This is a genomic window from Streptomyces sp. NBC_01429 (assembly GCF_036231945.1).
Taxonomy (GTDB): domain Bacteria; phylum Actinomycetota; class Actinomycetes; order Streptomycetales; family Streptomycetaceae; genus Streptomyces.
Genome location: NZ_CP109599.1, coordinates 6,366,508 through 6,423,765, shown reverse-complemented (window position 1 = coordinate 6,423,765; position 57,258 = coordinate 6,366,508). Strand labels below are relative to the sequence as shown.

Annotated in this window: 48 protein-coding genes (2 of these 48 cut by a window edge); 15 read left to right on the top strand and 33 right to left on the bottom strand. The window is 72.8% G+C overall.

The genetic code is table 11. The features are described 5' to 3' along the window. From OG627_RS28290 to OG627_RS28275, 4 genes are all read right to left on the bottom strand, one after another. A protein-coding gene (locus tag OG627_RS28290) for a zinc-binding dehydrogenase (RefSeq protein WP_329069800.1) crosses the window boundary here: on the bottom strand, window positions 1–385 show its start. The gene continues 695 nt to the left of window position 1, outside the view; only the first 385 of its 1,080 coding nucleotides appear in the window; its start codon is at window positions 383–385; its stop codon lies off the left edge, out of view. Between the two features lie 112 nt (window positions 386–497). Further along, a complete protein-coding gene (locus OG627_RS28285; RefSeq protein ID WP_329073052.1) occupies window positions 498–1,910 on the bottom strand; it encodes an aldehyde dehydrogenase family protein in 1,413 nt (470 codons plus the stop codon). Between the two features lie 141 nt (window positions 1,911–2,051). Then, entirely contained in the window at window positions 2,052–3,422 is a 1,371-nt protein-coding gene (locus OG627_RS28280; RefSeq protein WP_329069798.1) for an ABC transporter ATP-binding protein, read from the bottom strand. A gap of 187 nt (window positions 3,423–3,609) precedes the next feature. Next, on the bottom strand, window positions 3,610–5,970 hold the full coding sequence (locus OG627_RS28275) for a molybdopterin-dependent oxidoreductase (RefSeq protein WP_329069796.1): 2,361 nt from the start codon (window positions 5,968–5,970) through the stop codon (window positions 3,610–3,612). 402 nt (window positions 5,971–6,372) lie between these two features. Here OG627_RS28275 and hmgA point away from each other — a divergent pair, with 402 nt between their 5' ends. The 3 genes from hmgA to OG627_RS28260 all read left to right on the top strand — a co-directional run bounded on the left by hmgA (window position 6,373) and on the right by OG627_RS28260 (window position 9,881). Continuing rightward, window positions 6,373–7,701, top strand: coding sequence for a homogentisate 1,2-dioxygenase (gene hmgA / locus OG627_RS28270; RefSeq protein ID WP_329073051.1), 1,329 nt, complete (start codon window positions 6,373–6,375; stop codon window positions 7,699–7,701). Window positions 7,702–7,720: 19 nt separating this feature from the next. Continuing rightward, entirely contained in the window at window positions 7,721–8,494 is a 774-nt protein-coding gene (locus tag OG627_RS28265; RefSeq protein ID WP_329069794.1) for a GntR family transcriptional regulator, read from the top strand. 205 nt (window positions 8,495–8,699) lie between these two features. Then, entirely contained in the window at window positions 8,700–9,881 is a 1,182-nt protein-coding gene (locus OG627_RS28260; RefSeq protein ID WP_329073049.1) for a type ISP restriction/modification enzyme, read from the top strand. Between the two features lie 250 nt (window positions 9,882–10,131). Here the strand turns inward: OG627_RS28260 and OG627_RS28255 are convergent, their stop codons facing one another. Together OG627_RS28255 and OG627_RS28250 are read right to left on the bottom strand one after the other, a co-directional pair. Beyond that, the gene (locus tag OG627_RS28255; protein WP_329069792.1) at window positions 10,132–10,395 is read right to left on the bottom strand and encodes a hypothetical protein; all 264 of its coding nucleotides are present in this window, start codon (window positions 10,393–10,395) and stop codon (window positions 10,132–10,134) included. A gap of 265 nt (window positions 10,396–10,660) precedes the next feature. Beyond that, on the bottom strand, window positions 10,661–11,470 hold the full coding sequence (locus OG627_RS28250) for an SGNH/GDSL hydrolase family protein (RefSeq protein WP_329069790.1): 810 nt from the start codon (window positions 11,468–11,470) through the stop codon (window positions 10,661–10,663). Between the two features lie 557 nt (window positions 11,471–12,027). Here OG627_RS28250 and OG627_RS28245 point away from each other — a divergent pair. The 4 genes from OG627_RS28245 to OG627_RS28230 all read left to right on the top strand — a co-directional run bounded on the left by OG627_RS28245 (window position 12,028) and on the right by OG627_RS28230 (window position 16,155). After that, complete coding sequence (locus OG627_RS28245) at window positions 12,028–12,918, top strand: glycosyltransferase family 2 protein (RefSeq protein ID WP_329069789.1); 891 nt, start codon at window positions 12,028–12,030, stop codon at window positions 12,916–12,918. 95 nt (window positions 12,919–13,013) lie between these two features. Then, on the top strand, window positions 13,014–14,045 hold the full coding sequence (locus OG627_RS28240; RefSeq protein WP_443073657.1) for a glycosyltransferase family 2 protein: 1,032 nt from the start codon (window positions 13,014–13,016) through the stop codon (window positions 14,043–14,045). Between the two features lie 62 nt (window positions 14,046–14,107). After that, a complete protein-coding gene (locus OG627_RS28235; protein WP_329073047.1) occupies window positions 14,108–14,899 on the top strand; it encodes a polysaccharide deacetylase family protein in 792 nt (263 codons plus the stop codon). A gap of 98 nt (window positions 14,900–14,997) precedes the next feature. Continuing rightward, window positions 14,998–16,155, top strand: coding sequence for a DUF5925 domain-containing protein (locus tag OG627_RS28230; protein WP_329069785.1), 1,158 nt, complete (start codon window positions 14,998–15,000; stop codon window positions 16,153–16,155). 109 nt (window positions 16,156–16,264) lie between these two features. On the opposite strand, the gene OG627_RS28225 is transcribed toward OG627_RS28230, so the two are convergent. The 3 genes from OG627_RS28225 to OG627_RS28215 all read right to left on the bottom strand — a co-directional run bounded on the left by OG627_RS28225 (window position 16,265) and on the right by OG627_RS28215 (window position 18,771). Next, window positions 16,265–16,639, bottom strand: coding sequence for a GntR family transcriptional regulator (locus OG627_RS28225; RefSeq protein ID WP_329069783.1), 375 nt, complete (start codon window positions 16,637–16,639; stop codon window positions 16,265–16,267). A 109-nt stretch (window positions 16,640–16,748) separates the two neighbouring features. Further along, a complete protein-coding gene (locus tag OG627_RS28220) occupies window positions 16,749–17,846 on the bottom strand; it encodes a methyltransferase domain-containing protein (protein ID WP_329069781.1) in 1,098 nt (365 codons plus the stop codon). Between the two features lie 67 nt (window positions 17,847–17,913). Further along, window positions 17,914–18,771: a putative protein N(5)-glutamine methyltransferase gene (locus OG627_RS28215; RefSeq protein WP_329069780.1), complete on the bottom strand. Its 858-nt coding sequence runs from the start codon at window positions 18,769–18,771 to the stop codon at window positions 17,914–17,916. A gap of 446 nt (window positions 18,772–19,217) precedes the next feature. Between OG627_RS28215 and OG627_RS28210 the strand changes: the two genes are divergently transcribed. Further along, a complete protein-coding gene (locus tag OG627_RS28210; protein ID WP_329069778.1) occupies window positions 19,218–20,288 on the top strand; it encodes a lytic polysaccharide monooxygenase auxiliary activity family 9 protein in 1,071 nt (356 codons plus the stop codon). A 51-nt stretch (window positions 20,289–20,339) separates the two neighbouring features. Here OG627_RS28210 and OG627_RS28205 read toward each other — a convergent pair whose 3' ends face one another. The 4 genes from OG627_RS28205 to OG627_RS28190 all read right to left on the bottom strand — a co-directional run bounded on the left by OG627_RS28205 (window position 20,340) and on the right by OG627_RS28190 (window position 27,438). After that, window positions 20,340–21,227, bottom strand: a complete 888-nt coding sequence (locus OG627_RS28205; protein ID WP_329069776.1) for an esterase/lipase family protein — start codon at window positions 21,225–21,227, stop codon at window positions 20,340–20,342. A 165-nt stretch (window positions 21,228–21,392) separates the two neighbouring features. Further along, window positions 21,393–22,373 carry a DNA polymerase Y family protein gene (locus tag OG627_RS28200; protein WP_329069774.1) on the bottom strand — a complete coding sequence of 327 codons (981 nt, stop codon included), beginning with the start codon at window positions 22,371–22,373 and terminating at the stop codon, window positions 21,393–21,395. Then, on the bottom strand, window positions 22,370–25,870 hold the full coding sequence (locus tag OG627_RS28195) for a DNA polymerase III subunit alpha (RefSeq protein WP_329069772.1): 3,501 nt from the start codon (window positions 25,868–25,870) through the stop codon (window positions 22,370–22,372). Before OG627_RS28195 ends, OG627_RS28200 begins: the two co-directional genes overlap by 4 nt. Window positions 25,871–26,094: 224 nt before the next feature. Next, window positions 26,095–27,438 carry a S1 family peptidase gene (locus OG627_RS28190; RefSeq protein ID WP_443073553.1) on the bottom strand — a complete coding sequence of 448 codons (1,344 nt, stop codon included), beginning with the start codon at window positions 27,436–27,438 and terminating at the stop codon, window positions 26,095–26,097. 416 nt (window positions 27,439–27,854) lie between these two features. Here OG627_RS28190 and OG627_RS28185 point away from each other — a divergent pair, with 416 nt between their 5' ends. Beyond that, complete coding sequence (locus OG627_RS28185; protein ID WP_329069770.1) at window positions 27,855–28,775, top strand: alpha/beta fold hydrolase; 921 nt, start codon at window positions 27,855–27,857, stop codon at window positions 28,773–28,775. A 97-nt stretch (window positions 28,776–28,872) separates the two neighbouring features. Here OG627_RS28185 and fxsT read toward each other — a convergent pair whose 3' ends face one another. The 5 genes from fxsT to fxsA all read right to left on the bottom strand — a co-directional run bounded on the left by fxsT (window position 28,873) and on the right by fxsA (window position 37,569). Next, window positions 28,873–32,895 carry an FxSxx-COOH system tetratricopeptide repeat protein gene (gene fxsT / locus OG627_RS28180; RefSeq protein ID WP_329069768.1) on the bottom strand — a complete coding sequence of 1,341 codons (4,023 nt, stop codon included), beginning with the start codon at window positions 32,893–32,895 and terminating at the stop codon, window positions 28,873–28,875. Next, entirely contained in the window at window positions 32,879–34,210 is a 1,332-nt protein-coding gene (gene fsxC, locus OG627_RS28175) for an FxsC protein (RefSeq protein WP_329069766.1), read from the bottom strand. Before fsxC ends, fxsT begins: the two co-directional genes overlap by 17 nt. Before the next feature lie 103 nt (window positions 34,211–34,313). After that, window positions 34,314–35,099 carry an aminoglycoside N(3)-acetyltransferase gene (locus OG627_RS28170; RefSeq protein WP_329069764.1) on the bottom strand — a complete coding sequence of 262 codons (786 nt, stop codon included), beginning with the start codon at window positions 35,097–35,099 and terminating at the stop codon, window positions 34,314–34,316. Then, on the bottom strand, window positions 35,092–37,347 hold the full coding sequence (gene fxsBH / locus OG627_RS28165; protein WP_329069762.1) for a radical SAM/SPASM protein FxsBH, inactivated beta-hydroxylase extension form: 2,256 nt from the start codon (window positions 37,345–37,347) through the stop codon (window positions 35,092–35,094). Before fxsBH ends, OG627_RS28170 begins: the two co-directional genes overlap by 8 nt. 57 nt (window positions 37,348–37,404) lie before the next feature. Then, window positions 37,405–37,569, bottom strand: coding sequence for an FxSxx-COOH cyclophane-containing RiPP peptide (fxsA, locus tag OG627_RS28160; protein WP_329069760.1), 165 nt, complete (start codon window positions 37,567–37,569; stop codon window positions 37,405–37,407). Between the two features lie 230 nt (window positions 37,570–37,799). On the opposite strand from fxsA, the gene OG627_RS28155 reads away from it, so the two are divergent. Next, the gene (locus OG627_RS28155; RefSeq protein ID WP_329069758.1) at window positions 37,800–38,708 is read left to right on the top strand and encodes a DUF4231 domain-containing protein; all 909 of its coding nucleotides are present in this window, start codon (window positions 37,800–37,802) and stop codon (window positions 38,706–38,708) included. A gap of 39 nt (window positions 38,709–38,747) precedes the next feature. Here OG627_RS28155 and OG627_RS28150 read toward each other — a convergent pair whose 3' ends face one another. From OG627_RS28150 to OG627_RS28135, 4 genes are all read right to left on the bottom strand, one after another. After that, window positions 38,748–39,227, bottom strand: coding sequence for a hypothetical protein (locus OG627_RS28150; protein WP_329069757.1), 480 nt, complete (start codon window positions 39,225–39,227; stop codon window positions 38,748–38,750). 149 nt (window positions 39,228–39,376) lie between these two features. After that, window positions 39,377–40,276: a S1 family peptidase gene (locus OG627_RS28145; protein ID WP_329069755.1), complete on the bottom strand. Its 900-nt coding sequence runs from the start codon at window positions 40,274–40,276 to the stop codon at window positions 39,377–39,379. A gap of 239 nt (window positions 40,277–40,515) precedes the next feature. Beyond that, on the bottom strand, window positions 40,516–41,316 hold the full coding sequence (locus OG627_RS28140) for a DUF1684 domain-containing protein (RefSeq protein WP_329069754.1): 801 nt from the start codon (window positions 41,314–41,316) through the stop codon (window positions 40,516–40,518). 90 nt (window positions 41,317–41,406) lie between these two features. After that, the gene (locus tag OG627_RS28135) at window positions 41,407–42,597 is read right to left on the bottom strand and encodes a DUF5685 family protein (protein WP_329069752.1); all 1,191 of its coding nucleotides are present in this window, start codon (window positions 42,595–42,597) and stop codon (window positions 41,407–41,409) included. A gap of 250 nt (window positions 42,598–42,847) precedes the next feature. Here OG627_RS28135 and OG627_RS28130 point away from each other — a divergent pair, with 250 nt between their 5' ends. Next, window positions 42,848–43,285, top strand: a complete 438-nt coding sequence (locus OG627_RS28130) for a cell division protein SepF (protein WP_329069750.1) — start codon at window positions 42,848–42,850, stop codon at window positions 43,283–43,285. A 26-nt stretch (window positions 43,286–43,311) separates the two neighbouring features. On the opposite strand, the gene OG627_RS28125 is transcribed toward OG627_RS28130, so the two are convergent. After that, the gene (locus OG627_RS28125) at window positions 43,312–44,550 is read right to left on the bottom strand and encodes an acyl-CoA dehydrogenase family protein (protein ID WP_329069748.1); all 1,239 of its coding nucleotides are present in this window, start codon (window positions 44,548–44,550) and stop codon (window positions 43,312–43,314) included. A 142-nt stretch (window positions 44,551–44,692) separates the two neighbouring features. Continuing rightward, a complete protein-coding gene (locus OG627_RS28120; protein ID WP_329069745.1) occupies window positions 44,693–46,393 on the bottom strand; it encodes an MFS transporter in 1,701 nt (566 codons plus the stop codon). Window positions 46,394–46,831: 438 nt separating this feature from the next. On the opposite strand from OG627_RS28120, the gene OG627_RS28115 reads away from it, so the two are divergent. After that, entirely contained in the window at window positions 46,832–47,821 is a 990-nt protein-coding gene (locus OG627_RS28115) for a phosphatase PAP2 family protein (RefSeq protein WP_329069743.1), read from the top strand. 102 nt (window positions 47,822–47,923) lie between these two features. On the opposite strand, the gene OG627_RS28110 is transcribed toward OG627_RS28115, so the two are convergent. Further along, on the bottom strand, window positions 47,924–48,139 hold the full coding sequence (locus OG627_RS28110) for an I78 family peptidase inhibitor (RefSeq protein WP_329069741.1): 216 nt from the start codon (window positions 48,137–48,139) through the stop codon (window positions 47,924–47,926). 454 nt (window positions 48,140–48,593) lie between these two features. Between OG627_RS28110 and OG627_RS28105 the strand changes: the two genes are divergently transcribed. Beyond that, window positions 48,594–49,379 (top strand): hypothetical protein, encoded by a 786-nt coding sequence (locus OG627_RS28105; protein WP_329069739.1) that lies wholly within the window; start codon window positions 48,594–48,596, stop codon window positions 49,377–49,379. 101 nt (window positions 49,380–49,480) lie between these two features. Beyond that, the gene (locus OG627_RS28100) at window positions 49,481–49,825 is read left to right on the top strand and encodes a hypothetical protein (RefSeq protein WP_329069737.1); all 345 of its coding nucleotides are present in this window, start codon (window positions 49,481–49,483) and stop codon (window positions 49,823–49,825) included. A gap of 82 nt (window positions 49,826–49,907) precedes the next feature. On the opposite strand, the gene der is transcribed toward OG627_RS28100, so the two are convergent. The 5 genes from der to aroH form a co-directional block, all read right to left on the bottom strand. Continuing rightward, window positions 49,908–51,368, bottom strand: coding sequence for a ribosome biogenesis GTPase Der (gene der, locus OG627_RS28095; RefSeq protein ID WP_329069735.1), 1,461 nt, complete (start codon window positions 51,366–51,368; stop codon window positions 49,908–49,910). A 71-nt stretch (window positions 51,369–51,439) separates the two neighbouring features. Continuing rightward, window positions 51,440–52,024 (bottom strand): lysophospholipid acyltransferase family protein, encoded by a 585-nt coding sequence (locus OG627_RS28090; RefSeq protein ID WP_329073045.1) that lies wholly within the window; start codon window positions 52,022–52,024, stop codon window positions 51,440–51,442. Window positions 52,025–52,089: 65 nt separating this feature from the next. Further along, window positions 52,090–52,803: a (d)CMP kinase gene (cmk, locus tag OG627_RS28085; RefSeq protein WP_329069733.1), complete on the bottom strand. Its 714-nt coding sequence runs from the start codon at window positions 52,801–52,803 to the stop codon at window positions 52,090–52,092. 136 nt (window positions 52,804–52,939) lie between these two features. Next, window positions 52,940–54,025 carry a prephenate dehydrogenase gene (locus tag OG627_RS28080; protein ID WP_329069732.1) on the bottom strand — a complete coding sequence of 362 codons (1,086 nt, stop codon included), beginning with the start codon at window positions 54,023–54,025 and terminating at the stop codon, window positions 52,940–52,942. Further along, window positions 54,022–54,384, bottom strand: a complete 363-nt coding sequence (gene aroH, locus OG627_RS28075; protein ID WP_329069730.1) for a chorismate mutase — start codon at window positions 54,382–54,384, stop codon at window positions 54,022–54,024. Before aroH ends, OG627_RS28080 begins: the two co-directional genes overlap by 4 nt. Before the next feature lie 83 nt (window positions 54,385–54,467). Between aroH and OG627_RS28070 the strand changes: the two genes are divergently transcribed. Continuing rightward, entirely contained in the window at window positions 54,468–55,217 is a 750-nt protein-coding gene (locus tag OG627_RS28070) for a nucleotidyltransferase domain-containing protein (RefSeq protein WP_329069728.1), read from the top strand. Here OG627_RS28070 and OG627_RS28065 read toward each other — a convergent pair. The 3 genes in view from OG627_RS28065 to OG627_RS28055 are tightly spaced (at most 3 nt apart) and all read right to left on the bottom strand, a layout consistent with a single transcriptional unit that may run on beyond the window. After that, the gene (locus OG627_RS28065) at window positions 55,137–55,952 is read right to left on the bottom strand and encodes a nucleotidyltransferase domain-containing protein (protein ID WP_329069726.1); all 816 of its coding nucleotides are present in this window, start codon (window positions 55,950–55,952) and stop codon (window positions 55,137–55,139) included. The genes OG627_RS28070 and OG627_RS28065 overlap by 81 nt on opposite strands. A gap of 3 nt (window positions 55,953–55,955) precedes the next feature. Beyond that, window positions 55,956–56,978 (bottom strand): ADP-ribosylglycohydrolase family protein, encoded by a 1,023-nt coding sequence (locus OG627_RS28060; RefSeq protein ID WP_329069725.1) that lies wholly within the window; start codon window positions 56,976–56,978, stop codon window positions 55,956–55,958. Further along, window positions 56,975–57,258: the final stretch of an NUDIX hydrolase gene (locus OG627_RS28055; protein WP_329069723.1), read on the bottom strand. It continues 484 nt past the right edge of the window; 284 of the gene's 768 nt are visible here — the last part of the coding sequence; the start codon falls outside the window, past its right edge; it ends in the stop codon at window positions 56,975–56,977. Before OG627_RS28055 ends, OG627_RS28060 begins: the two co-directional genes overlap by 4 nt.

The following is a 57,258-nucleotide window of genomic DNA, read 5'->3' as shown; positions in this document are numbered from 1 at the left end:
TGAGGCCCGGGTGGAGTTCCGTGCCGTCGGCCGTACGGGCGTGCACCCCGGCCGTTCCGGCGAGGGCGTTGTCGCAGAGCCAGACCTCGCCGGCGGCGCAGGGCGGACAGCTCCCGCAGGAGGGGGCCCAGTTGAGGACGACGCCGTCGCCCGGCGCCACCCGGGTCACGCCCGCGCCGACGGAGACGACCGTACCGGCGCCCTCGTGGCCGAGGACGGCGGGGACCGGGACGCGCATCGTGCCGTTGGAGAGCGACAGGTCGGAGTGGCAGACCCCGGCCGCGGCGAGGCGGACCCGCACCTGGCCGGGGCCCGGCTCGGGCAGCTCGATCTCCGTGATCTCCAGCGGGGCTCCGACGGCGGGCAGGACGGCGGCACGGACCACGGGTTCTCTTCTTCCCTGGAGACGACTGAAGACGACTGGAGGTGGCTGGAGGTGGCTGGAGACGTGAGGGATCGCGTCGGAGGAGCGGAGCTGTCGGATATTCCCCGCATCGTCAGAACTGGAGCGACTTCGTCTGAAGGTACTCGGTGAGCCCGTGCACCCCCAGCTCACGCCCCACGCCCGACTGCTTGTATCCGCCGAACGGCGCGAGCGGGTTGAAGCGGCCCCCGTTGATGTCGACCTGTCCGGTGTCCATCCGGCGGGCGAACGCCGCGGCCTGCGCCTCGTCCCCCGCCCAGACCGCGCCCGCGAGGCCGTAGACCGTGCCGTTGGCGATACGCAGGGCGTCCTCCTCGTCCTCGTACCGCAGGAGCGAGAGGACGGGCCCGAAGATCTCCTCCTGGGCGATGGTCATCTCGGGCGTGACGTCGGCGAACACGGTCGGCGCCACGTAGTAGCCGGTGGCGTGCGGGGCTTCGGGGCCGCCGGCGACCACCTTGGCGCCCTGCGCGATGCCCTGTTCCAGATAGCCGCGCACCCGCGCCCGCTGCCCGGCGCTCACGACCGGGCCGAGGCGGCTCGCCTCGTCGTACGGATCGCCCGCGACGTACTTCCGGGCGGCGGTCCTGGCCAGCTCGACGGCCTCGTCGTACTGGTCGGTGTGGACCAGCATCCGGGTCCAGGCGCTACAGGTCTGGCCCGAGTTGGACATGACATTGGCGACGCCGACGGCGACGGCCCGGGCGAGATCGGCGCTCGGCAGGATGACGTTGGCGGACTTGCCGCCCAGCTCCAGGGCGACCCGCTTGACCGCCGCGCCCGCCGTGGCGCCGATGCGCCTGCCGACGGCGGTGGAGCCGGTGAAGGAGACCAGATCGACGCCCGCGTGTTCGGCGAGGGCCTGGCCGGCGACCGGGCCGAGGCCGGTGACCAGGTTGAAGACGCCCGCGGGCAGCCCGGCCTCATGGACCAGCTCGGCGAAGAGCCGCGCGGTGAGCGGAGTGTCCTCGGCCGGTTTGACGACGATCGTGCAGCCGGCCGCCAGGGCCGGGGCGACCTTCGCGACGATCTGGTGCAGCGGGTAGTTCCACGGCGTGATCGCGCCCACCACCCCCACCGGCTCCAGCAGCACGGTGGAGTTGCCCGTCTTCTCCTCGAAGGGGTACGAGGCGGCCAGGTCGGCGTACGAGCCCGCCACCAGGATCGGCGCCCCCGCGTGGACGAGCCGCGAGAAGCCGATCGGCGCGCCCAGCTCCGCGGTGACGGTCTCGGCGATCTCCTCCTTGCGGGCTGCCATGGCGTCGCGCAGCGCCCGGATGTACCCGGCGCGCCCGGCGGGCGGGGTGGCGGCCCAGCCGGGGAGGGCGGCCCGCGCCGCGCGGACGGCGGCGTCGATGTCCTCCGCCGTACCGGCCGGGACGGTGGCGATGATCTGTTCGTCGGCGGGGTTGACGACGGGGATCGTGTCCGCTCCCGCCGCCGGCCGCCACTGCCCGGCTATGTACATCCCGTCGTACGCCTTCATCGCCATCCCTGTCCTCGCCCGTACGTGGTCGTCGCGCAGTCGCTCCGGTGTCCGCTCGCGGCACTGGCGGCGACCCTCCCAAACTAGCGACGATAGTTTTACGGCGCCAGGGTGCCCGCACGGACGGTTCCGCGCGGGCGCCTACCCGTCGAGGCCCGGCAGATCCCTCGGCGCGGGGCAGATCCTGCGGCCGAGATGATCGAAGACGTACAGGTGGGCGAGATCCACGAGCAGCGGCACCTGCGCGCCCGTCCGCAGCCGCATGTCGGGACCGGTACGGACCACCAGGTCGCTCGCCGTGATGGCGGCGCGGTCCGGGCCGAACTCCCCGCTCTCCCCGGCCTCCTCGGGCTCCTGGCCGTCCAGCACCACCACCGGGCCCGCCGCCTGGCTCGCCGCCCGGCCGGCCGAGCGGCCCTGCGCGCGTCCGGTGAGCCGTTGCAGCAGCCCGGGGCCCCGGCGTCCGCGCGGCCCCGACCGGGGGCGGGCGGATTCGAGGTCGGTCACCACGGCGGGCCGTGAGCCGATGTCGAGATGGACCAGCGCCTCGTGGCCCTGGTACTCCATGTGCTCGACGATGCCGCTCAGCGCCACCTCGCCGGAGCGCGCCTGGCTCGGCGGCGCGATGCGGGCCGCCTCGGACCGCAGCCCCACGATGATCTGCCGGCCCTGCTGGATCCGGAGCAACTGGTGGTCCGAGCTGAGGGGTTCGGGCAGCGGCAGCCGCTGCCGGCCGAGGTCGATCGCCATCCGGCCGTCCAACGGCGCGTACACCACGGCCTGGAGCAGATTGATGCGCGGTGTGCCGATGAACGCGGCGACGAAGACGTTCTCCGGCAGCGCGTACACCTGGCGCGGGGCGCTGACCTGCTGGAGCACTCCGCCGCGCATCACCGCGACCCGGTCGCCCAGCGACATCGCCTCAGCCTGATCGTGCGTCACATAGACGGTGGTGACGCCCAGTTCGGCGGTCAGCCGGGCGATCTCGGCGCGCAGATGGCTGCGCAGCTTCGCGTCGAGGTTGGACAGCGGCTCGTCCATCAGGAAGGCGGAGGGCCGCCGGGAGATCGCCCGGCCCATCGCGACCCGCTGCCGTTCGCCGCCGGAGAGCTGGCTCGGGTAGCGGTCGAGGACGCTCTCGATGCCGAGCATGCGGGCGGTGGCGTCGACCCGCGCGGTGCGGTCCTCGCGGGGATTCTCCAGCCGGAGGGGGAAGCCGATGTTGTCGCGGTTGGTCATGTTCGGATAGAGCGCGAAGTTCTGGAACACCATGGCCATGCCGCGCTCCCGGGGCGGCATGAGGTTGGAGTACTCGCCGTCGAGCAGCAGTTCGCCCTCGGTGATGTCCTCCAGCCCCGCGATCATGCGGAGCACGGTCGACTTGCCGCAGCCCGAGGGGCCGAGCAGCACCAGGAACTCACCCGGCGCGATATCGAGCGAGAATCGGTCGACGGCCCGGGTGGCCCGTCCGTACGTCTTGCTGACGCTGTGCAGAGAGATGGCGCGAGTCATGAATGGATTCCGCCCGTATGCCTGTATGGAAGAGGGTGGAGTTGCCTGCGACGCCTGAAGTTAGCCGACTACAGGCGGTCAGGGAATGACTCGCGCGAAGGTCGCGGGAAGGTCGCGGGGCGGACCGCACCACGGCCCGGACGGCCGGATGCCCGGCGTGGGGCGGTATGCGGGGTTTGCGGGAGGGTTACGGCCGGACCTCGCGGAGTTCCACGGGCGGCGGTTCCACGGGTGGCATTTTCACGGGCGGCACTTCCACGGGCGACAGCTCGACGGGGAAGCCGTTGAGTACGGTCGTTCCGGAGAGCGGGTCGAGCCGCGAGCCGTCCAGCAGCTGGTTGACGTTGACACCGGGCCGGGCGCTCGCCACCGCCGTCCTGGTGCCGGGGCGGTCGTGGCCCCAGCCGTGCGGCAGGCTCACCACCCCGGTCCTGACGGTGTCGGTGATCTCCAACCACGCCTCCACCGCGCCTCCGTCGGCGGTGATCCGGACCGGGGCGGCGTCTCGGAGTCCGAGCCTGGCCGCGTCGTCCGGATGGATCTGGAGGGTGCAGCGGTTCGAACCGCCCGCCAGCGCGGGGACGTTGTGCATCCAGCTGTTGTTGGAGCGCAGATGGCGCCGGCCCACGAGCACCAGCGAGCCGGGCCGGCCGGTACGGGTGAGGGCCGCGCGCAGCCGGGGCAGATCGGCGGCGATGGGCGCGGGCAGCAGTTCGATCCGTCCGCTGCGGGTCTTCAGCGGATCGGGCAGGCGGGGGCGCAGCGGCCCGAGGTCGATGCCGTGCGGATGCTCCCGCAGCCGCGCGAGGCTGAGCCCCGGCCCGCCGGAGCCGTCGCCGTCCACGTCCGCGTCCGCCCACGCGCCCGCGCCCTCGTTCGCGCCGAAGCCGTCTCCGTAGGGGCCGAGGCGCAGCTTCAGATCGAGCCGGCGTTCGGGGCCGGTGCCGCCGGTGAGCAGGGCGGACAGCTCCTTCGGGTCGCGTCCGCGCACCGGTGAGGACGGGTCGGCGACGGCCTTGCCGAGGACGCGGCCGATCGCCGCCTCGTCCACGTCGGCGGGCGCCGCGCCGTGCGCGCCGCCGACCGCGAGGATCAGCCGGGCGTGGATCTCGCTCTCGTCCATCCGGCCCTCCTCCAACGGAACGGCGGCGGGCGTGTAGCGGACCTGGTTGCGTACGGCGAGGGCGTTGAAGGCGAAGTCGAAGTGCGCGCTCTGCGCGGGCGGCGGCGGGGGCAGCACGACGTCGGCGTGGCGCGAGGTCTCGTTGAGGTACGGATCCACGCTGACCATGAAGTCGAGCCCGTCGAGCGCCCGGTCGAGCCGGTCGCCGTCCGGCGCCGAGAGCACGGGGTTGGCCGCGAGGGCGATCACCGCACGGATGCGCCCCTCGCCGGGGGTCTCGATCTCCTCGGCGATGGCCGCGAGCGGCAGTTCGCCCTTGGCCTCCGGGTGGCCGCTCACCCGGCTCGTCCAGCGGCCGAGGGCGAAGCCCCTGCCGGGTACGGCGGCGCCGGTGGCGGAGGGGGCCGCGGGCGCGCGGTCGGTGGCGGAGAGCGGGAAGAGGACGCCGCCGGGCCGGTCGAGGTTGCCGGTGAGGATGTTGAGCACGTCGACGAGCCAGCTGGTGACCGTGCCGTGCTCGACGGTGCAGCTGCCGACCCGCCCGTAGACGGCGGCGGTGGGCGCCGCGGCCAGTTCGCGGGCGATCGTACGGATCTCCTCGGCGTCCATGTCGCACCCGGCGGCGACGGCTTCGGGGGCGAAGTCCCGTACCGCGTCGCGGACTTCGCTCACGCCCTGCACCTGCCCGGCGAGCGCGCCGAGATCGGTGAGCCCCTCCGCGAAGAGGACGTGCGCGACCGCCGCGAGCAGCAGCGCGTCGGCGCCCGGCCGGATCGGGACGTACCTGTCCGCGATCCTGGCCGTACGGGTGCGGCGCGGGTCCACGACGGTGAGGGTGCCGCCGCGCCGGCGCAGCGCCTTGAGCCGGCCGGGGAAGTCGGGCGCGGTGCAGAGACTGCCGTTGGAGTCCAGCGGGTTGGCGCCGAGGAGCAGCAGATGTCCGGTGTGGTCGAGATCGGGTACGGGGATGGCGTTCGGATCGCCGAACAGCAGCCCGCAGGCGACGTGCTTGGGCATCTGGTCGAGGGTGCTGGCCGTGAAGAGGTTGCGGGTGCCGAGCGCGCCCACCAGCAGCGGCGGATAGAGGGCCCCGGCCATGGTGTGGACGTTGGGATTGCCGAGGACGACGCCGACGGAGTGCGGGCCGTGCTCCTCGGTCAGGGGCCGCATCCGTGCGGCGATCAGGTCGAACGCCTCCTGCCAGGTCGCCTCGCGCAGCTCGCCGTCCACCCGGACGAGAGGGGCGCGCAGCCGGTCGGGGTCGGCGTCCAGCTCCCCGAAGGACGCGCCCTTGGGGCAGACGAAGCCCCGGCTGAACACGTCGTCGCGGTCGCCTCTGGCGCCGGTGACCCTGGTCCCCTCGATGGTGAGGGTCAGCCCGCAGGTGGCTTCGCAGAGCGGGCAGATGCGCGGGGCGGTGGTCATGGGACGGTCCTCCCGGGCGGCGGCGGTGGTCAGGGGGCGGGTTCGGAGGTCGGCGGCAGCGAGCATACCGACCGGTTGGGACGGAGGGATACGGCCCGGACGGAACCGTGCGGGAAGAAGTGCGGGAAGAAGTGCGGGAAGAAGTGAGGGAAGAAGGGCACGGAGGTACGCGGAGGAGTGCGGCACGACAGGCAGGGCGCGCAGGCCCCCGCCGCACTCGCCCCGCGCCCGCGTTCGTGCGCCCGCGCACTCGCGTTCGTACGGCCGCGTTCGTGCGCCCGCGTGAACCGGGCGGCGCCGTACCGCGCGGTCCCGTTGACGCGCCGGTCCCGCAATCCTACGGTTGTCCATAGGATTTGGCGGGATTTCTCGATCAGGGAGCGGACACGGCGGATGAGCGGCATGAACGGCATCGAGCAGGCGCGCAGGACGGCCGAGGAGCTGGCCCACTCCCCCGGTTTCGGCAATGAACACAGCTCGGAGGCGGTGCCGGGCGCTCTGCCGCACGGCCGCAACTCGCCGCAGCGCGCGCCGCTCGGGCTGTACGCGGAGCAGCTGAGCGGCAGCGCGTTCACCGAGCCCCGGGCCCTGGGCCGCCGCTCCTGGCTCTACCGGATCCGCCCGTCGGCCGCGCATCCGCCGTTCGTCCGTATCGACAACGGAGGTCTGCGCGGCGCCCCGTTCACGGAGACCGTCCCCGACCCCAACCGGCTGCGCTGGAACCCGCTGCCCGAGCCCGCTCCCGGCACCGATTTCCTGGCGGGGCTGTGGACCCTGGGCGGCAACGGGGACGCCGCGCGGCGGGTGGGCATGGCGATCCACCTCTACAGCGCCAACTCAGCCATGACCGACCGGGTGTTCAGCGACGCGGACGGCGAGCTGCTGATCGTGCCCGAGCGCGGCGGACTGCTGATCCGCACCGAGCTGGGGCTGCTCGCCGCCCGTCCCGGCCAGGTGGCGCTGATCCCGCGCGGGGTGCGCTTCCGGGTCGAGCTGCTGGACGCGACGGCGCGCGGCTATGTCTGCGAGAACTACGGCCGCCCCTTCGCGCTGCCCGATCTCGGCCCGATCGGTGCCAACGGGCTGGCCAACGCGCGGGACTTCCTCGCGCCCGTCGCCGCCTACGAGGACATCGAGCGGCCGGTCGAGGTGGTCAGCAAGTTCTGCGGCAACCTCTGGGCGGCCACCTACGACCACTCCCCGCTGGACGTCGTAGCCTGGCACGGCAACCATGTGCCGTACGTCTACGACCTGCGCCGGTTCAATGTCATCGGCTCCATCAGCTACGACCACCCCGACCCGTCGATCTTCACCGTGCTGACCTCGCCGTCCGACACCCCGGGCCTCGCGGGCGTCGACTTCGTCGTCTTCGCGCCGCGCTGGCTGGTCGGCGAGGACACCTTCCGGCCGCCGTACTTCCACCGCAATGTGATGAGCGAGTACATGGGCCTGATCGAGGGCGCGTACGACGCGAAGTCGGCGGGCGAGGGCGGTTTCGTGCCCGGCGGCGGCTCGCTGCACAACATGATGTCGGCGCACGGTCCCGACCGGGAGACCTTCGAGCGGGCGAGCGCGGCGGAGCTGCGGCCGCAGCGTATCGACGACGGCCTGGCCTTCATGTTCGAGACCCGCTGGCCGGTGACGGCGACCGGGCAGGCGGCGGGGGCCGCACACCTGCAACAGGGGTACGACGACGTGTGGCAGGGTCTTGAGCGCCACTTCAGGCCCTGATCCGTCTTACGGAGCTGCCGTGACCGCCTTCGCCCCCGACTCCCTGGTCCTGAACCGCAAGCTGCCGCTCTGGTATCAGGTCTCGCAGTCGCTGCGCGCCTCGATACTGGGCCGCCGCCCGCACGATCCGCTGCGGCTGCCGACCGAGGAGCGGCTCGCCGCGCACTACGGCGTCAGCGTGCTGACGATGCGTCAGGCCCTCAAGGAGCTGGAGGAGGAGGGGCTGATCAGCCGGCACCGGCGGCGCGGCACCTTCATCGAGCCGGGCGCGCGGCGCGGCGCCCCGCGCCGGCTGCTGGGCTCGATCGACGCGATCGTGGCGCAGCAGTCGGGCGAGCCGGCCACGGTCCTCGGCCACGGTCCGGCGCCGGTCCCCGGTGAGCTGGCCGAGTACTTCCCCGGGCTGGACGAGGTGGTCGCTTACCGCAGGCTGCGGTGCGACGGGGAGAGCGGCGAGCCGGTCAACTGGGTGGAGAACGCGGTGCGTCCGGAGGTCGCGGCGCGGATCGAGGTGTCCGATCTGGAGCGCTGGCCGATGACGAAGGTGCTGCGCGATCTCGTCGGCGTGCGGATCAGCCGGATCACCGACACGGTCGAGGCGCGGCTCGCCGACCCGGTGACGGCCGAGTTGCTGCGGGTGCCGCTGCTCAGCCCGATCCTGCACTACACGGGGGTGACGTACGACGCGGACGGCCGGGTGGTGGATGTGGCCAGGATCCGCTACCGGGGTGACCGCTTCGCGTTCTCCGTGACGGTCGAGGCGGACCTCACGGGTGAAGCGCGCCCGCACTGACCTGCCGTTCCGGCGCGGCCGTTACGATGCCGCCGACGGCGCACACGGCGACGGGAGGACGGTCCGCATGACGGTGACGCGGTCCGGCAGGGATTCCGGCGAAGGCTCCGGCGAGGGTTCCGATGAGAGGACCGGCGAGGGTTCCGGCGAGAGGACCGGTGCGAGGGCCCGTGCGGGTCGTGGCCCGGATCCGGAGCCGGGCGTGATGGACGGAGCGGGGGCGGACACCCCGTCGCTCGGCGATCTCATGCCCTGGTCGGCGGCGCCGCTGCGGCTCGGCAGGCCCTGGATCATGGCCCCGTCGCCCGCCGCCCTCACGGCGCGCTGGGACCGGCTCGTACGGTCGGAAGGCGCCGAGCGCGACGCGCTGTTCGGGCCGACCCGCTCCCGTACGCAGCACAGCGCGGTGACCGCGCTGCCGGGACGGGCCACCGGGACCGGGCGGTTCGTCCGCGAGTCGGGCCCCTGCCCGCCGCCGGTACGGATGGGGCACGGACCGTTCGACGAGCAGTGGCTGATCCCCGACCACCGGCTGATCGACGCGGCCCGCCCGGAGCTGTGGCGGGTCGCTGACGCGCACCAGGTCTTCGCCGTGGAGCAGGGGTACGTGCCGTCGGGCGCGGGACCCGCGCTGCTGGTCGGCGCCGTACTGCCGGACGGTCACTCGCCGGCGGGCCGGCCCGGCCGGATCAGGCCGCTCTACCGCCGGCCGGGCGGCGTGGAACCCAATGTCGCGCCGGGGCTGACCGCGCTGCTGGCGCGGCGGTACGGGCACGAGGTCACCGCCGACGCGCTGCTCGCCTGGGCCGTGGCCACCGCGCTCCCCTCCCCCGCCGGATGCGTGGTGCCACTGACCGCCGACGCCGGGGTCTGGTCCGCCGGGGTCGAGCTGGGGCGGCGGATGACCGGGGTCCAGCTGCGCGGGGCGCGCGGCGGCGAGAAGCCCCGGCTGCCCGGGGGCCGCCGCCCGTACGTGCGCGCCGCCGTCCCCGACCGTCCCGAGGCGCTCGGGTACGACGCGGAGGACGCGGCGCTCCTGCTCGGTACGGGCCGCGTCTCCCCCGTGTCTCCGGCGGCCCGCGACTTCACGGTGGGCGGCGTACGGATCCTGGAGCTGTGGTTCGAACAGCGGACGGCAGAGGCCGGGCCGGCCTGGCAGCGGGAGTGGACGTCGGAGCTGCTCGAACTGATCACCGTGCTGACCCTGCTCGCGGAGGCCCGGCCGGATCAGGACGCCCTGCGCGCACGCGTGGACGAGGGACCGCTGATCGGGCGGCGGGAGCTGCGGGAGGCGGGAATCCTCCCGGCCCCGGTGGCGGCGCGGCGGCCGGCCTCGGTGCTCGATCATCACGAGGAGGGGCCGGAGGGCCAGTTCGCACTGGTCTGAAGCTCCGAAGCGCCTCGGTCGGGAGTGACGGGCGGGGCGGGAGCTGCCCCTTGGGAGGGAGTGAGAGGGGAGACCGACGCACTGCCGCGAGCCGTGGTGAAACGGACGAGCGGGGAGTGGCACTGCGCCGGGACCGCGCCGGAGCGGCTCGACAGACCGGCGGACCGGCGGATCGTCGCGCTGACGCGGTGAAGCATGCGGCGCCGTGACGCGGGGACGTCGGCACGCCGTGAGCCGTAACGCCACAGGGTCAGCGGCGGCTGCCGAACAGCGAGCGGCGCAGGCGGCGCAGCGGCGCGAAGAGCGAGACCCGCGCGCCCTTGTTCCGATGCGTCTGCGAGCGGTCGCGCGAGATCAGCTCGCGCATCAGCAGCGTCGCCTCGACGGTCTCCCGCTGTGGCACGGCGGGACCGCCGAGCACCGAGAGATGGCGGTCGAGGCGCGAACTGGTCGCGCTGCTCCCGCAGGTGATCGCAGGGACCCGCGCCCTGCTGTGTACCGTTATCTGATTCATTTCACTCCCCACCCGTAACGAGGGCAACCGGCCCGGGCAGGTTAACCCTATCGCCCCTGCCGGACACCCGTGTATCCCGCCTCGGGCGGGAACCGCACCCGTACGGGGACGAGCAACCATGCCGCATCCATCTTATTTCAGGGCGAGTTGGACAGTTCGCCCAGGATGTCCGCGCACCTCCCGGAGTGGATCGAGGGGGGATCAGGAGGTGGCCCGGGACGGGGGCCGGCGGCCTCCCGAAGGGGCGCCGCCGGCCTCGCCCCCGCTACGCCGCCGAGGTGAAGACCGGCAGATAGCCGCCGGACTGGCCGGCGGCGGTGGGGTGGTAGGACTCTCCGATATTGAGCACGTTGAGGCTGTGCAGCCACGCGGAGCTCGAGCAGATCTCGTGGCCGGTGAACGCCCCGACAACATCGACGAAGGTGAAGCCGTGGTCGGCGGCCCGCTTGGCGGTCGCCGCGTTCAGATAGTCGGAGGCACCGTTGATCGCGGCGCGCACCGTCTCGCTCAGTCCGGCGAGGCAGCTGCCGCCGAGCTTGTAGAAGCGGGGATAGCCGAGGACGACGACGCGGGCGGAGGGCGCCTTGGCCTTGATCGCCGTGTACACCGAGTCGAGGTTTCCGGGCAGGGTCGAGTCGACGTAGGCGCGCGCCGTGGCGATCCGGCTGAGGCAGGTGGCCTGCGAATTGAGGACACAGGTCGTCATGACATCGGAGAAGCCCGCGTCATTGCCTCCGATGGTGATGCTGACGAGGTCCGTGGCCGAGCTGAGCGGGGTCAGCTGACCGGCGGTCACATCACCCGTACGAGCGCCCGCGCACGCGGTGAACGCGAACGTCGCGGGTGAATGCGCGGCCGCCCAGAGCGCCGGATACGCCTTGGGGGTGCGTTTGCAGTCACCGCTCGCGCTGTCGTAACTGCCGGATCCGACGCCGGAGGAGTAGGAATCACCCAGCGCCACATAGTCGACGGCGGCGGCCGATTCCCGCGCCTGGGCCGAGGCCGCTCCGGTGAGAGCGAGGACGGCGCCGAGGAGCAGCGAGGTGGAGAACACTGTGATTCTGGACAGTTTCATAGGACCTCTCCCTAGCAGGATCTCTGCCGCGACTTTCGTACCAGGCAGATCGATCCACTGGAAGTGTCCATGCCAAGAACGTTCGGTGAGGGTTCCGGTGGAGACCCCCTACGCACCCCCTACGCACCCCCGCTTCTCGCCTGAGAGTGACCAGATTGAACACATCTGATCGGGGAGTTTCCGGAAGTGACCGTTGAAGTATGGCCAAAGATGCAAAAAAGCCAGCCCCCGTTCCAGCTCTTGCCATACAGTCCCAATCCTCAATACCGTCGTACATTCACCCGCATCGGACCATCAGGCAAAGCGGCTCAGGGGAGGGCTCAAGCGTCGCGATGGCTCCCGGGGCGGGGCGCAGCAGGGGGGTGCCGCGCTCGGCGACCGCGCGTCGTGCCGGGTCGCGTCCCGCGCGGCATGCACCACAACTCACCCAGCCAGCAGGGAGTTCCGGTACGGAGCTCCCTTTCGTCATGGGCGGGTGAGAACCCCCCTTTCGAACCGGAAACACAGCCGGACCGCCCAGGGGCGGGCGGTCCACCGGACGAGAGGGAAAGAAACTCATGAGCGCTTTTCTGCGCCCGGCCTTACCGGGCGAGGATCCACTGTCCGTCCCGTCACCCGGTGATACGGAGGGTTCAGGCCGCACAGCGGGCCGGCCGCACGGTCTGCCGGACGGCAGGCCGCGGTATTACCGGCCCGTCTCCTCACACCTCGCGATCGCGCCGCCCGTCAGCGTCGTGATCCCGGCGATGAACGAGGCGGAGAACCTTCCGTACGTCTTCAGGACACTGCCGGGATGGATCCATGAAGTCGTCCTGGTGGACGGCGATTCGACCGACGACACGATCCGGGTCGCGCGGGAGCTGTGGCCGGACGTCAAGGTCGTCGAGCAGCGCGGCAAGGGCAAGGGCGACGCGCTGATCAGCGGATTCGCCGCGTGCACCGGCGACATCATCGTGATGATCGACGCGGACGGGTCGGCCGACGGCCGGGAGATCATCTCCTATGTGTCGGCCCTGGTCTCCGGCGCCGACTTCGCCAAGGGCTCGCGCTTCGCCAACGGCGGCGGTACGGACGACATGACGGCGATACGCAAGCTCGGCAACCGGGTCCTGTGCGCCGCCGTCAACGCCAAGTTCGGCGCCAGGTACACGGATCTGTGCTACGGCTACAACGCGTTCTGGCGCCACTGCCTGGACGCGATCACCCTGGACTGCACCGGCTTCGAGGTGGAGACCCTGATGAACATCCGGGTCGTCAAGGCGGGGCTGAAGGTGCAGGAGATTCCGAGTCACGAGTACGACCGGATCCACGGAGTCAGCAATCTGAGAGCCGTCAGAGACGGCCTCCGGGTCCTCAGAGTGATCCTGCGCGAACGGGGCGTCCCCCGCTCGACCCGGCGCCGTCCCACCGCGCTGAGGATCAGTGTCCCCCGGGGCGAGGCGTCATGAGCGCCCGTCAGTCGCCTCCGCCTCCTCCGCCCCCTCCGCCCCTCCAGTCACCTTCGACCTGTCACTCCCGCAAGTCCCGCCACCGGCCGTTCTCCGTGGTGATCTGCGTCTATACGGAGGAACGCCGGGAGGACATCCGCGCGGCCGTCGACTCCGTACGGCGGCAGTCGCTGCCCGCCCTGGAGACACTGCTCGTCGTCGACCACAACCCGGCGCTGCTGGAGCGGCTCGTCCAGGAGTACGAGGGCGACGCGGCGCGCGGGGAGGTGCGGGTCCTGGCCAACGCGGGGCCGCGCGGGCTCTCGGCGGGCCGCAACACCGGCATCGCCGTCGCGCGCGGCGAATTCGTGGCGTTCCTGGACGACGACGCCGTGGCCGAGCCGGACTGGCTGCGCCGCTTCGACGAGGCGTACGCCGACGACCCCCGCGTGCTGGCCGTCGGCGGCCGGACCCTGCCCGCGTGGGCGTCGGGCGGCAGGCCCGCCTGGTTCCCCGAGGAGTTCGACTGGGTCGTCGGCTGCACCTACCGGGGGCTGCCCGAGGGGCTGGTACGGGTGCGCAACGTACTCGGCGGGAACGCCTCCTTCCGGCGGACGGCCTTCGACACCGCAGGGGGGTTCGCGACCGGCATCGGGCGGGACGGCGACAGGCGCCCGCTGGGCTGCGAGGAGACGGAGCTGTGCATCCGGCTCACCGACGCCGTCCCCGACGCGGTGCTCCTGATCGACGACCGCGCGGTCATCCACCACCGGGTCCCGGCGTCCCGCGAGCGGTTCGGCTACTTCCGTACCCGGGCGTACGCGGAAGGGCTGTCCAAGGCGCTGGTCACCAGCAGCGTGGGAGCGGACAAGGGGCTCGCGTCCGAGCGCCGTTACACCACCCGCGTACTCCCCGCCGGGGTCGCGCGCGCCCTGCGCGACGGGGTACGGGGACGGCCGGGCGGATTCGCCCGCGCCGGGGCGATCGTGGTGGGGGTGACCACGACGGCGGCCGGCTATCTGGTGGGCCGTCTGCGCGCCCGGGGCGGGGGCGCGGCCTTCTCCTCGGGACCGATCGAACAGCCCGGCGCGCGGGGGCTCGGGGAGCACGACGGCAGCGCCCGCACGCCCCGGGGAGCCGCCGCGTGACGACGCGTCCGACCGCCCCGGCGGAGCGTGCGCCGGGACCGCCGTCCGCCGTGCCGATCCTCATGTACCACGCCGTCGCACGGCGGCCCGCGCCCTCGGCGTACGCCCTGTCCGTCTCGCCCGAGGCGTTCGCCGACCAGATGGAGCTGCTCCACGGGAGCGGGTTCACCCCGGTCACCACGGCGCGGCTGGCCGCCGCGTGGCGCGCCGGAGAGCCGCTGCCGCGGCGGCCCGTACTGATCACGTTCGACGACGGGTACGAGGGCGTGCACCGGTACGCGCTGCCGGTGCTCGCCTCGTACTCCTTCGCCGCCACGCTGTTCGTCTCGACGGGATGGCTGCGCGGGCCGTACGACGTAGGCGGCGCGCCGGACACCATGCTCGACTGGGACCAGGTCCGCGAACTGGCCCGCGCGGGTGCCGAGATCGGCGGCCACAGCCACACCCATCCGCAGCTGGACCAGCTCGACGGCGCGCGGCTCGGGTTCGAGGCCGGGCGCTGCCGGGAGATCCTCGCCGCCGAACTGGGCGCGGCGCCCGCCTCCTTCGCCTACCCGTACGGCTACTCCAGCCGCCGCGTGCGCCGGGCGGTGCGCGCGGCCGGGTTCGCCCAGGCGCTGGCCGTGGGCAACGCGCGGGCCTGCCGCTGCCAGGGCCCGTACGCGCTGGAGCGGCTGACGGTACGGCGCGCCACCGGGATCGAGGAGTTCGCGCGGCTGGTCGAGGGCCGCCGCCTCGGCCTCGGCGTCGCCCGGGACCGGGCGCTGACCAAGGGGTACGCGGTGGTGCGCCGCGTCCGCCGGACGGCGACGGTGGCGCGGACGGCCATCACGGCGACGACGGGACGGGGGTGACGCGGGGGCGGGCCCGTGGCGGAACCGTGGTGATGTCACGGCCCTGCCACGGGCAAAACACCATGCGCCGGACGCCCCCGTGCCGGATCATGTGCGACATGTCTGCCAAGCCACAGGACGCCCTGCCGATCCGGCTCACCGTCGATGACAGCGACTCCCCGTCGGACGTGGTCGACGCGCTGTTCCTCGGCCGCTTCGCGACGGGCGAGCAGCCGTACTCCCACAGCTCCACCATCGACCGGGTCAAGCCCGGCTCGACCCTGCTGCCGCCGGACGCCTCGGTGCTGCGCCGCGCCCGCGACGACGACCGCAGCGCGACCCTCGCGGAGGGCGAGGGCTGGACCCTGCTGGTGTCCCGCTGGAACCGGGGCGCCGATGTGACGGTGACGGCCGTCACCGCCGAACTCGCCGAGGAGATCCACCGGCAGGCAACCGACGGCGCCCGGGACAATCCGGAACCGCAGCCGGAGAACGTGTCCATGGGCTTCTGGTACGTCTCCCCGAGGCGCGGCCCGCACCGCACCGCGCGGCAGATCGCGGCCGGTGCCTGGGACGAGGTCAGGCCCAACTACACGGCGCCGGTGGCCGACGCGCTGGACCGGCTGATGAAGGTGACCCCGGACGACATCTCGGGCCGGCTGCTGTTGCTGCACGGGCCGCCCGGCACGGGAAAGACCTCCGCGCTGCGCACCCTGGCCCGGTCCTGGCGGGAGTGGTGCCAGGTCGACTGCGTACTGGACCCGGAGCGCCTCTTCAACGACGTCGGCTATCTGATGGACATCGCGATCGGCGAGGACGACGGCACGGCCAAGGGCCGCTGGCGGCTGCTGCTCCTGGAGGACTGCGACGAACTGATCCGCGGCGAGGCCAGGCACACGGCGGGGCAGGCGCTGTCGCGGCTGCTGAATCTCACCGACGGGCTGCTCGGTCAGGGCAGGAACGTGCTGGTGGGGGTGACGACCAACGAGGACCTGGAGCGGCTGCACCCGGCGGTGGTGCGGCCGGGGCGCTGTCTGGCCAGGATCGAGGTGGGGTCGCTGACCCGCGCGGAGGCGGTGTCCTGGCTGAGCGGGCAGGACGGCGGCCGGGACGGGGACGGGGACAGGGACGGCGGTCCCGGACGCGGCGGCGACTGGGAAGCGGCCGTCGGCCGTGAGGGCGCGACGCTGGCGGAGCTGTACGCGCTGCGCCGGGGGACGGGCCCGGCCTCGGTCCCGGCCCAGCACGCCAACAGGGACGCGGGACTGTATCTGTGAGGACGCGCCGGGCAGCGGCGTCCGGCGGCGCGCTCGCGCGGGCCGGCGGCGGGCGCGCTCCCGTACGGGTCCGGGGTGCGGGCGCGCCCCAACAGCCGTGCCGTGCGGGTCACTTCGCGTAGACGGCCCGTACGGCTTCCTCCGCCGCAGCCAGCGCGGCGGCGCGGCCGAGCCCCAGCCGTCGCGCGCGCTCGGCGTAGGTCCGCGCGGCGGCGGCCGCCTCCCGGTCGGCGGCCTCACCGGCGGCGGCCACGAACGTACCGTTCCTGCCGCGGGTCTCGATCACTCCATCGGTCTCCAGCGCGCGGTATGCCTTGGCGACCGTATTGGCGGCCAGCCCCAGCTCCTCGGCGAGCCCCCGCACGGTGGGCAGTTTGTATCCCACGGGCAGCGCGCCGGAGCGGGCCTTCGCGGAGATCTGGGTGCGCAGCTGCTCGTACGGGGCGGTCACGGCGGCCGGGTCGATCACGATCTTGAAGGTCACGGAGCGATTGTCCCCCACGACCCGCCGCCGCCGGGCGCCGTGCGGCACAGCTGGCCGGAACACGCCGGAACGCGGACGCGTGTCCGGTGGGCGCCCCGCGTCCCGGCGCTCAGGGTCCGCGGTCCGTGGCCGGAAGGGGGACGGCCCGGTCGGGCCCGGCCGGGCGGTGGGCGATCGGATCGCCGTCCTCGTGCCAGTGGATGACGAACCGTTCGCCCGCTCCGTACGCGTCGAGGCCGGCGCGGCAGTAGGCGACCATGTCGTCCGGGAGGGCGGCGAGCGGATGCCAGGACAGCCCGGAGCACTTGTGGGGCTCGCGGTTGACGGGCTCGCCGCCCGCGCCGTACTCCGCCTCGAAGAACCAGCCGATCCTGGGTGCCCCGGCCGGTCCCCGGTGCTGCATGACGAGCGCGACGCGCAGGTCGCCCGGGGCGAGCGAGATCCCGATCTCCTCGGACGCCTCCCTGATCATGGCCGCCCGCACGTCCTCGCCCGACTCCACGTGCCCGGAAGGGGCGTTGAGCAGGCCGTCCGCGTATCCCGTGCCCGCGCGGCGGGCGAGCAGCACCTCGGCGCCCCGGCGCAGGATCAGATGGACGTCGACGACCTCGGTGTGGCGCGGGGCCGGGGCGAGCCGGGCGACCAGCGCGTATCTCTCGTCGTCGACGGCGCGGCCCCAGAGCGCGGGGTCCGCCGAGAGCGTCTCGTGATGGACGCGTTCGGCGAGCGGGCCGAGCGCGGCGGTGAGCCGGGCGGCGGGCAGGCCGGCGCCGGACCAGACACCTTCGATCAGCACCAGCCGCCCGCCGGGCCGCAACAGCGACGCCCAACGGCGCAGGGCCGCTTCGGGATCGGGCAGCGCCCACAGCACGTGCCGGGCCAGCACCACATCGAACGCCCCGCGCGCCACGGGCGGCCCGGTCGCGTCCCCGACGAGCACCTCGGCGTCCGTCCCCGCCAGCTCGGCGCGGGCCAGCGCGGCCATGCGCGGCGACCGGTCGACCGCCGTCACCCGGTGTCCCGCCTCGGCCGCGAGCAGCGCGAGGCTCCCCGTACCGCACCCGAGGTCCAGCACCCGCCCCGGCTCGCCCGGCAGCCACCCCGCCATCCGCCCGGCCCAGGCCGCCCTGACCACGGGGTCCCGCAGGCCGTGGTCGGGCTCCTGGTCGAAGGTGCCGGCGAGGGCGTCCCAGTCGTTCGTGGTCATGCTCCGATGGTGCCAGCCACCACTGACATCGATACGCGCAGCCGGTTCCGGCGGTCGCGCCCCTAGGTCAACGGACGTCGTCGGCACCGGGAGCGGCCGGGCTGCTCGCGACGACCACCGTGGCGTACAGCTCCTCCGCGCGGGCCACGTGCGGGACGAGTCCGTCGCGGGCGACCGTCTCCACCGCCGACGGGGTCTGGCGCTCGCTCGTCTCGAAGAGCAGACAGCCGCCCGGCGCCAGCCACCGGCGCGCGCCGGCGCTCACGCGGCGCAGGACGTCGAGGCCGTCGGCGCCGCCGTCCAGGGCGACCCGGGCCTCGTGGATGCGGGCCTCCGGAGGGAGCAGGCCGATCTCCTCGGTGGGCACGTACGGGACGTTGGCGAGCAGGACGTCCACGCGGCCCCGCAGCGCGGCGGGCAGCGGGTCGTACAGGTCGCCCTCGTAGACCCGGCCGCCCACCGGGCCGACGTTGCGCCGGGCGCAGCGCACGGCGGCGGGGTCGATGTCGGTGGCGTGCAGCTCGATCCCGTCCAGGGTGGCGGCCAGCGCCGCGCCCAGCGCGCCGGAGCCGCAGCACAGGTCCACGACGACGGCGCCGGGCCGGGCGAGGAGGACCGCCCGGTCGACGAGGAACTCCGTACGGCGGCGGGGAACGAAGACGCCGGGGTCCACGGCCATCCGCAGTCCACGGAACTCCGCCCAGCCCAGGACGTGTTCGAGGGGCAGTCCCCCGGCGCGGCGCTCCACCAGGGCGTCGAGGCGGGCCGCCGTCGGGGCCGCGGAGATCAGCAGGCGTGCCTCGTCCTCGGCGAAGACGCACCCGGCGGCGCGGAGCCTGGCGACGACGGCGGCCGTGGCCTCCGGCGGGAGGAGCGGAGGCGCGGAGGGAGCAGCGGGAACGGAGGGGGAGGAAGGGAGTGACATGGGTGAGCCTTTCCGGGATGCCGATGGGGCACTCCCGGCGGTCACCTAGCTCCGAGGGACCGCGCGGCCGTGAGGAGGGAGCACCCGGCCTGATACAGCGGTGATGGGTCTCGCCTCCTTCGGTGGGGACGTGTCCGGTACGGACGCGTCGTCGCGGGTACGCGCCGTGGCGCGTGCGACGGTCACCCTACCCGAGCCCGCCCGGCACGGGACCGAACCGGACCGTATCCGCGTCGGCGTCGCCGGGCCCGCACCCGGCGGCCCTTTCTCAGGGGTCGCTTAGCCTCGCCTTAAGCGGAGCATAAGAATCACCCTCACCCCCTCCCAACAGGCGATCACGGGGTTCGGAGCGGCTAGTTTGCTGATCGCTGGAGCGGTCCGGGGGCGGGGAGGCCGCCGGTCGCTCCAGCCGTTTTCCCCCTGCCGCTCAGAAGGAGAATCCGTTCATGACCCCTCGTCGTACGGCCATCGGGATCGTCACCCTCGGCCTCGCCCCGCTCGCGCTGGCCGGGCTCGCCGCCACGCCCGCCGCCGCCCACGGGTCGATGACGGATCCGGTCAGCCGGGTCGCCGCGTGCTTCGCGGAGGGACCGGAGAGCCCGCAGTCGGCGGCGTGCAAGGCGGCGGTCGCGGCCAGCGGTACGCAGGCGTTCTACGACTGGAACGAGGTCAACATCGCGGATGCCGCCGGGAACCACCGGCAGATCATCCCCGACGGCAAGCTGTGCAGCGCGGGCCGGGACAAGTACAAGGGGCTCGATCTGGCGCGCGGCGACTGGCCGTCGTCCGCCATGACCTCGGGCAACCGCACCTTCCGCTACAAGGCCACCGCGCCGCACAAGGGTTCCTTCGAGCTGTACGTGACCAAGGACGGCTACGACCCGGCCACCCCGCTGAAGTGGTCCGACCTGGAGGAGAAGCCCTTCCTCACGGTCGCGGACCCGAAGCTGGAGGACGGCGCCTACGTCTTCAACGGCGTCGTCCCGAACAAGTCGGGCCGCCATCTCATCTACTCCGTCTGGCAGCGCTCGGACAGCCCGGAAGCCTTCTACACCTGCTCCGACGTGGTCTTCGGGCAGGACAACGGCGGCGCGGGCGGCGCCGCGCCGGCCGCCTCGGCGCCCACCGACCAGAAGATCGAGGACGGTACGGACAAGTCCACCGTCGATCACAACGGCCATGGCGGGGACGGGAAGGCGGCCGGTACGGATACGGCGCAGGCCCCCGCGAAGGCCGAGGCGGGGACCGAGGCCGCGGGCACCCCGGCGGACACCGCCACCGACCCCGGCACCACCGCCCCCAACGCCCCCGAGGCCAAGGCCGCCGGCACCCCGGTGGCGCGGGGGGATGAGCAGCCCGCCGCCGCTCAGGAGAACCTCGCCGAGACCGGTGGCAGCGGCACCACCCCCTACCTCGCCGTCGGCGGGGCGGCGGCCCTCGCCCTGGGCGCGGCCGTGATGTTCGGTACGGCGCGTCGCAAGGCCGTCGCCACGCCCGGCGGGCGCCGCGGCCGCTGACCCGGACCCACCCGCGCGACCGCCGTCCCTCCGGCGGTCGCGCGGGCGCGGTCAGCCGATCACCGACGCACAGGTGGTCGGCGTGGCGCGCGCCGGGTCCAGCGCGTTGGCCACCTCGTGGAAGGCGATCCGGTCGATCAGACCGAGCGTCGCGTGTTCGGACAGGTCGAGCGGGCACAGGTCCTGGATCAGCACGTTCCGTACGTCGGGGCCGGTCAGGAACTGGGAGCGGTACGGGGTGACGATCTCGTCGTACCGGGTCGCGATGACCGTGTAGCGCACCCCGGGAACCGTGTCACCGCCCTCGTTGAGCTTGGTCAGCAGGGCGGATCCGGTTATCTGGTCGGCCAGCGCCGGGGTCTTGTCGGTCAGCAGGTCGGCCGCGCCGGGGAAGTACGGCAGCAGCCGGGTCAGCCCGAGCAGGGTGGTGCCGCGGTTGCTGGGGGCGATGCCGACCAGCGCGTTGACCTTCGGCGCCCCGCCGAGGAACTTCAGGTAGTAGCGCGGCATCATGCCGCCCTGGGAGTGGCCGACGAGATCGGCCTTCGCCGCGCCGGTGGCCGCGAGCACCTTGTCCACGTACGTCGCGAGCTGGGCGGCCGAGGCGTCGACGGGGCCGAGGCCGCCGAAGAACGGAACGCCGGGGAGCTGGCCGTAGTCGAGGGAGAAGACGCAGTAGCCCCGGTTCACCAGGTACGGGGCGAGTCCGAGCCAGTTGTCGACGGAGTTGGCGAGCGTGCCGTGGACGAGCACGACGGGGCGGGGATGGGCGGCGGAGGGCTTGCACGCGTAGTTGTTCCAGCCGCTGCTGGGCGCGGCGGCGACGGTGGAGGAGGCGGTGGTGGGGGAGGCGGTCGCGGCGACGGCTGGGGTGACCGTGACGGTGGCGGCCAGCAACAGCGCGCTCAGCGTGCCGAGCGCGCGTTTCCAGGGCAGCATCAGGCAATCTCCTTGCGGCTCAAGGGAAAAGCGATGGCTGTCAGCCCTGTGGCCCGGACCACATTTACGGCTGTGCATGACAAGTTACGCACGGGTAAGGTGAAGAAGGGAAGTTACGTGCCGGTAAAACTCCGGCGGTCCCGCACGCCCTCTTCCCCCTCCCTCTCACGCGGCCAGCGACCCCGGCACGATCGCCCGTGGACCGAACCTCGCCCGCGCCAGATCCGCCACCGCCTCGATCCGCAGCGCCCGCTCGTCCACCGGGTCGAACGTCAGCTGACGGGCGGCCCGTTCGACCGCCACCAGCCCCTCGGCCCGTACCGAGAAGGCCCGCACCCGCGCCCGTTGCAGCCCGAGCGACTCATGGACGCGGTATACGGCGGCGGCGAGCGCGGCCGAGTGGGCGGTCGGCTCGCGCAGCGCGCGGGTACGGGTGGTCGTGGACCGGTCCGCGTAGCGCACGGTGAGCGTCAGCGAGCGGCACACCCGGCCCGTGCCGCGCATCCCCGTCCCCAGCTCCTCGGTGATCGAGAGCAGCGCGCGCCGGTGCTGTTCGTGGTCCAACTCGTCGCGGGGGAAGGAGCGTTCGGCGGCGACCGAGCGCGCGGCGGCGTTCGGGGCGACGGCCGTGCGGTCGATGCCGCGCGCCTTCTCGTACAGCTCCCGCCCCGGGCGCACCCCCACGATCCGCTGGAGCGTCGACAGCGGCACGTCCGCGGCGGCGCCGACGGTGCCGAGTCCGTACGAACGCAGCGCGCGGGCCGTCGCGGCGCCGACCCCCGGCAGCGCGCCGACCGGACACGGCGCCAGGAACTCCCGTACCGCGCGCTCGTCCTCCGCCACCACGAGCGTCGTCCCCGGCGCGGCCCGCCGCGCGGCCATCCTCGCCAGCAGAGGGGTGGCGGCCACACCGATCGCGCAGCCGACGCCGAGATGCGCGAGTGCCCGCACCCGCAGTACGGAGGCGATCCCGGCGGCGTCCCGCCCGAAGTACCGCCGCGCGCCGCGCACATCGACGAGCGCGGTGTCCGGCGGCAGCGCCTGGACCACGGGGCTGATGTCCTCGGCGAGGCCGAGCAGCGCCGGCAGCGCGGAGGGCGCGGCCTCGGCGTCGTTCTTCCCTTCGAGCCGTATACAGAGGATCATCCCGCGCTCCCCGGGCTGGCGTGCCAGAACTTCCGTCCGGTCGCGGCCCCTTCGCCGGGCGGCCGCAGATCCGCCCACGGGTTCAGCTCGTAGCCCGTGGACAGCTGGATGCGCCGGCCGGAGTCGCCCGCCCCGGCGCCGGAAGCGGGGGCGGGGGCGGGGGCGTCCAGCGCCGCCGCGACCGCCTCCAGGCCGCCCGTCCTGCGCAGCTCCACCAGCTCCGCCAGGTTCCAGGCCGCCGCGCCCACCACGCTCAGGCTGCGCGGGCCGCGCCGCTGCACCACCCCGCGCACCAGCAGCAGCCAGGAGTGGAAGACGGTGTGCGCGCACGCCTCGTGGCTGTCGTCGAAGAAGGCGAGGTCGACCAGGCCCGTACCGTCGTCCAGCGTGGTGAAGATGACCCGCTTCCCGGAGCGGACCGGCGGGGTCTGGGTGGCCACCTTGGCGCCGGCGACCAGGACGGTCCTGCCGTGCTCCGCCCCTCGCAGCCGCTTGGCCGGCAGCGCCCCCAGCTCGTCCAGGAAGGCGTGGTGATCCGCCATCAGATGGCGGGAGGCGTCCATGCCGAGGACGCCCAGCTCGGCGCTGAGCCGCTCCGCGTCCCCCAGGTCGGGCAGCCCGGCGGGGGCCGTGCGCCGCCCTCCCTCCAGCGGGAGCTGGTCGCCGTACGCGCCCGCGGCGCGCCGCGGGCCGGCCAGCTCGGACAGATGCAGCAGCAGATCACGGCGGTTGGCACCGAACATGTCCAGCGCGCCCACCTGCGCCAGCCGTTCGGCGACGGGACGGGCGGGCCTGGCCCGCTGCCAGAAGTCGCGCAGCGAGGAGTAGGGCTGCCCGGCCTCGATCCGCGCCGCCTCGGCCTCGCTGATGCCGTGCACGTCGAGGAGCGCCAGCCGCACCCCCCAGGTGCCGCCACCTCTCCTTTCATCAGACACCAGTTCGACTCTATGAGCGACCGTCGACCGGTTCACATCCAGCGGCAGCACCGGCACCCCCCGCCGCCGCGCGTCCGCCAGCAGCAGCCGCTTCGGATACATCCCCGGGTCATGGGTGAGCAGCCCGGCGTAGAAGGCCGCCGGATGGTGCGCCTTGAGCCACGCCGACTGATAGGTCGGTACGGCGAAGGCCACGGCGTGCGCCTTGCAGAAGCCGTACGAGCCGAACGCCTCGACGATCTCCCAGGCGCGCGCCACCACCTCGGGCGCGTACCCCCGCTGCCGGGTCAGCCGGTCGAACCAGGCGCGGATCCGGCCCAGCGACTCCGGGTCGGACAGACCGCGCCGCACCTTGTCCGCCTCCTCCCGGCCGCAGCCGGTCATGATGTCCACCATCCGGATGATCTGCTCGTGGAAGACGACCACGCCGCAGGTCTCCCGCAGCGGCGCCTCCAGATCGGGATGGGGGTAGCGGACGGGCGCCCGGCCGTGCCTGGCCTCGATGAACGGCCGCACCATGTCGGCCGCCACCGGCCCCGGCCGGAAGAGCGAGATGTCGACCACCAGGTCGTGGAAGGTGGCGGGCTGGAGCCTGCCGACCAGATCGCGCTGGCCCGGCGACTCGATCTGGAAGCAGCCCAGCGTCTCGGCGGACCGGATCAGCCGGTAGGTCTCCGGGTCGCCCTCCGGCACCTGCTCCGGATCGTCGATGTCCACCGGCTCCCCGGTGGCCCGGGTGATCTCGGCGACCGCGTGCGCCATCGCCGACTGCATCCGCACGCCCAGCACATCGAGTTTGAGCAGCCCCAGGTCCTCGACGTCCTCCTTGTCGAACTGGGACATGGGGAAGTGCTCGCCGCTGGTCGGCACCACCGGGGTACGGCGCAGCAGCGAGGCGTCCGAGAGCAGCACCCCGCACGGGTGCATGGCGACGCCGCGCGGCAGCGCGTCCAGCGCCTCCACCAGCTCCCACATCCTGGCGCGGCGCCCCTTGTCCCGCGCCACCTCGCGCAGTTCCGGCAGCTCCTCCATCGCGGCGCGGGCGTCCCTGGCCCGGATGTGCGGGAACGCCTTGGCGATCCGGTCGATCTCGGCGGGGTCCATGGAGAGGGCCGCGCCCACGTCCCGTACGGCGTGCCGCACCCGGTAGGTCTCCGGCATGGCTACGGCCGCGACCCGGCCGGGGCCGAAGCGGTCGAGGATCGCGCGGTAGACCTCCAGCCGGCGCGCGGACTCGACGTCGATGTCGATGTCCGGCAGACCGGGGCGCCGGGTGGAGAGGAACCGTTCCATCAGCAGCCCGTGCGCGACCGGATCGGCGTGCGCGATGCCCAGCAGATGGTTGACCAGGGAACCGGCGCCCGAGCCCCTGGCGGCGACCCGGATGCCCATCCCCCGGATGTCGTCGACGACCCCGGCGACGGTGAGGAAGTAAGAGGCGAAGCTCATCCGGTCGATCGTGCGCAGCTCGGCGTCGAGCCGCGCCCAGTACTCCCGGTGGTCGCTCCGCCGGTCGTAGCCGCGCAGCACCATCCCGGCGGCGGCGCGCGAGCGCAGCACCCGGGAGGCGGTACGGCGGTCGGCGCCGACCAGCCGGGGTTCGGGGAAGTGGACGGAGCCGAGCCCGAGATCGTCCTCGGGGTCGACCAGACAGGCCGCGGCGGTCTCCTCGGTCAGGGCGAGCAGCCGGTGCGCGGTGTCACGGCGCAACCCTGCGGCCTCGGCGACCAGCTCGGCGGTGCGGGCCATCGCGGCCGGGTCCTTGAGCCAGCGCTCGCCGCTGTCCAGGCCCCGGCGCGGATCGACGGGGACCAGCAGGCGGGCCGCGTCGAGGACGTCGGCGACCGGGCCCTGTCCGGGGTCGGCGTAGCGCACGGCGTTGCTGAGCACCGCGCGTACGCCCTGTTCGGTGGCGAAGCCGAGGGTACGGGCGGCATGGCGCAGCGAGCCGGGGCCGGTGCCCGCGTCCGTACCGGTACGTCCGTGGTGCACGACCTCCAGGCGCAGCGCGTCGCCGTAGATCTCCCGCCAGGGCGCCAGCAGCCGGGCGGCCCGGTCGGGGCGGCCCGCCGCGAGGGCGCGGCCGGTCTCGGAGTCCGGGCCGAGGAGGACGGTCAGTCCCGCGCCGTGGTTGTCGGTCCAGGGCAGCAGCGGGCCGCCCTCGCCGGCCGCGTGCGCGGTGGAGACGAGCCGGCACAGCTCGGCCCAGCCCGCCGCGCCGTCCCTGGCGAGGAAGAGCGCGCGGGGCGTGGACTCGTCGATGAAGGCGCCGCCGCGCACGGGGGTACGCCGGCGCGTGGTGGGGCCGGAGCCGCGCTCGCGCGGGTCCCGCTCGCGAGCCGGGCGCTCGCCCACCGCCAGCTGCGTGCCGAAGATCGGCCGCACCCCCTCCTCGGCGCACGCCTTGGCGAAGCGGACGGCGCCCGCGAGGGTGTCGCGGTCGGTCAGGGCGATGGCGTCCATGCCGCGCTCGGCGGCGCGCCGCGCCAGCCGTTCCGGGTGGGAGGCCCCGTAGCGCAGGGAGAATCCGGAGACGGTGCGCAGATGCGTGAAGCCGGGCATCCGCACCTCCTGGATTCCTGGATCAGTCCGTTCTCACCCCCCTCGTGGCTCTCCACCATAGACCAAGTTTCGAACGTGCGTGCGATACGACTTTCGGTGCCGCCGTCCGGCCCCGGACACACCACGGGAGCCCGGACCGCCGCGCGGGCGGTCCGGGCTCCCGTGGTGAGCCGGTGGTGCGTGTGCGCGTGTTTGTTCGCGTATGCGGGGGGGCGGAGAGGGCGTCAGTGCGACCGGTTGCCGCTCCGGTAGCCGGAACCGTTGCCGTTGCCGTTCGCGTTCCCGTCCTCGTTCGCGTTGCCGGCCTCTTCGCCCGCCTGGTCGCCCGCCTGGTCGCCCGCCTGGTCGCCGACAGCGTCACCGGCCTGGTCGCCAGCCTGGTCGCCACCGGCACCGGTGTCGTCACCGGCCGCGTCGCCCGCGCCGTCACCCGCGCCGTCACCGGCGTCGCCCGCACCGGCACCCGCGCCCGCGCCCGACCCGTCGCCGATCTCCGCGCCGACCTCGGCGAGCGCCGTCGTCACCGGCTGGAAGAACGTCTCGCCGCCCGAGGTGCAGTCACCGCTGCCGCCCGAGGTCAGACCGAGCGCCGTGTCACCGGCGAAGAGCGAGCCGCCGCTGTCGCCGGGCTCGGCGCAGACGGTGGTCTGGATGAGCCCGTTGACGATGTCGCCGTTGCCGTAGTTCACCGTGGCGTCGAGCCCGGTGACCTGGCCGTCGGAGACCTCGGTGGTGGAGCCGCTGCGGACCACCTGCTGCCCGACGACCGCCTCGCCCGCCTGGGCGATCTGCTGGCTGCTGCCGTCGTAGAGGTTCACCTCACTGGGGGCGTCCGTGGCGGCGTCGTCGTACTTGACCAGGCCGAAGTCGCTCACCGGGAAGGCGGAGGCGACGGTCGTCCCGATCTGGTTGCCCTGCCCGTCGGCCCACGTCTGGATCTCTTCCGTGCAGTGCCCGGCGGTCAGGAAGTGCGGTGCGCCGTCCTTGACCACGTTGAAGCCCAGCGAGCAGCGCGCGTTGCCGCCCAGGATCGGGTCACCGCCGGAGACGAAGGTCTTGAACTCCCCCGCCGACTTCTTCAGTTCGGCCTTGCCGCCGAGTCCGTCCACCACACCGCTGAGCGTGTCCCACGCGTCGCCGGTGACCGTGCGGTCCGCCGTGACGACCACCTTGTTGGTGACCGGGTCGACCGCCCAGGACGTACCCGGGATGGTGGCCCGGGAGGTGAGGGTCTGCCGGGCGCTCTTCAGTTCGGCCGTCGAGTTCTGGACGACTCTGGCCTTGCCGCCCGCCTGCCGTACGGTCTCGGCCGCCGACTCGTCGACGACGTTCATCACGAGGGCCTTGGTCCCGGCCTCGTAGTACCAGCCGGCCGCGCTCTCGCCGAGATTCCCGTTGAGGGTGGACGCGAGAGTGCCGGCCGCCGTCGCCGACAGGGTCTTCAGCTCGAACTGAGGCTTTTCCTCACTGGCGTTCGCGTTCTGGAGCGTGACACCCGCGATGGCCAGCGCCACCACGGCGCCGCCCGCCATGGTCACACGCTTCTTGGATATACGCCGATGGCTCAAGGTCAACCTCCTGTGGGGCCCGCGCCGGAGTGTGTGGGGGGTTCTGGCGCGGGGATGAGGTCGCCCACTATTGCGAGACCCTTCAGCCGAACACAAGGTCGACTTCAGGACGATCCCCCGAACAGAGGTGTCAGTCGGACGGCCATGACAAAACCCCTGCTGAGAAGGGGAGTTGATGTCCGGGAAACACCTGGGGTGACGGCCGCGTCGGCGGCCGGTGAGGACTAGTCCTGTCCTGAATCCGAGCCACGTATGAATCGCGATTTCCGTTCACGTTCCGCGATGTGACCTTACAGATTCGGCTCCGAGCCTGGACAATCATCGTGAAACCGGGCCCGCGGTCGAACAGGCCCGTACAGCGGTGAGTTCCGACCGGTCGGATTACGTATCACGTACGTATGGCGAGAGGGGCAGGGGTGCGACGTCGGGTGCGCGCGGCGGACGGGCGGCATCTGATGGTCGAGCGGCTGGGGGACCCGCGCGGCAGACCGGTCTTCCTGCTGCACGGCACACCGGGCAGCAGACTGGGTCCCGCCCCGCGCGGCATGGTGCTCTACCAGCGGGGCATGCAGCTGATCGCCTACGACCGGCCCGGATACGGCGGTTCCGACCGCCTGGAGGGGCGCACCGTCGCCGATGTGGCCCAGGACGTGGCGGCGATCGCCGACGCGCTCGGCCTCGAACGCTTCGCCGTCGCGGGCCGCTCGGGCGGTGCGCCGCACGCCCTGGCCTGCGCGGCGCTGCTGCCCGAGCGGGTGACCCGGACCGCCGCGCTGGTCCCCCTGGCGCCGTGGGACGCGGCCGGGCTCGACTGGTTCGAGGGCATGGCCGCCTCGAACGTGGCGGAGTACACCACCGCGCACCGGGACCCGGGCGGGGTGGCGGCCCGGCTCACGCCGCGCGCCGACGCGATCAGGAAGAACCCTGTGCGGCTGCTGGACGATCTGCGCAGGGAGCTGACCGACTCCGACCTCATGGTGGTCTCCGACGCCGGGGTCAGGACGATGCTGCTGCGCAACTACCAGGAGGCGCTGCGCGGTTCGGCGTACGGCTGGATCGACGACGCCCTCGCCTTCGCCGGGCCCTGGGGGTTCGACCCGGCCGACATCCGGGGGCCTGTGCTGCTGTGGCACGGCGAGAAGGACGTGTTCTCCCCGGTCGGCCACTCCCGCTGGCTCGCGGAACGGATCCCGGGCGCCACGGCCGTACTGGAGCCGGCCGCCGCGCACTTCGACGCGCTGCACGCGCTTCCCCGGATCCTGACCTGGCTGCTGGCCGACCGGGACGGCCAGGACAGCCGGGACGACCGGCACGGCCAGGACGACCGGCACGGATGACAGCGGGCGGCCGGACGCCGGATGCCGGGCGCCAAATGCCGGATGCCGGATGCCGGGCGCGCCGGACGGACGTACCGCTCCGTCCGGCGCGCCCGCGTCACACCGCCATCGGCTCCAGGTCCCGGTAGACCCTCCGGTCGTCCCGGGCGAACCGGGTCAGCGTGTGGTCCTCGCCCAGCAGCCGTACCAGCTCCTCCACCGTCTCCACCCGCAGCTGCGCCGCGTCGGCCTTGCGCCCCAGCGCCCCCAGCGTGACGCACATGTTGGAGGCGATGGCGAGCGTCTCGGGGTGGTGCGCGCCCAGCGCCACGCGCAGCCCGGCGACGGCGCCGCGCTCCGTCACCAGCGCCTCGTCCAGCTCGCCCAGATCCGCCTTGGCGCTGGCGAGGGCGACCGTGCAGAAGAGCGTGTGCGGATGAGCGTCGCCCAGCACCTCCCGCATCGTGCCCAGCGCGCCCTGGAGCAGTTGCTCCGCCAGCTCGGGCGCTCCGCAGCCCCAGTGGTAGATGCCCAGGTTGCTGATGGCGGCGAGGGTGTACGGGTGCCGCTCCCCCGGCACCCGCAGATACTGGTCGACGACCTCCTGCGCCAGATCCCGCGCCGCGACCGGTTCCCCGGCGGCGAAGTGGTCGGCCGCCAGATTCAGATCGCAGGCGAGTGAGTCGGGAGTGGCCTGCGATCCGTACTTGGTCCGGTAGCGGCCCCGCGTGGCGGTGGTCAGCCGCCGCGCGTCCTCCAGCCGGTCCGCCCTGCGCAGCGACACGGCCAGGCTCTTGGCCGCCGCCAGCGTGCCGGGGAAGAGAGGTCCCAGTTGTTCCTTGTAGACGGCGTACGTCCGGCTGAGCAGCGCGACCGATTCCTCGTACCGGCCGATGTCCCGCAGGTCGCGCGCCAGGTTGACGGCCGAGGCGAGGGTGTGCGGATGGCTGGGTCCCAGGACGGTGGTCCTGCGGTCGAAGACGTCCTGGTCCATCTCGCGCGCGTCGGCGTAGCGGCCGACCATCCGCAGGGCCAGCGCGCGGTTGTTGGCGGCGGCGAGGCTCCGGGGGTGCGACTCGTGGAAGATCCCGCTGAATCCCTCGTGCGCGTCGGCGGCCAGCTCCATCGCCCTGGCGTACTCGCCGAGCGTCATGAAGTCGGTGGCCAGCGCGCTGGTGGTCATGTAGGTGTGCGGATGGGTGGGGCCGAGCACCGCGCGCTGCCGGTTCAGAGTCACCTCGTCCAGCTCCCGCGCCTCCACGTAACGCCCCTGGGAGCGGTAGATGTTGGAGAGGTGGAAGCGCAGATAGAGATACTGCGGGTCGGTGTCGCCGAGCGTCTCGCGCCAGTTGTCGCGCAGCTCTCCGGCGAGTTCGAAAGCGGCCGGCCAGTCACCGCGCTTCCACAGGTAGCGCACCCGGTCGATCATCAGCCGGCGGGTCTCGGGCCGCCGGCAGAAGCCGGCCTCGGAGACGATGAGGTGCGGCCAGATCGTGGCGAACCGGTCCCAGCTGGCGGGGTCGTCGATCGGTTCGTCGCCGTCGGGCCTGGCGCCGGCGAGGATGCGGTGCACGGCGTGCCGGGCGGTGTGCTGCTCGTCCTCGGTGAGCTGGGCCCTGATGATCGCCTGGACCAGCCGGTGCACCTGGATGCTGTTGCCGACCTGGTCGACCTTGGCCAGCGCGAACCGGCCGATCTCCCGGATGACCCGGCCCAGTACCAGCGTCTCCTGGAGCGAGACGTCGTACGGCTTGAGTTCCTCGATCATCTCCTTGCTGTAGAGGAGGTTCGCGGAGATCGGCTCGGGCGCGAAGAAGGCGCAGAGCTGGAGCAGCCGTACGGCGGCGGGCGAGCGTTCCTTGAGCCGCTCGATGGAGATGTTCCAGGTAGCGGCGACAGGCTGCGGGTAGCCCGCCGGCTGGTTGAGGGCCAGCACGCCGGCCGCCTGCCGGCCGAGCTGGTCCAGGTATTCGGAGACGGGGGTGGCGGTCTCCGCGATCCAGGCCGCCGCCTGTTCGACGGCGAGCGGCAGGTCGCCGACGGCGGTGGCCACCTGGTCGGCGTCCCGGGCGGTCAGCCCGGGGGCGCGCCGCTGGAGGTGCTCGACGGACTCCTCGCGCAGGAAGACGTCGACGGGCAGGGCGTCGCCGTACTGCGACCAGCTCTGGTTGCGCGAGGTGATCAGGACATGTCCGGGGCCGCCGGGCGGCAGGAACCGCTGGAGCTGCTCCGGCTCGTCGGCGTTGTCGAAGACCAGCAGCCAGCGCGGCGAGGGGACGCCGCGCCGCAGCAGGTCGACGGCCTCCTGCGAGGCCGCCGCCATGTCCTCGCCCTGCGCTCCGAGCCGTACGGCCAGTTCGGCGAGGCCGGCGACCACGTCGGCGGTCTGCTCGGAGGAGATCCACCAGATCAGGTCGTAGTCGGCCATGAAGCGGTGGACGTACTCCAGCGCGACCTGTGTCTTGCCGATCCCGCCGAGTCCGTACAGCGTCTGCGGCTGCGGGAGCACCACGGCCATGCCGCCGCCGAGCTGGTCGCGCATCCGCTCCAGGACCGGGGAGCGCCCGGTGAAGCCAGGGTTGCGGGAGGGGGCGTTCCAGATCCTGGGCACGGTCCCGGGGAAGCGCGGGCCGGGCGCGACGGCGTCGGCGAGCTGTACGGGCCGCTCCAGGGCGCGCAGCAGCACGGCGGTGGCGTGCGCCTCGTCCAGCCGGAAGAGGTCCACCGGGTTGCGGTCGATGTACGGGGCGGTGAGCCGGACGTCCCCGACCCGTACGGGCACCACCTGGCGCCGGGCCCCGCCCGGGTCCTCGGACGCGGCGCGCGACCACGCCTCCAGGGCCCGCGCGGACTTGAGGTGCGCTGCGGAGAGCAGGACGACGGTGCGGGCGGCGGACTCGGCGGGGACCAGGGCCACGCCGCTGCCCCCGAGCGTTCCGGATCCGCCGAACCCGCCCGAACCGAACCCACCCGAACCGAACCCACCCGAACCGGACCCGGCGGCGCCGTTCCCGGCCGGTTCGGCCGAGACGTCGCGCGGCACGACCCGGAACCCGGCGCGGCTGAGCACCGATTCGGCCCAGTCGGCCCACATCCGGTTCTCGGCGACGTAGTGCAGATGGAGGTCGGCGGGCAGGGAGGGCCGGCGGCGGGTGAAGGCGTCCCTGATCCGCAGCCTGGTCTCCTCGCCGACCGGGGGCATCGAGGTGACGGCGCCCTCGGTGACGTAGCCGGTGAGCCGTTCGAAGGCGGAGAGCAGGGAGTTGCTCAGCCCCGCCTCGTCGCCGAAGGTGGCCAGGGTCTCCTCGTACGCGTAGTAGGGCCGGTACGGGATCTCCACCGCGCCCCAGTAGGCGGTGAGCCGCTCCCCGGCGAGGCCGCTGGGGAAGCGGTCGAACTTCACCCGGGCGAGCGCGCGTCCCGCGTCGGCCTTCTCCTTCTCCCCCTCGTCGATGCGCATCGGCACGGGGAAGATCCGGATGCCCCGGCCGCCGTAGCGCTCGTCGATCTGGCGGGCCACCGCGGCGGCGCCGTCGATGGACTGGTCGCTGAGGGTGAAGCAGTCGACGAGGACGTCGGGCAGATGGACGGTGCAGATGTCGGCGATGTCGCTCAGCCCGGTCCTGCTGTCGATGAGGACGTAGTCGTAGTGGGCCTTCATGTCGTCGCGCAGGGCGTCGAAGAAGTGGCCGCCGCCGAGCCGGTCGTAGAAGTTGTCCCAGTCGAAGGTGGAGACGGTCGCGGAGTACTCGCGGTTCTGCCGGCCCGCTGAGACGAAGTCGAGGGTGCCGCCCTCGGGGAAGTCCCAGCCCAGGTGCACCGGGGTGAGCGAGACGGCGTGCGGCCGCACCCGCGCGTATTCGCGGTGCCAGTCGTCGGGGCGCTCCGCCGGGCTGGTCGCGGCCCACGCGTACTCGGTGATCAGATCGATGACGCCGGTGGTGGCGCCGAGGGTGGCGGGGTCGAGGAAGGGGTGGAAGAACCGGTGCAGTCCGGGGGCCTCCAGGTCCCAGTCGACCGCCAGGACCCGCCGTCCGCTGGCGGCGAGGATCCAGGCCGTGTTGGCCAGGGCCATGGTGCGGCCCGTACCCCCCTTGTAGGAGTAGAAGGTGACGATGCGTCCGTCACGACGTGCTGTCATCCGTGTCCTCCGCATCGGGCGCCAGGTCGTGCGTCTGGGGAACGTAGTGCGTCGTGGCGTATTCGGCGGCCATCGGCCCGCGCAGCCGGGGCCGCTCCATGTGGCCGCCGCCGGCCGGCGGGTAGACCGCCGCGTGTTTCAGATACTGCTGGGCGGCGGCCTCGACGATCTGGGGCAGCAGCTGGCCGAACGCCTCCATGCTGGGCACGCCTCTGGCGGCGGCCCGGCAGGCGGCGCGGCCCTGCCCCATCTTCTTGGGCATGGTCCGCTCCAGCCAGTCGCTCAGCTCGGCCTCGGCGGCCCTGCTCTGTTCGTCCTCGCGGTTCCACGGCACGATCACCGACACCCAGGGCCGGTGCTCGGCGTCGAAGGCGGCGAGCCGCTCGCGCTGTTCCTCGTCGCGCAGGGCCCACCGGTCGACAAGGAGGATCTCCGGCCTGGTGGGCTCCTGCTTGCCCTCGTGGGGGACGAACACCTCGTCGAACGAGAGGATGTCGGCCTGGTAGTTGAGCGAGCGCACCAGGTCCCGGGCGACATAGGCGAGCGGCCGCGTGGAGTCCGGGTGGTACGGGTTCCAGTCCTGGGCCATGCCGCCGTAGTAGTGCGCGGTGCGGCCCTGGGGCAGGTCGTGCCGGGTCGGGGCGGCCACGGTGACCTGCATGGGGCGTGGCCCGCCGCTCGTGCCGAAGGCGCTGGGCGCGTTGCGGTAGTCGACGGGGCGCCCGGGGCCTATCGCGGAGGAGTCGGCGACGCTGACGATGCGTTTGGCGAGTTCGTAGACGGCCCGTTCGTACTCCCTCTCGAATATCCGGAGTTTGACCAGGCCGTAGAGCCCCTCGGTGACGTAGAGGTCCCCGAAGTCCCGGTGGTTGAACTGCAACCGCTCGGCCGGGCCCGGCAGTTGATCGGGCGGCACCGGCCACCACAGGGCGGGCACGATCGCCTCCGCCGTGGTGTTGTTCTTGGCCTGTTCGTAGATGACCCGCTGGGCGAAGGCGTACCACTCCTTGCCGCACATCTCGCTGGCGAAGTAGCGCGGCGAGAACAGCGGTACGAACACCCGGCAGGTGGCGAGCATTTCGGCGAGCCGCTCGGACCAGCCCTCGCCCGAGCGCATGTCCTGGTCGATGAATCCGGCCTGGGCCCCGGCCGGGAGATCCGTCATGGCCATCACATGGCCGCACAGATCCCCGAAGAGCTTCTCCACCCATATGTCCGGGTCGGGTCCCCCGACACCGTTTCTCGGCGTGTGCGCATAGCTCAGGAAGAAATACGGCCGATGGTCAGCCGCTCTCTGCCGCGGTGACGCGTGCACACGACCCCCGTCCTGTGAGCACCCGCCTCATCGATCACCGGGAGGCGAGCGGATTAATCATTCCGAAGCCGAGTGTCCTTCCTCCCCCCTTCCGTCCGGTCGATCACCGCCGCTTTTCAGTCATCCAGGACTCCGCGTGGGCGACCGCGTCCTTTATCGAGAACAGTCTTGTGACCGTTCCTCCCAGTTGTCCCGTCTGCGCCACGCCCCAGGCGAATGACGACCCGATCTCCTCGAAATCACGGTCGTCCAGGGCGACGTCCTCATATTCCACCCAACGCGGCTTCCCGTCCCGCGCTTTCACCACACAGCGATAGGAACGCATATGCGCGCCGGGCCGGTATTCCGCGAGATGGAAGGCGGTGCAGGCGGCGAATCCCACATTGATCATCAATACCCGCGCGCCCGCGTCGGCCAGCGCGCCGAGCGGTGAGCCGGGCCCCAGATGGCTGTCGAGCGGGTGCCGGGCCAGCAGCTCGGCCGCCCGCCGTCCGACCGCGGCGAAGGAGGACTGCGGGTGCGCGCTGCGCACGGCGCCCGGCGCGGTACGTACGGACTCGGCCAGCCGGCCCATCGCCAGGCACGGCGTGCCCGCCGCGTCGAAGGCGGGCATGGCGGCGCGGAAGACCGCCGCCTCGCGCCGGGTCATGCCCCGGACGCGGGCCAGATGGGCGGCGGAGGTGTCGGAGTTCTCCTCGGTGAAGGCCGGGACGACCAGCGTGCCGTCCTCGCCCAGCGCCGTCAGCAGCGCCTCGCGCAGTGTGATGGCGTCCAGCCCGGTGGCGCGCAGCGAGGCGTGGACGAGCAGCGTCGCGCCGGGGGTGACGCCGAGCGCGGTCAGTTCGCGGGCCAGCGCGGCGACCGCGGGCGGGGCCACCGGCTCAGCCACGGCCGGCCTCTTCCCCGAGCGCGGCCAGCACCCTCCGGCCGGCGACGGTGAGTTCGGCCGCGCCCTCCAGGGTGTCCAGGGCCCGCAGCGCGTGGTCCCGGTGGCGGGGGTCGGGGTCGTACGCGGCGATCCCCACCCGTTCGTACGCGCCCGCCAGCAGCAGCGACAGCGGGACGGGCGCCTCCTGCCAGGGCGCGGGGCGGCTCCACTCGCCGTCCAGGGCGTACAGGTCGGCGGTCTCGGTCAGCGCCCGCAGCTTGGCCCGGCGGAAGCCGCGCAGCAGCGCGCGGGCCAGCTCGTCGGCGCTGCCCCGGACGGGGATGCCCAGCGCGCCGTATCCGTGCCGGCCGACCGAGGGCCCGGTGGAGAGCAGCGGCGTCAGCGTGGAGAGCGAGCCCGCGGCCTCGGCGGCCTGCGCGGGCACGGCCCGCCCCAGCAGCCCCCAGGCCGCCGCCAGCCGGCCGCTCCAGTCGGCCGCCTCGTCCCTGCTGAGGCCGGGGTGCGCGGGGGCGTCGAAGCAGTCGCGGTACGGATCGAGGTCGTCCAGCGCGAGGTCCGGCGCGCCGTCCCGGCCCAGCGTGCGCACCGGGCGCCAGTGCGGGGCCGGTTCACCGGCCCGTACGACGCGCCGCTCCGCCGTCGCCGTCCGCACCACGAACCCCTTCTCGGCGGGGCACACCTCGGCCTCCCCGTGCTCACCGGGGCCACCGAGCCGCAGCGTCCCCAGGGTGGGCAGCGTCAGCGCGCCGTCGCGGTAGCCGACCCGTACGGGCGTCTCCAGGCCGCCCCTGATCACGGCGGCGGCCAGATACGGGGCGAAGGCGCGCGCCGCGTCGAACGCGCCGGGGCGCCCCTCCCGGACGGCGGCGACCGAGTCGACCAGCCGGTTGCGGGTGTACGGATGGGCCAGCACCTCGTCGAGCCCCTCGGAGCGCAGCTCCACCTCGCCCGCCAGCTCCCAGGTCCGCTGCCAGGCGGCGCCGCCCCTGCCGCCCAGTTCGGCGTGCAGCTCGGCGAGGAGCGAGCGGGTCAGCTCCCGCTGGGCCGCGAGGAGTTCACCGGGGTCAGTGACGGCGGGCGGGACGGTGGCCGCCGCCGTACGGGACTCGATGCCGCGGATCAGCGCCTCCAGGTCGGCGCAGTACACGGAGGTGTGGTCGAACCCGCCGGGACCCCCGTCCTGTCCCGCCCCGTCCTGTCCCGCCCCGGGCGCCGAGCGGTAGCGGTGGGTGTAGAGGCCGCCGCCGCAGGAGCGTACGACCGGGCAGTCGCGGCAGGCCGCGCTCACCCCGGCGAGCCCCAGCTGCCGGGACCGTACCCCCGGATGGGCGGCGACCTCGTCGAAGGAGTGGCGCAGGACGTCGAACCCGGTGGCCGCGGCGCCCTCGTAGGCGCTCTTGAGCGAGTCGACCTGTTCCAGGGTGCCGTCGGTCTCCACGACGACCAGATCGGTGGGGGCGAGCCCGAGCGACTCGGTGAGGCTCGGGCCGCCGGCCAGGGTGGAGAGGACCGACTCGAAGAGGCGTACCGGCATCGGACGGCCCCCGGCGTCCCAGCGGTCGAAGACGGCCAGCAGCCAGTCGGCGTACGCGGTCGGTGAGCCGTCGGGGCGCGGCGGCGAGTCGTCCCAGGTGGCGTGCGGCAGCAGGAAGTCGATGCGCGGCGGGTCGAGCGCGGCGAGGGCGTCGTACACGGCGAGCGGGTCGTTGGCCGCGTCCACGGTGCACAGGAGCCCGAGGTCGAGCGGGCGGTAGCGGTCCTGCCGGAGCAGGCCGAGGGCCTTGAGGACCTGGGGGTGGCTGCTGCGGCCGTCCGCGTAGCGGCGGTGCCGGTCGTTGGCCGCGCGGTCGCCGTCGAGGGAGATACCCACCTTGACGCCGAACTCGGTGAAGAGGTCGAGATAGCGGGGCGAGAGCTGGAGGCCGTTGGTGTGGATCCGCAGATCGAGTTCCGCGACTCCGTCGAGGGCCCGGGTCAGCTCCTCGCAGACGCGCCGCAGTCGCGCGGGCCCCGCGAGCAGGGGCTCCCCTCCGTGCAGGATCACTGACACGGAGGGCAGGGCATGGGCCTTGGCATGTTCGGCCAGTCGGTGCGCTGTACGGTGAATCGCTTCGTCGGAGATTGCCCTGGGGCGGGTGCGCCAGCTCTGATCCGCGTGTTCGTAGATGTAGCAGTGGTCGCACGCGAGATCACATCTGCTGTGGACCTTGAGGACGATCTCGCGGAATGGGACCAGGGGTCCTGTCATTACGTCAGTCTAGGGCGTCGAGGCCCGGGGCCGGAGAGCCGAACAGGACTACCGGGACTAAAGGGCCGAATTGAAACTGGAAACGCGCGGGGTGCGGCCGGTGGGCATCGGCAGAACGCGTCCGAGCTTCTTGGCGACAGCGGCGTCGCGCACGTCGATCTCCGCGAGGGGGACCCGATTCTTCTTCGCAGTGGCGAAGGTGACAGAGGTCTGATAGGTCACGACGGCCGTCCTTGATCACGTTGTCCGAACAGGAGACACGGCACCGTTGCAGTGTCAGCGGCTCGACTTTACTCTCATGAACTCGCGCGGCAACTCGCCGCGTGGATAAGGGACAGAAGCGTAGCCGGGAATTCACCACACCGTTCGGAACACATCATTCCGCTGATCGAGTGACAACAAAACAGCAGACGGGGGCGCGCATGGCCGACTTACGCGGACCACTGCACAGCATGGTCTTCCGAAACGCTGATCTGCCGGTTCTCTTCCACCACGCGGACGCGATCGCCATCGCACGGCAGCGGGAAGCGGTGAACGTCACCCGCCGCACGCTGCTGCTCCTGGTGCTGGGCGCGCTGCTGGCCTCGCTGCCCTGGCGGTGGCGGATCGGTGACTCGTTCCAACTCATGGGCGCACTCAGCGCGTTGGCGTACGCCGGAGTGCTTCTGGTCACCATCCGGTCGACTGGCCGCAGAGCAAAGTCGCATTGGCAACTCAACCGCTCCGCGGCGGAGTTCATCAAGTCGCTCTCCTGGCGCTACGCCGTGCACGGAGCGCCCTTCGACTCCGCGGCCGCCGACCCGGGCAGCCTGTTCACCAGCCGACTGGAGGCGGGGCTGGGCGAGTTGAAGAAGGTCGGCTGGGAGGATCCCCGGGACACCGGGGCGATCGGGCAGGGCGCGGCGGGCGAGCTGATCACCGCGCCGATGCGGATGCTGCGCGAGAAGTCGTTCGCCGCGCGCAGGGAGACGTATGTCAGGGACCGGCTGATCGAGCAGCGCAACTGGTACCACCGCAGAACGGTCGTCTCGCGGCGCGCCACCGCCCTCTGGTCGGCCACCATCACCGCGCTGACCCTGATGGCGCTCTTCCTGGCGCTGCTGCGGACCTTCTCGCTCACGGGGTCCTCGGCGGTGCTGGGGCTGCTGTCGGCGGCCGCGGCGGCCGCTCTGGCGTGGAGCGAGATCCGCCGCCATCAGCCCCTGATCTCGGCGCACTCGCTGGTCGAGGAGGACCTGGCGTCGATGCACACGGCGATGGAGACGATGGTGACCGAGGAGCAGTGGTCGAACGCGGTGTACGAGACCGAGCGCATCGTCTCGCCCCAGCACACGGACTGGCTGGTGCGGCACCGGAGTTGACACGGTGTGCGGTGATCGGGTGCGGCGGGGGGCCGGGCGTCAGGCGCGCTCGACGCCGTCGCACCAGATCACCGTGACCGGCTTTCCGTGCTCCCGCGCGTAGCGCACGATGTCCCCCGTACCCCCGAGGCCGCGGGCCGGGCGGCCGTCCCACACCGCCAGCAGCCGGTCGCAGTGGTCGGCGATGTAGGTGCCCGCCGCGTAGTACGCCTCGTCGGTGGAGTGCGGGAAGGCCATGGTGACCTCCAGCGTGGCCCGGTCCCGCAGCCGCCGGTAGCCGTCGAGTTCCGCCGGGTCCTCGAAGCCGTCCTCGTAGTCGCCGCTGGGGATGACGGCGGTCAGCCGGGCGCCCCGGTCCAGCGCGAGCCCCGCGAAGAGCTGGTCCGCGCCCGCGGCCAGGCTGGAGAGCGCCTCCAGTGAGCCCGTGTGGGAGCGGAGCACGGCCACGATGGCGGCTCTGATGTGCGCGTACGCCTCGGCCGGGATGTTCCGGTGGCCGGTCACTCCGATGCGGTTCACAGTCCCCCGGTCCCTTTGCGGCGCTCGCCCCCGGCACCTTCACCGGCATCCTCTCAGAGACAGGGAGGCGAGCCCCCGCCGAGAACCAGGCGGAGACTCGCCCCAGGTCCGGTGAGGACCTGATCCTGTCGGTCGGTCACCCGGCCGGATCAGACAAGACTGACCCCGTAGGCGCTCAGGGCCGCCGTCACCGGCTGGAAGTACGTGGTACCGCCCGAGGTGCAGTTGCCGCTGCCGCCCGAGGTGAGACCGACGGCGAGCGAGCCCGAGTAGAGGGGCCCGCCGCTGTCGCCGGGCTCGGCGCAGACGTTGGTGCGGATCAGACCGCTGACGATGTCACCGCTGCCGTAGTTCACGGTGTAGTTGAGACCCGTCACCGAACCGCTGTGGATGCCGGTCGTGGAGCCCCGTCGCGTGACGGACAGCCCGGTGCTGGCATTGGTCGAGCCGGTGATGGTGACGCTGCCGACGGTGCCCGGGTGCGCCAGCGCGGTGTTGGAGTACCGCACGAGGCCGTAGTCGTTGCCGGGGAAGCTGGAGCCGGCCGACGGGCCGATGCTCGTGGTGCCCGCCGAGCTGGTGTACCAGGCGGGCAGGCCCTCGGTGCAGTGCCCCGCCGTCAGGAAGTAGTACGTGCTGCCGCTGCGGACGTTGAATCCGGCCGAGCAGCGCCAGCTGCTGGTGTACACGGCGTCGCCGCCCGATATGAGCTTGGAGAGCGTGCCCGGGGTGCGCTCGACGCGCAGCGCGCCCGCGTTGGCGCCGGCGGCCTGCTTGAGGCTCTCGATCTCGGCCTTGGTGACGGTGGAGTCCGCCTGGACGACGAGCGCGTTGGTCGCCGGGTCGACGGCCCACGCGGTGCCCGCGACATCGGCCTCCAGGACGGCCTCGCTCGCGGCGGACAGCTGGTTGGCGCTGAACGTGGTGGCCTGGGCCGCGCTCGCCGTGGGTATCGCGAGCGCCGCCGCCGCGGCGAGTCCGGTGGTCACTGCTATCAGGCGGGCGCGTCTTGCCATGCCGCCGAGGGGGTTGGTGCGCTTGATCCTCACTGGTCGTTCCTCCCGAGGGGAATCGGGGGCCCGTTGTGGGGTTCCGGGGCCCGTGAGGCGCGGTGCGGCGGCGCGGCGCGGTCAGGGGTCTCCTGACCGAGCCACGCCCCGACCGGCGCTGCACGGGAGTATTGGCGGCCTCAACTCCCGCCGCAAGAGGGCCTTTTGGCCGAACGTGTGACCAGTGGTGCGCACGGTGCCCAGGTGCCGCACGTGGTGCTCCGGGAGCGGCAGGCGGGTCAGTCGGTGAGTACGGTGCGCTCGCCCGCCGGGACGCCGATGGGGAGGGTGTTGCCGGGCGGCGGGAAGGGGCAGATGAAGTGGTCGGCGAAGGCGCACGGCGGCAGCAGCGTCCGGTTGAAGTCGACCGTCACCGTCCCGTCGGCGGCCGGCGCCCCGGGCCGCAGAAAGCGGAAGCGGTAGCTGCCCCGGCCGCTGGTGGCGTCGGCGAAGACCGCCCAGAGCGAGCCGTCCGGCTCGACCGCGACCTGGAGGGTGTGCTCCGCGCCGTCGACCGTGAAGGCGATCTCACCGCCGAGCCCGAGGCCGCGTTCCTTCCCGTCGGCGTTCTCGACCCGTACCGTACGGCTCGTGTCGTACGGCCGGAACCGGCCGGGCAGCGTCCAGCGGTCGTCGTACGGGGTGGCCTCGACGGACCGGAACGCGCGCCGCGCGGCCGACGCCGGGTCGAAGTCCCGTACGGCCCAGAGCCCTTCGCGGCGCAGCACGACCAGCCTGCGGGGGCCGGCCGCGATCCGGGAATCCTCGAACGGACCGCTGTCGGCGGTCAGCGCGATCTCCCCGGTGAGCGGCCGTCCGTCGGCGGTCAGTCCGTCCCCGGCCGCCGCCGTGAGCGTCACCTCGTCCCCGGCCTCGCGCCACACGCCGGGGAGTCCCGGAACGCGCCCTTCCGGGTGGTCGGCGAGCCAGTGGGTGGCGACGAGGGAGAGCGGCCCGTACGGGGCCGTGATCGCGGCGGCGCGGTGCTCGTGCCAGCCGTTCCACTCCAGCGCGGCGGTGGCGGATGGATCCGTGCTCATGCTGATCAGCCTTTCCAGAGGGTCGGGAAGCCGCTGGTGTGAGCGCCGCGCGGCGGCCGGGTATTCCGGCCGGAGGGCGCGGCGCCCGGGTCACACATCGCAGCAGGAGCAGCAGTCGCAGCCGCAGTCCCCGCAACCGGCGCAGCAGTCGCACCCCTCGCAGCAGCCTTCGCAGCAGTCGGCGTTGCGGCACCAGCCCTCGCGCCTCTCCCCCGACCACGGGCCCTCGTACTCCTTCGCGCAGCACGTCCGGCAGGTGCAGCAGAGCCCGACGAGGACGGCGCAGCCGACCACCGTGCCGCGCCTGGGCGACTTGCGCGGCCCCCGCGGCACACCGCCAGGACCACCGTGCGTACCGTCCGCGCCGTGCTCGGCGCTCGCGCATCCCGTCGTGGCGAAGGCCCGGCCGATGGACGTCTCCAGCTCGTGCGCGAGCAGCACGTGGGCCAGCTTGCCGTCGGTGAATTCCGCGTCCCGCAGCGCCAGCCGTATGCCGTGCAGCGCGTCGTCGGCGAGCCGCCGGGCCTCGGCCAGCGAGGTGCCGGTCGCGGTGAGCGGGTTCCAGGCACCTGACGCCGCGTCGGATTCCTGGTCCTCCACCGCGTCCAGCAGGTGCGCGAGCCGGCCGAACAGCCGCCCGGCCTCGGCCAGCGGCTCACGATTGTGCGGCTTGCCCGCCAGCACGGCCGTGTGGGCGAAGGCGGCAGCGGTGGCCGTCTCGGTCGGCTCGGTGACGGTGAGCGGCGAGGTCCCGGGACCGGCCAGCCGCTCGACGGACTCCTGCCGGTCGACCGCGTCGACCAGCACCGCCGTGTCGAAACCCAGCTCCGTGCCCGTACGGGCGCCCGCCCGGTCCCAGCCGGTGGCGACCCGGCGCGCGGCGGCGGCCAGCGGCCGGCGCTTCAACAGCCCGTCGCGGTCGGCCACGTGGTCCCGCACCTTCGCCGAGGCCAGCACCAGGGACACGGTGGCCGCGAGCCGGGCGCCCTCCCCCCTGGCGACGGACGCGGTGCGCATGCCGCGCAGCGGGCAGGGCCCGGCGGTGCGCCGCCGGGCCGGGGCCCGTTCGGTCTGAGCGTCCGTCAGAACCGAGATAATGAGGCCGTCATAGTTGGTGACGACCCGGGAGAACTGCCCGTGGTCGGTCCGAAGTGCCAGGCAGAGCCCGCAGAGATGAGCCATCCACTCGGCCTTGAGTCCACCGGTGAGCCGATGGGCGCAGGGCCTGACGATTCCGAACACGACGTTCCCCCGAGAGTCGTTCAGCTGTACGCAGCGCATCGTAACCAGTCGGCGACGGCCTCGACCGATTCACCCGTACGTCCCCCACGTCACCCATCTGGACGGAACATAATATTTTGGGTCGATTCAGGGCCCGTATCCTGGAAGAACCTTGACGAATCGCCATATCTTCTGCACCAGTACCGTCACGAATCGCCTGCGCGCCGACTATCCCCTTGGCGCGCGATCCGCATGATGGACGACCATAGGGATAGGGAACGTCATGTGACCGCGGTGAAAGGAGGCGTCCATGGGATCGGTGCGCAAGGCGAGTGCCTGGCTGGGCCTCGTTGAGGACAACGACGAGCGTTACTACGACGACGAGTACGCCGGGAGTTCGGAGAGCGGCGACACCTGGAAGAGCGAGCCGCGCATGCGGGTCGCTCCCGAGGCCGCCCAGGAGCAGCAGGCGCGCAGAATCGCCACGGTCTCCCCGGAGAGCTTCCGGGACGCCCGCGCCATCGGCGAACTCTTCCGGGCGGGCACCCCGGTCATCATGAACCTCACCCTCATGGAGCCCGCCGACGCCAAGCGCGTCGTGGACTTCGCGGCCGGACTGATCTTCGGGCTGCGCGGTTCGATCGACCGCGTGGCCACCCGGGTCTTCCTGCTGACCCCCGCCGACACCGAGATCGTCTCGGGCGACGAGTCGGCGGGGCGTCAGGACGGCTTCTTCAACCAGAGCTGAGCAGGGCGCTCACCGGCTCCACGGCCTCACCGGAAGGCGTCGAGGCCGGTGAGCGCCTTGCCCAGGACGAGTTGGTGCATCTCCACGGTTCCCTCGTAGGTGAGCACCGACTCCAGGTTCGCCGCATGGCGCATCACGGGGTATTCGAGCGAGATCCCGTTCGCGCCGAGGATCGTCCGCGAGGTCCGGCAGATCTCGATCGCCTCCCGCACGTTGTTGAGCTTGCCGAAGCTGATCTGCTCGGCCCGCAGCGTCCCCGCGTCCATCCGCCGCCCCAGATGGTGGGCGAGCAGGATCCCCTTGTGCAGTTCGAGGGCCATGTCCGCCAGCTTGGCCTGGGTGAGCTGGAAGCCACCGATCGGCCGGCCGAACTGCTCACGCGTCCTGGAGTACTGGAGCGCCGCCTCGAAACAGGTGCGCGCCGCCCCCATCGAGCCCCAGACGATGCCGTAGCGCGCGTAGCTCAGACAGCCGAGCGGACCGCGCAGCCCGATGGCTCCCGGGAGCACGGCATCGGCGGGCAGCCGCACGTCGTCGAGGACCAGTTCACTGGTGACCGAGGCACGCAACGACCACTTATGGGTGATTTCGGGCGCCGAGAAGCCAGGGGTCCCGGCCGGGACGAGGAACCCCCTGATGTCCCCGCCGCCCGCTTCGCCCCCGTCGCCGTCCGTCCGCGCCCAGACGACGGCGACGCCCGCCACCGAGCCGTTGGTGATCCACATCTTGCGGCCGGTGAGCACCCAGTCGGTGCCGTCGCGGCGCGCGCGGGTGCGCATGCCCGACGGGTCGGAGCCGTGGTCGGGCTCGGTGAGACCGAAACAGCCGATGGTCTCGCCCGCCGCCATCGCGGGCAGCCAGCGCTCCTTCTGCTCGTCCGAGCCGTAGCGGTGGATCGCGTACATGGCGAGCGAGCCCTGTACGGAGACGAGGGAGCGGATGCCGGAGTCGGCGGCCTCCAGCTCCAGGCAGGTGAGCCCGTACTGCACGGCGCTGGCGCCCGCGCAGCCGTACCCGGTCAGGGACATGCCGAGGGCGCCGAGCCCGCCGAGTTCACGGGCCAGCTCCCGGATGCCGGGCAGTTCACCGCGCTCGTACCAGTCGGCGACGTGGGGCAGCACCCGGTCGGCGGCCCAGGCGCGCACGGTGTCGCGGATCGCCAGGTCCTCGGGGGCCAGCAGGTCGTCGAGGCCGAGCGGATCGCCCGGGTCGAAGGGCGGCGTCTTCGTCGCGGACGGGGGCTTCGCGGCGGACGGTGCGGACATGGGGAGGACCTCCGGCGGCTCGCACGGCTGGGACGGCGCCGCCCCTGGGCCGACGCCGCCCCGGGAACGCTTCGCCGGGACGGCACTCGGCACTGCTGCACTTAGCACTGCTAGTTACGGGCGGCGGTCGCGACGTTACGGCTCAGCGTGCCGCTCGTCCAGACCCGGCCCGCCGGGTGGGTCCGGCGGCCGCCGGCACGACTCCCTCCGGGAGCGCGGCCACGACGCGGGCCGGGGAGGAGCGGTGTTCGGGCGAGACGCGCGGACGTACCGCCCTCGGTCCGAGCGGCTCGTCCGCCGTCTGCGGCGGGCACTCCATACGCCTCGGCAGCCGCAGCGCGGCCAGCGCGCCGAGCAGCAGCAGCGCCGCGCTCACCAGCAACGTCACATGCAGTCCTTGCACGAACGAGTGACGTGCGGCGGTCCGCAGGGCCTCCCCCGCCGGCCCGCCGAGCCCGCCCGCCACCCGGTACGCCTCGCCGAGCGAGCCGGCGGCGGCCGCCCCCGCCTCGCGCGGAACGCCCTTCACCGACTCCAGACCAGGCGCGTACACGGCGTTCATCACACTGCCGAGCAGCGCTATGCCCAGGCCGGCGCCGAGCTGGTACGAGGTCTCCCCGATGGCCGCGGCGCCGCCCGCCTGGTCAGCGGGGGCCTCGCTGAGCATCGACTCGTACGCGCCGAACAGCGTGGTCTGGAGCCCGAAGCCGAGCAGCACGAACCCCGTGGTCAGCAGCGCGGGCCGGTCGTGCTGCCCCATCTGGACCAGCAGCAGTACGGCGACGGCGGTGAGGACGAAGCCCCAGGCCACCATCCGGCGCGGGCCGGCCCGGCGCAGCGTGGCGGAGCCCGTCACGCCCGCCGCCATGGCGGCGAAGGTGAGCGGCAGCAGCCGCAGTCCGGTCTCCAGCGGGCTGAGCCCCAGCACCAGCTGGAGGTACTGGACGGCGATCAGCTCCAGGCCGACCAGCGCCAGCATGGCGAGGACGATGCAGCCGACGGAGGTGGCGAAGGTGGGCCTGCCGAACATCCGCATGTCGATCAGCGGATGCCTCCGGCGCCGCTGCCTGCGGACGAAGACGATCAGGAAGGCCGCGCCCAGGCACAGCGGCGCCAGCGTCGCGGGGCCGAGCGGCCCCTCACCGGCCCCCAGCCGCTTCACGCCGTAGACCACCCCGAGCACCCCGGCCGCCGCCATCAGCGCGCCGGTCACGTCCCAGGGCCCGTCAGCAGGGCCCCGCGACTCGGGCAGGACGAAGCGGCCGAGCGGCAGCAGGACGGCCAGCAGCGGGATGTTGACGAGGAAGACCGAGCCCCACCAGAAGTGTTCGACGAGGAAGCCGCCGAGTACGGGTCCGACGGCCGCGCCGACGGCGGCGACCGCCGTCCAGATGCCGATGGCCATGGCGCGTTCGCGCCGGTCGGGGAAGACCGCGCGCAGGACGGAGAGGGTCGCCGGCATGATCATCGCGCCGCCCACCCCCAGCAGGGCGCGGGCGCCGATCAGTACTCCGGGGGTGGGGGCGAAGGCGGCGGCCGCCGAGGCGACCGCGAAGATCCCGTATCCCGTCAGCAGGATCCGGCGCCGCCCGACGCGGTCGCCGAGCGTGCCGAAGAGGATCAGCAGCGAGGCGCAGACCAGCGGGTAGGCGTCCACGATCCACAGCAGCCCGACCCCGCTGGGGGCGAGATCGGCGGTGACGGCCGGCACGGCGACGTGCAGCACCGTCGCGTCGAGCGCGACCAGCAGCAGACTGACGCAGAGGACGGCCAGGACGATCCAGCGGTTGGCCCCGTCAGCGGCGCCGCGCACGCGTGCTCCGGCCGTGGCGGTCCCGGACATCTGCGTACCTCCCAGTGCGTCCCTCGCGCTCGGCGGGCCCACCGGCCGGGGAGACCCGGCGGGGCGGCCCGGCATCGGCGGGCGAGTGAGCCGACAGCGTACGCGAGTGATCGCGTGTGTCACGTGGCGCATGTCTCACCGCTCTGACCAGGGAGTGTGGCGTACGCCACTCTCCCGGGGCCCGGTCCGGGACCGCGAAGCGCGCGTGAGCACGAGGGAAACTCCACGCGTCCGAGCGGTGAACCATTTCCGTGCCGCGCAATCACACTTCCCGAAACCGCGTACCGATGAATAGAGACCAAGGTCCCTTGAATTTCGGGAACCATCACGGATAAGCCGCGGATAAAATACGAACCGAGACCCACTCCACATCACATCGTCATCACGAAGAGACCGGATCGACCGGTTCGGTCACTCACTCGCTGTAACGTCCTTTAGGTGCGTACCGACATCTTTGCCCGCCTGGACCGGGAGCCGGAACCGCCGAAGATAGAGATCCCGCGGATGAGCCGCACCCGCACGGCTCTCTTCGGCGGGACCTTGGCGTTCTATGTCGCCATCGTCGTCGCCGTGCTCGTCTCGTCCTCGCTGGTGATCCTCGACTGGAAGATCATGCTCTTCCGGCCCTATCAGCAGTGGCCGGACCTGCACCCCTTCCTCGACTATTTCGTGGTGCTCGGCCAGCGCGGCCCGACCGCCGTGATGATCGCGGCCTGGCTGGGCTGGCGCTCCTGGCGCCAGCACACGCTGCGCCCGCTGCTGACGCTCGGCGCCGCGCTGCTCGCGCTGAACGTGACCGTCGGCGCGGTGAAGCTCGGCCTCGGGCGGCTCGGCCCCCACTACGCGACCCAGATCGGCTCGGCGGAGCTCTTCGCCGGCGGCGATATATTTCCTTCGGGACACACCGCCAACGCCGTCGTGACCTGGGGAATCCTCGCCTATCTGGCCACCACGCCACGGGCCAGGCGCTATCTGTCGATCATGTCGGCCCTGGTCGCGCTGGGGGTCGGTGCGACGACCGTGTACCTCGGTACGCACTGGCTGAGCGATGTGCTGCTCGGCTGGGCCGCCGGTCTGCTGATCCTGCTGGCGCTGCCCTGGGCCGAGCCGCTGATCGGCCGCGCCGAACGGGCGATCCTGGAGGTGCGCGCGCGCTGGCGGGAGAGCCGCAGGCGGGTCCTGGCGGCCCCGGTGGCCGTCGGTGTCCCCAGGACGCCGGTGCCGGTCCCCCACGAGGCGGACGTCGCCGAGGAGCAGCCCTGCGAGCACGTGGGCGCCGGTCACGGCGGACGTCCGGCGGCCGCGGGCCGGGGCGCGGGTCAGCTCACCGCCCAGCCCCGGCAGCACGCGGTGCGCTCGGAGCGGACCCCGGTGACCCCGGCCGGCAGCCGCCGCCCGCCGCGCTCACGGCCGCTGACCGGCGGCTGAGCGCCCACCGGGCCCGTACCCCCGCGACAGCGCGCCCCATGACGAGAGCCCCGGCCGAGGCCGGGGCTCTCGCGGTACGGGGTGCTCGCGGGGCGGCGCCGGTCAGCCCAGCCAGCAGCGGATCACCCGGCCGTCCGCGACCTCGAAGTTGATCCGGCTCGCGACGAACTCCATCGTGATGATCGAGCCGGGCGGCAGCGCGCGCACATGCGTCCAGCCGCGCTCCCGGGCCTGCCGTTCGGCGTTCGCGGCGTCGAGGCCGACATAGGACTCGGGGGCGTCGGCGGGCTGTCGGGGTGGAGTCGGTATCGGTGCCATACCACTCACCGTAGGCGGCCGGGAGCGGTGAAGGAAGCCGAACGGGATAGCCGAACGGGAAGGTTCAGGTCCCTTGGCGGTCACGCTTGTGTCACAGGATCCCCACACGCTCCGGATGCGGCGCGCATCACTCAAACGGCCCCTCGGCGCCTTACTTCCGAAGAATTCCGCGATCTCGAAGATCACATAAATCTACCTTCGCCGAATTCCTCTTCGGGATGTCCCGTCGATCTTCCTATCCCTTTTCCGGACCGGAGAGAATTCACGCTTTCCCCGCACCGTCCGCAGGACCGCCGCACGATTCCCGTCCGGAGACCGGCCGCCGCGGGCGCCGGGGCCCCGATGGAGCGGGGACGAGTTTCGGCCAGCGGCGTGACCCCTGCCACGGCTCGCCCGTTGTCTCTGTACGAGCCGGGAACAGCCCGGCCCACGCACCGAGTTCGAGGAGCCACCCGTGCCGCGCATGCTCGATGTCAGCGAGGACGTCCGCGCCGAGATCGGCGACGAAGAAGCCGACCGGCTGCTCGCCGGCGAGAACTCCCCGGGCAGTTACGACTGCACCTCCTGCCGGACCCCCGGCGACTCCGACCAGGAGCGGACCAGCACCGTCCTGTTCGTCGGTGAGGAGACCGCGGTTCTCGCCTTCGCCCACGCCACCTGCATTCCCTCCCAGGTCGTCCAGGTCGCCGAGGACCAGCTCAAGGGAGCGGTCCGGTCGATCACCGGCAGCGAGCCGCAGCCGCCGGGCGCCGCCCCCGCCGCGGGCAGCCAGGCCGTTCTCGGTGTCACCAGCGGTCTGGTGCTCATCGAGGAAGAGCTGCACCCCGCCCTGGTCGTCGAGCCGACGGCCCCGATCGCCCGCCCCGGCTCCGACAGCGTCACCGACGAGTTCCTCCAGCTCCTGATCGAGCAGGGGTTCCAGCCGGTCGGTGATCTGAACCAGGCGCCGGGCACACTGGACGGCTGGTCGGTGCTGCTCGCCATGGGCCAGCTGCACGCCGTGCTCCAGCCCGGTACGGGCGGCGGCAGCCCGGTCGCCTGGTGGCAGGCCCACCAGCCGCTCCAGGTCACCGAGGGCTGGCGGACTGCGGCCAACAAGTCGAAGACCGTCCTGGTCTTCGCCGCCCCGGTCGGCTCGATCGGCCAGCAGCCGCGCGAGGACCTGATGCGCGACGCGCTGGAGAAGGCCGCGGCGAACGGGCGGCTGGTCGCCGCCGCGATGCCCCTGGCCGGGACGTGACCGAGGTCACCAGCCCGACCCGTCGGCTGCGGCCACCACCGTCGCAGGCGAATTCCGCCGGGAGCCCGCATCCCACGGACGACGGGGTCGTTGGCACGTACGTGCACTCATACGACCCCTCCCGCCCCCAGTACCAGAGCCAGATCCCCTCCATGCGCCCCGCGCACGACGTGGGGGACGGGTTCTCCACCACCCCGATCTACGACGCGCTCTACTCCGAATTCCGCCGCTCGTTCCGGGCGCTGCCCGGCGACCGGAGCAATGAGGAGAATCTCGGCTTCACGGCCTTCGGTACCGGCCTGCACGCCTCACACGGCGGCTACGGCGGGTACGGGGGGTACGGCGGCCTCGGCCATACGCCACAGCCGGGTTCCTGGCAGCGGGACCCCCGGCAGCACGGACGCCCCCAGGCCGCGCTGCCCCCGGGGCCGCGCCGCTCGGTCTGAACGGAGAGGTCCGGGGGGGGCCGGCAGCGAAAAACGGTGGGGCCCGGTACGGATGATCCGTACCGGGCCCCACCGCTCTGTGTCACTTCTTGCGGCCGCGCTTCTCGCGCACCCGTACGGAGATGTGGATCGGGGTGCCCGTGAAGCCGAACTCCTCGCGCAGCCGGCGCTCCACGAACCGCCGGTAGCCGTGCTCGATGAAGCCGGAGGCGAAGAGGACGAAGCGCGGCGGCTTCGTGCCCGCCTGCGTACCGAACAGGATGCGCGGCTGCTTGCCGCCGCGGACCGGATGCGGGTGGGCGGCGACCAGCTCGCCGAGGAAGGCGTTGAGCCGGCCGGTCGGCACCCGGGTCTCCCACCCCGCGATGGCCGTCTCGATGGCCGGAACGAGCCGCTCCATGTGGCGGCCCGTACGCGCCGAGACATTCACCCGGGGCGCCCATGCGACCTGGGCCAGCTCGGTCTCGATCTCGCGCTCCAGGTAGTAACGCCGCTCCTCGTCGAGCGTGTCCCACTTGTTGTACGCGATGACCAGCGCGCGGCCCGCCTCGACCGCCATCGTGATGATCCGCTGGTCCTGGACGGAGATGGACTCGCTCGTGTCGATCAGTACGACCGCGACCTCGGCCTTCTCGACGGCGGCGGCGGTCCGCAGCGACGCGTAGTAGTCCGCGCCCTCCTGGAGGTGGACCTTGCGGCGGATGCCCGCCGTGTCGATGAACTTCCAGACGGTGCCGCCCAGCTGGATCAGCTCGTCCACCGGGTCGCGCGTGGTGCCCGCGACCTCGTTGACGACGACGCGGTCCTCGCCCGCGACCTTGTTCAGCAGGGACGACTTGCCGACATTCGGGCGGCCGATCAGCGCGATGCGGCGGGGGCCGCCCAGCACCGTCCCGAAGGTCTGCTCCGGCGCCTCCGGCAGTGCTTCGAGCACCGCGTCCAGCATGTCGCCGGTGCCGCGTCCGTGCAGCGAGGAGACCGGGTGGGGCTCGCCGAGCCCGAGCGACCAGAGCGCCGTCGCGTCGGCCTCGCCGCTCTGTCCGTCGACCTTGTTGGCGCAGAGCACCACGGGCTTGCCCGCCTTGCGCAGCAGCCGGACCACGGCCTCGTCGGTGTCGGTGGCGCCGACGGTGGAGTCCACCACGAAGACCACCGCGTCGGCGGCCTCGATCGCGTACTCGGCCTGGGCGGCCACGGAGGCGTCGATGCCCAGCACGTCCTGCTCCCAGCCGCCGGTGTCGACGATCTTGAAGCGGCGGCCGGCCCACTCGGCCTCGTAGGTGACACGGTCCCGGGTGACGCCCGGCTTGTCCTCGACCACGGCCTCACGGCGGCCGATGATGCGATTCACGAGGGTCGACTTGCCGACATTGGGGCGGCCGACGACCGCGAGGACGGGCAGCGGGCCGTGACCGGCCTCGTCGATCGCGCCCTCCACCTCCTCGGCGTCGAACCCTTCCTGGGCGGCAAGCTCCATGAAGTCCGTGTACTCGGCGTCGCCAAGCTCTCCGTGCTCGTCGCCGGAGTCGATCTGGTCGTTCATGAAGTCCGTACCTCGTTCATCGTGATCGGTGCGCCACGGCTCGCGACGCACTACTGAAGTCGTGCAAAGTCCTACCGCCCGGTGAACCGCCGGGCGTACTCCAGGTGGGCGGTCAGCCGCTCCTGGATCCGTACGGTGGCCTCGTCCAGGGCCTTGCGGGTACGCCGCCCTCCCTCGCCCGCCGCGAAGGCGTCGCCGTAGACGACGTCCACCCGGCTGCGCAGCGCGGGCAGCCCCCGTATCAGCCGGCCCGGGCGCTCCGTGGAGCCCAGCACCGCCACCGGCACGATCGGTGCTCCCGACCGTACGGCGAAGTACGCGAGCCCGGCGCGGAGCGAGGCGAAGTCCCCCTCGCCCCTGCTGCCCTCCGGGAAGATCCCCAGCACACCGCCGTCCGCGAGGACCCCGAGCGTGTCGGTGATCGCGGTGCGGTCGGCGACCGAGCGGTTCACCTCGATCTGTCCGATGGAGTGCAGGAACGGGTCGAGCGGACCGATGAAGGCTTCCTTCTTGATGAGGAAGTGCACCGGCCGGGGCGCCGTGCCCATCACCATCGGGCCGTCGATGTTGTGCGCGTGGTTCACCGCCAGTATGACGGGCCCGTGCGCCGGCACGCGCCAGGCGCCCAGTACGCGCGGCTTCCACAGCCCGTACATCAGCCCGATGCCGATGCCCCTGCCGACCGCCGCGCCCTTCTCCGAGGGCGGCGCGCCCGTCGCGTTCACCCGGCGGCCCGCTTCTCCTCGACCAGGGTGACCACGCACTCGATGACCTGCTGGAGCGTGAGGTCCGTGGTGTCCACCTCGACGGCGTCCCCGGCCTTGGCGAGCGGGGAGGTCTTACGGCTGGAGTCCGCCGTGTCCCGCTTGACCAGGGCCTCCCGGGTGGCGGCGACATCCACCGCGTCCTTGCCCTTCAGCTCACCGCTGCGGCGGGCCGCGCGGGCCTCCGGGGAGGCGGTGAGGAAGATCTTGAGGTCGGCGTCGGGCAGGACGGTCGTCCCGATGTCGCGGCCCTCGACCACGATGCCTCCTGCGGCCGAGGCGGCGATGGAGCGCTGGAGCTCGGTGATGAGGGTGCGCACCTCGGGCACGGCGCTGACCGCGCTGACCCGGGAGGTGACCTCCTGGGTGCGGATCGGGGCCGCGGCGTCCGCGCCGTCCACCGTGATCGTCGGGTTCGCCGGGTCGGTGCCGGAGACCAGGACGGGCTTGGCGGCGGCGGTGGCGACGGCGGCGGGGTCGTTCACGTCGACACCGTTGGTGATCATCCACCAGGTCATCGCGCGGTACTGCGCGCCGGTGTCCAGGTAGCTCAGCCCGAGCTGCGAGGCGACGGCCTTCGAGGTGCTCGACTTGCCCGTGCCGGAGGGCCCGTCGATGGCGACGATCACCGGCTTGCGCACGGTCCGGACGGGGGATGCTCCTGTTTCCACGGGGGGCGGACACCTTCCTGGTTCACGGGGTGGATGTGCGGGGACGCGCACACGCCCCCGCACAAGGTTACCGAGTACTCGGGGCCGTCCGTGCCGCCGGTAGTACCGCCCGCCCGCTACTGCCCGCTCCCGCCCGCTACTGCCTGATCGACCAGCCGCGCTCGCGCAGGGCCGCCGCGAGGACGGGGGCCGCCGCCGGTTCCACCATGAGCTGGACGAGGCCCGCCTGCTGGCCGGTGGCGTGCTCGATCCGTACGTCCTCCACGTTGACCCCGGCACGGCCCGCGTCGGCGAAGATCCGGGCCAGCTCGCCCGGCCGGTCGCTGATCAGGACGGCCACGACCTCGTACGCCGACGGGGCCGCGCCGTGCTTGCCCGGCACCCGTACCCGGCCGACGTTGCCGCGCCGCAGCACGTCCTCGATGCCGGCCGTGCCGCTGCGCCGTTCACTGTCGTCGGCGGACTGGAGGGCGTGCAGCGACTCGACGGTCTCGGCGAGGTCGGCGGCGATCCCGGTCAGCACGTCGGCGACCGGGCCGGGGTTGGCGGAGAGGATCTCGACCCACATCGCGGGGTCGGAGGCCGCGATCCGGGTGACATCGCGGATGCCCTGCCCGCACAGGCGCACCGCCGTCTCGTCGGCCTCCTCCAGACGGGCCGCGACCATCGAGGAGACCAGCTGGGGGGTGTGCGAGACCAGGGCGACGGCGCGGTCGTGCGCGTCGGCGTCCATGACCACCGGGACGGCGCGGCACAGCGCGACCAGCTCCAGGGCCAGATTGAGCACCTCGGTGTCGGTCTCCGGGGTCGGGGTGAGCACCCAGGGCCGTCCCTCGAAGAGGTCCGCGGTCCCGGCGAGCGGCCCCGAGCGCTCCTTGCCGGCCATCGGGTGCGTACCGATGTACGCGCTCAGGTCGGCGCCCAGTGCGGACAGTTCGCGCCGGGGACCGCCCTTGACGCTCGCCACGTCCAGATAGCCGCGGGCCACGCCGTCCCGCATGGCGGCGGCGAGGGTGGTGGCGACATGGGCCGGGGGCACGGCGACGATCGCCAGGTCGACAGGGCCCTCGGGCACCTCGTCGGTGCCCGCGCCGAGCGCGGCGGCGGTACGGGCCCGGGTGGGGTCGTGGTCGCTGAGATGGACGGTGATGCCGCGCCCGGCCAGCGCCAGCGCGGCGGAGGTGCCCATCAGGCCGGTGCCGATGACGAGCGCGGTCCTCACTGGGCGATGTCCTTGCGGAGGGCCGCCGCCGCGCCGAGGTAGACGTGCGCGATCTCGGACTTGGGAAGGCCGGACTCGATATGGGCCAGTATGCGCACGACGCGCGGCAGGGCCCCGGCGATGTCCAGCTCCTGCGCGCAGATCAGCGGCACGTCGACGATGCCGAGGCTCCGGGCCGCGGCGGCCGGGAAATCGCTGTGCAGATCGGGGGTGGCCGTGAACCAGATGCTGATCAGGTCGTCGGACGTGAGCCCGTTGCGCTCCAGAATGGTGGCGAGGAGCTGCTTGACCTGCTCGTCCATGTGTCCGGCCTCGTCCCGCTCCAGCTGGACTGCCCCACGGACCGCTCGTACCGCCACGACGTTCTCCTCGGTGATCGACTGCTCCGCCCAGGGTAGTGCCGCTTCCCGGCGGCCCGGCGCGCGGACGTATCCTCTCGCGCATGACACCCGAGGCGCTGGTGCGCGACCACACGGTCTACTCCTGCGTGATGGGCTCGCGCGCGTTCGGACTGGCGACGGAGGACAGCGACACCGACCGGCGCGGGGTCTTCGTCGCCCCGGCCCCGCTGTTCTGGCGCTTCGAGAAGCCGCCGACGCATGTGGACGGCCCGGCCGAGGAGCAGTTCTCCTGGGAGCTGGAACGCTTCTGCACCCTCGGCCTGCGCGGCAATCCGAACATCCTGGAGTGTCTGCACTCCCCGCTCGTGGAGTACGCCGACGACACCGGCCGTGAACTGCTCGCGCTGCGCGGCGCGTTCCTCTCCCGGCTGGCCCACCGGACCTTCACGGGGTACGCGCAGAGCCAGTTCCGGAAGCTGGAGGCGGATGTCCGTCTCCACGGCGGCCCGCGCTGGAAGCACGCCATGCATCTGCTGCGGCTGCTCGCCTCCTGCCGGGATCTGCTGCGCACGGGAGAACTGGTCGTCGACGCGGGCGAGCAGCGCGAGGCGCTGCTCGCCGTCAGGCGCGGCGAGGTCTCCTGGCCCGAGGTCGAGCGCCGGCTGACCGTCCTGACCGCGGAGGCCGAGGCGGCGGTGGAACGCTCCCCACTGCCGCCCGAGCCGGACCGGGCCCGGGTCGAGGACTTCCTGATCCGGGTCCGCCGGGCCTCAGCCCTCGGTGCGCACCCGGACGACGAAGTCGTGCAGGGCGTCGAAGCCGGTGGGGGCGGCGGGCAGCGCCGTGGCTGACCGCGCCTCCGCCAGCTCCGTACGCAACGCCGCCACGTCCGCCTCCAGCCGGTGCCGCTCGATCCCGGCCGACGAGGCGTGCTCGGCCTCGGCCTTCGCCGCGATCAGCTCCGGCAGGTAGTCCGGCGCGGCCACCTCCCGGAGCAGGGTGGGCAGATGTGCCTGGATCCCGCCGCCGCGCATCAGGTGGATGCCGGTGAGCAGCGCGCGGAAGGTGTAGAGCAGCGGCTTGAGTTCACGGGTTCCGTCGAACAGCCGCCACTGCGTGGCCGCGAAGCCCAGGTAGTGGTGGGCGTGATGGCCGGTCAGCATGGCGGGCGCGAGCGCCACCAGCTCCTGGTGCGCGTCGGTCGTGCACACGGTCAGCGGGGAGAGCAACTGCTCCAGTACGTAGCCGTTGCGCCGCAGCAGGAGCCGTGCGAACTTGCGCAGGTCGTGGGTGACGAGGTCCATCTCGACCCCGTCCCGGTCCCATATCCGCGACCGGGTCTCCTCGGGCTCGCGCAGCCCGACCAGCGCGGCCACCGGGAGGAGATGGACGCCTCGGAGATCGACGTCCGAGTCCGCGGAGGGGAAGCCGTAGAGATGTGCCCCTGAGACCGTGGCGAAGAGCAGCGGGTCGGCCTCCCGGGCGAGGACCGGGCCCAGGTCGGTCACCGGCAGCCCGGCCTCCTTGAGCCTGCTCCGGGCCGCGGCCCCGGCCGGGTCCGCGGAAGTCGCTGTCCGTGTCGTCATGGATCAGGAGTCCCAGAGGGCGCCCAGCGACATCAGGTCGCTGCGGTACTCGATCCGCTCGGCCCACTCCTTGGGCCAGGCGCCCGCGCCCAGGTGGGCACCGGCGAACGCGCCCGTCAGGCAGGCCAGGGAGTCGGAGTCGCCCCGGGTGCAGGCGGCGCGGCGCAGGGCGGTCAGGGGGTCGGTGGGGAAGAGCAGGAAGCAGAGCAGACCGGTGGCGAACGCCTCCTCGGCGACCCAGCCGTCGCCGGTGACCAGGCAGGGGTCGGTCTCGGGCGAGGGCGTGCGCAGGGCCTCCTGGAGGCGGTCGAGGAGCACGATGCACTCGTCCCAGCCGCGCGAGATGAACGCCTCGGGCGTCGGGTCGCCGGACCGGCTCCACAGGTCGCCGAGCCAGCGTCGGCGGTAGTGGTCCCGGTGCTCGTAGGCGTACGAGCGCAACTGGCCCACCAGCGCGGCCGGTTCGCCGCCGTGCACCAGCAGGTAGACCGCGCGCGCCGTGAGGTCGGAGGCGGCGAGGGCCGTCGGGTGCCCGTGCGTCAGCGCCGCCTGGAACTGCGACGCCCCGGCGCGCTGTTCGTCGCTCAGGCCGGGGACGAGCCCGATCGGCGCGACCCGCATGTTGGCGCCGCAGCCCTTGGACGCCATCTGGCTGGCGCGCTGCCAGGGCCGTTCGCTGTCGAGGAGCCGGCACGCCGTCAGACAGGTGTTGCCGGGAGCGCGGTTGTTGTCCGGCGAGTGGTACCAGGCGACGAACTCGTCGCGCACCGGCCGCTCCAGTCGCAGCGGACCGAGCACGCCCCGGTCCATCGCCGTCCTGATGCCCCGCGCGAAGGCCAGCGTCATCTGGGTGTCGTCCGTGACGAACGCCGGGTCGGGCAGGGCCATCTCCCGCCAGGGCCCGCACTTCGCGAGGATCGAGGGCACGTCGTTGAACTCGGTCGGGAAGCCGAGGGCGTCGCCGAGCGCGAGCCCGATCAGCGAGCCCGTGGCGGCCTGTTTGGTGAGGGTCCTCGCGATGATCATGCGGTCCGTCCTTCCGGTCGATCCGGTCGCAGCAGAGGTGGATGCAGCGTGGTGGCGGCGCCCGCGCGGTACAGCGCCGCCGGTTTCCCGCGCCCGCCGGTCCGGCGGGGCGGTCCTTCCAGCGCCTCGACGAATCCGGGCGTGGCCAGCACCTTGCGCCGGAAGTTGGGGCTGTCGAGCCGCACGCCCCAGACCGTCTCGTACACCTGCCGCAGCTCCCCGAGCGTGAACGCGGGCCGGCAGAAGGACGTGGCGAGACAGGTGTATTCGAGCCGGGCGC

Excerpts from the sequence above, each read along its gene's own strand:
- OG627_RS28285 (WP_329073052.1), bottom strand. The coding sequence starts at position 1,910 with ATGAAGGCGTACGACGGGATGTACATAGCCGGGCAGTGGCGGCCGGCG.
- OG627_RS28280 (WP_329069798.1), bottom strand. The coding sequence starts at position 3,422 with ATGACTCGCGCCATCTCTCTGCACAGCGTCAGCAAGACGTACGGACGG.
- OG627_RS28275 (WP_329069796.1), bottom strand. The coding sequence starts at position 5,970 with ATGACCACCGCCCCGCGCATCTGCCCGCTCTGCGAAGCCACCTGCGGG.
- hmgA (WP_329073051.1), top strand. The coding sequence starts at position 6,373 with ATGAACGGCATCGAGCAGGCGCGCAGGACGGCCGAGGAGCTGGCCCAC.
- OG627_RS28260 (WP_329073049.1), top strand. The coding sequence starts at position 8,700 with ATGGACGGAGCGGGGGCGGACACCCCGTCGCTCGGCGATCTCATGCCC.
- OG627_RS28255 (WP_329069792.1), bottom strand. The coding sequence starts at position 10,395 with ATGAATCAGATAACGGTACACAGCAGGGCGCGGGTCCCTGCGATCACC.
- OG627_RS28250 (WP_329069790.1), bottom strand. The coding sequence starts at position 11,470 with ATGAAACTGTCCAGAATCACAGTGTTCTCCACCTCGCTGCTCCTCGGC.
- OG627_RS28245 (WP_329069789.1), top strand. The coding sequence starts at position 12,028 with ATGAGCGCTTTTCTGCGCCCGGCCTTACCGGGCGAGGATCCACTGTCC.
- OG627_RS28235 (WP_329073047.1), top strand. The coding sequence starts at position 14,108 with ATGTACCACGCCGTCGCACGGCGGCCCGCGCCCTCGGCGTACGCCCTG.
- OG627_RS28230 (WP_329069785.1), top strand. The coding sequence starts at position 14,998 with ATGTCTGCCAAGCCACAGGACGCCCTGCCGATCCGGCTCACCGTCGAT.
- OG627_RS28220 (WP_329069781.1), bottom strand. The coding sequence starts at position 17,846 with ATGACCACGAACGACTGGGACGCCCTCGCCGGCACCTTCGACCAGGAG.
- OG627_RS28215 (WP_329069780.1), bottom strand. The coding sequence starts at position 18,771 with ATGTCACTCCCTTCCTCCCCCTCCGTTCCCGCTGCTCCCTCCGCGCCT.
- OG627_RS28210 (WP_329069778.1), top strand. The coding sequence starts at position 19,218 with ATGACCCCTCGTCGTACGGCCATCGGGATCGTCACCCTCGGCCTCGCC.
- OG627_RS28205 (WP_329069776.1), bottom strand. The coding sequence starts at position 21,227 with ATGCTGCCCTGGAAACGCGCGCTCGGCACGCTGAGCGCGCTGTTGCTG.
- OG627_RS28200 (WP_329069774.1), bottom strand. The coding sequence starts at position 22,373 with ATGATCCTCTGTATACGGCTCGAAGGGAAGAACGACGCCGAGGCCGCG.
- OG627_RS28195 (WP_329069772.1), bottom strand. The coding sequence starts at position 25,870 with ATGCCCGGCTTCACGCATCTGCGCACCGTCTCCGGATTCTCCCTGCGC.
- fxsT (WP_329069768.1), bottom strand. The coding sequence starts at position 32,895 with ATGACAGCACGTCGTGACGGACGCATCGTCACCTTCTACTCCTACAAG.
- fxsBH (WP_329069762.1), bottom strand. The coding sequence starts at position 37,347 with ATGACAGGACCCCTGGTCCCATTCCGCGAGATCGTCCTCAAGGTCCAC.
- OG627_RS28155 (WP_329069758.1), top strand. The coding sequence starts at position 37,800 with ATGGTCTTCCGAAACGCTGATCTGCCGGTTCTCTTCCACCACGCGGAC.
- OG627_RS28140 (WP_329069754.1), bottom strand. The coding sequence starts at position 41,316 with ATGAGCACGGATCCATCCGCCACCGCCGCGCTGGAGTGGAACGGCTGG.
- OG627_RS28135 (WP_329069752.1), bottom strand. The coding sequence starts at position 42,597 with ATGCGCTGCGTACAGCTGAACGACTCTCGGGGGAACGTCGTGTTCGGA.
- OG627_RS28130 (WP_329069750.1), top strand. The coding sequence starts at position 42,848 with ATGGGATCGGTGCGCAAGGCGAGTGCCTGGCTGGGCCTCGTTGAGGAC.
- OG627_RS28125 (WP_329069748.1), bottom strand. The coding sequence starts at position 44,550 with ATGTCCGCACCGTCCGCCGCGAAGCCCCCGTCCGCGACGAAGACGCCG.
- OG627_RS28120 (WP_329069745.1), bottom strand. The coding sequence starts at position 46,393 with ATGTCCGGGACCGCCACGGCCGGAGCACGCGTGCGCGGCGCCGCTGAC.
- OG627_RS28110 (WP_329069741.1), bottom strand. The coding sequence starts at position 48,139 with ATGGCACCGATACCGACTCCACCCCGACAGCCCGCCGACGCCCCCGAG.
- der (WP_329069735.1), bottom strand. The coding sequence starts at position 51,368 with ATGAACGACCAGATCGACTCCGGCGACGAGCACGGAGAGCTTGGCGAC.
- OG627_RS28090 (WP_329073045.1), bottom strand. The coding sequence starts at position 52,024 with ATGTACGGGCTGTGGAAGCCGCGCGTACTGGGCGCCTGGCGCGTGCCG.
- OG627_RS28070 (WP_329069728.1), top strand. The coding sequence starts at position 54,468 with ATGACACCCGAGGCGCTGGTGCGCGACCACACGGTCTACTCCTGCGTG.
- OG627_RS28065 (WP_329069726.1), bottom strand. The coding sequence starts at position 55,952 with ATGACGACACGGACAGCGACTTCCGCGGACCCGGCCGGGGCCGCGGCC.
- OG627_RS28060 (WP_329069725.1), bottom strand. The coding sequence starts at position 56,978 with ATGATCATCGCGAGGACCCTCACCAAACAGGCCGCCACGGGCTCGCTG.